Annotated in this window: 50 protein-coding genes (1 of these 50 running past the window's edge); 19 read left to right on the top strand and 31 right to left on the bottom strand. The window is 37.3% G+C overall.

Annotation, left to right across the window (positions count from 1 at the left end):
• Positions 1-503, bottom strand: partial view of a sulfite exporter TauE/SafE family protein gene (locus GGR22_RS00250; protein WP_182492116.1) — the 5' portion only. 283 nt of this gene lie to the left of the window's left edge; the window shows 503 of its 786 coding nt (coding positions 1-503); its start codon is at positions 501-503; the stop codon falls past the left edge of the window.
• Positions 504-692: 189 nt separating this feature from the next.
• On the opposite strand from GGR22_RS00250, the gene GGR22_RS00245 reads away from it, so the two are divergent.
• Positions 693-2660 (top strand): endonuclease, encoded by a 1968-nt coding sequence (locus GGR22_RS00245; protein WP_182492115.1) that lies wholly within the window; start codon positions 693-695, stop codon positions 2658-2660.
• A 27-nt stretch (positions 2661-2687) separates the two neighbouring features.
• On the opposite strand, the gene GGR22_RS00240 is transcribed toward GGR22_RS00245, so the two are convergent.
• The 6 genes from GGR22_RS00240 to GGR22_RS00215 form a co-directional block, all read right to left on the bottom strand.
• Positions 2688-3089 carry a response regulator gene (locus GGR22_RS00240; RefSeq protein ID WP_182492114.1) on the bottom strand — a complete coding sequence of 134 codons (402 nt, stop codon included), beginning with the start codon at positions 3087-3089 and terminating at the stop codon, positions 2688-2690.
• Positions 3086-5923: a PAS domain S-box protein gene (locus GGR22_RS00235; protein WP_182492113.1), complete on the bottom strand. Its 2838-nt coding sequence runs from the start codon at positions 5921-5923 to the stop codon at positions 3086-3088. The genes GGR22_RS00240 and GGR22_RS00235 overlap by 4 nt, the downstream gene beginning before the upstream one ends.
• 156 nt (positions 5924-6079) lie before the next feature.
• On the bottom strand, positions 6080-6466 hold the full coding sequence (locus tag GGR22_RS00230) for a DUF3037 domain-containing protein (protein ID WP_182492112.1): 387 nt from the start codon (positions 6464-6466) through the stop codon (positions 6080-6082).
• Positions 6444-7238, bottom strand: a complete 795-nt coding sequence (locus GGR22_RS00225; RefSeq protein WP_182492111.1) for a HipA family kinase — start codon at positions 7236-7238, stop codon at positions 6444-6446. The genes GGR22_RS00230 and GGR22_RS00225 overlap by 23 nt, the downstream gene beginning before the upstream one ends.
• Before the next feature lie 82 nt (positions 7239-7320).
• On the bottom strand, positions 7321-7695 hold the full coding sequence (locus GGR22_RS00220) for a DoxX family protein (RefSeq protein ID WP_182492110.1): 375 nt from the start codon (positions 7693-7695) through the stop codon (positions 7321-7323).
• A gap of 24 nt (positions 7696-7719) precedes the next feature.
• A complete protein-coding gene (locus GGR22_RS00215) occupies positions 7720-8250 on the bottom strand; it encodes a DinB family protein (RefSeq protein ID WP_182492109.1) in 531 nt (176 codons plus the stop codon).
• Positions 8251-8392: 142 nt separating this feature from the next.
• Between GGR22_RS00215 and GGR22_RS00210 the strand changes: the two genes are divergently transcribed.
• From GGR22_RS00210 to GGR22_RS00200, 3 genes are read left to right on the top strand one after another with little or no spacing between them, the layout of a single operon-like run.
• On the top strand, positions 8393-8545 hold the full coding sequence (locus GGR22_RS00210) for a hypothetical protein (protein ID WP_182492108.1): 153 nt from the start codon (positions 8393-8395) through the stop codon (positions 8543-8545).
• 1 nt (position 8546) lies between these two features.
• A complete protein-coding gene (locus GGR22_RS00205) occupies positions 8547-8765 on the top strand; it encodes a hypothetical protein (RefSeq protein WP_182492107.1) in 219 nt (72 codons plus the stop codon).
• A gap of 2 nt (positions 8766-8767) precedes the next feature.
• Entirely contained in the window at positions 8768-9151 is a 384-nt protein-coding gene (locus tag GGR22_RS00200) for a YchJ family protein (protein WP_182492106.1), read from the top strand.
• Between the two features lie 170 nt (positions 9152-9321).
• On the opposite strand, the gene GGR22_RS00195 is transcribed toward GGR22_RS00200, so the two are convergent.
• On the bottom strand, positions 9322-9750 hold the full coding sequence (locus GGR22_RS00195) for a hypothetical protein (protein WP_121377595.1): 429 nt from the start codon (positions 9748-9750) through the stop codon (positions 9322-9324).
• Between the two features lie 164 nt (positions 9751-9914).
• On the opposite strand from GGR22_RS00195, the gene GGR22_RS00190 reads away from it, so the two are divergent.
• Positions 9915-11912: a sensor histidine kinase gene (locus GGR22_RS00190; RefSeq protein WP_182492105.1), complete on the top strand. Its 1998-nt coding sequence runs from the start codon at positions 9915-9917 to the stop codon at positions 11910-11912.
• Between the two features lie 11 nt (positions 11913-11923).
• Positions 11924-12553 carry a response regulator gene (locus GGR22_RS00185; protein WP_182492104.1) on the top strand — a complete coding sequence of 210 codons (630 nt, stop codon included), beginning with the start codon at positions 11924-11926 and terminating at the stop codon, positions 12551-12553.
• A gap of 5 nt (positions 12554-12558) precedes the next feature.
• Here GGR22_RS00185 and GGR22_RS00180 read toward each other — a convergent pair whose 3' ends face one another.
• Positions 12559-13962: an MFS transporter gene (locus GGR22_RS00180; RefSeq protein ID WP_182492103.1), complete on the bottom strand. Its 1404-nt coding sequence runs from the start codon at positions 13960-13962 to the stop codon at positions 12559-12561.
• An 82-nt stretch (positions 13963-14044) separates the two neighbouring features.
• Between GGR22_RS00180 and GGR22_RS00175 the strand changes: the two genes are divergently transcribed.
• Positions 14045-14419 (top strand): winged helix-turn-helix transcriptional regulator, encoded by a 375-nt coding sequence (locus GGR22_RS00175; RefSeq protein ID WP_121377598.1) that lies wholly within the window; start codon positions 14045-14047, stop codon positions 14417-14419.
• A 54-nt stretch (positions 14420-14473) separates the two neighbouring features.
• Entirely contained in the window at positions 14474-16159 is a 1686-nt protein-coding gene (locus GGR22_RS00170; protein ID WP_182492102.1) for a patatin-like phospholipase family protein, read from the top strand.
• Positions 16160-16161: 2 nt separating this feature from the next.
• On the opposite strand, the gene GGR22_RS00165 is transcribed toward GGR22_RS00170, so the two are convergent.
• The 5 genes from GGR22_RS00165 to GGR22_RS00145 all read right to left on the bottom strand — a co-directional run bounded on the left by GGR22_RS00165 (position 16162) and on the right by GGR22_RS00145 (position 20286).
• Positions 16162-16881 (bottom strand): LytR/AlgR family response regulator transcription factor, encoded by a 720-nt coding sequence (locus tag GGR22_RS00165; protein WP_220477612.1) that lies wholly within the window; start codon positions 16879-16881, stop codon positions 16162-16164.
• Positions 16871-18070 carry a sensor histidine kinase gene (locus tag GGR22_RS00160; protein ID WP_182492101.1) on the bottom strand — a complete coding sequence of 400 codons (1200 nt, stop codon included), beginning with the start codon at positions 18068-18070 and terminating at the stop codon, positions 16871-16873. The genes GGR22_RS00165 and GGR22_RS00160 overlap by 11 nt, the downstream gene beginning before the upstream one ends.
• On the bottom strand, positions 18064-18288 hold the full coding sequence (locus GGR22_RS00155; RefSeq protein ID WP_182492100.1) for a DUF4907 domain-containing protein: 225 nt from the start codon (positions 18286-18288) through the stop codon (positions 18064-18066). The genes GGR22_RS00160 and GGR22_RS00155 overlap by 7 nt, the downstream gene beginning before the upstream one ends.
• 148 nt (positions 18289-18436) lie before the next feature.
• On the bottom strand, positions 18437-19432 hold the full coding sequence (locus GGR22_RS00150) for a Kelch repeat-containing protein (RefSeq protein ID WP_182492099.1): 996 nt from the start codon (positions 19430-19432) through the stop codon (positions 18437-18439).
• A 5-nt stretch (positions 19433-19437) separates the two neighbouring features.
• Positions 19438-20286 carry a DUF6268 family outer membrane beta-barrel protein gene (locus GGR22_RS00145; RefSeq protein WP_182492098.1) on the bottom strand — a complete coding sequence of 283 codons (849 nt, stop codon included), beginning with the start codon at positions 20284-20286 and terminating at the stop codon, positions 19438-19440.
• A 226-nt stretch (positions 20287-20512) separates the two neighbouring features.
• Here GGR22_RS00145 and GGR22_RS00140 point away from each other — a divergent pair, with 226 nt between their 5' ends.
• Together GGR22_RS00140 and GGR22_RS00135 are read left to right on the top strand one after the other, a co-directional pair.
• The gene (locus tag GGR22_RS00140; protein WP_182492097.1) at positions 20513-21832 is read left to right on the top strand and encodes a DUF4270 family protein; all 1320 of its coding nucleotides are present in this window, start codon (positions 20513-20515) and stop codon (positions 21830-21832) included.
• Positions 21813-23063 carry an OmpP1/FadL family transporter gene (locus tag GGR22_RS00135; RefSeq protein ID WP_182492096.1) on the top strand — a complete coding sequence of 417 codons (1251 nt, stop codon included), beginning with the start codon at positions 21813-21815 and terminating at the stop codon, positions 23061-23063. Before GGR22_RS00140 ends, GGR22_RS00135 begins: the two co-directional genes overlap by 20 nt.
• Before the next feature lies 1 nt (position 23064).
• Here GGR22_RS00135 and GGR22_RS00130 read toward each other — a convergent pair whose 3' ends face one another.
• Positions 23065-23910 carry an EamA family transporter gene (locus GGR22_RS00130; RefSeq protein WP_182492095.1) on the bottom strand — a complete coding sequence of 282 codons (846 nt, stop codon included), beginning with the start codon at positions 23908-23910 and terminating at the stop codon, positions 23065-23067.
• 754 nt (positions 23911-24664) lie between these two features.
• On the opposite strand from GGR22_RS00130, the gene GGR22_RS00125 reads away from it, so the two are divergent.
• Entirely contained in the window at positions 24665-25645 is a 981-nt protein-coding gene (locus GGR22_RS00125) for a serine hydrolase domain-containing protein (protein WP_182492094.1), read from the top strand.
• Between the two features lie 45 nt (positions 25646-25690).
• Here GGR22_RS00125 and GGR22_RS00120 read toward each other — a convergent pair whose 3' ends face one another.
• From GGR22_RS00120 to GGR22_RS00090, 7 genes are all read right to left on the bottom strand, one after another.
• On the bottom strand, positions 25691-27667 hold the full coding sequence (locus GGR22_RS00120; RefSeq protein WP_182492093.1) for a DUF3857 domain-containing protein: 1977 nt from the start codon (positions 27665-27667) through the stop codon (positions 25691-25693).
• Entirely contained in the window at positions 27664-29613 is a 1950-nt protein-coding gene (locus GGR22_RS00115; RefSeq protein ID WP_182492092.1) for a DUF3857 domain-containing protein, read from the bottom strand. The genes GGR22_RS00120 and GGR22_RS00115 overlap by 4 nt, the downstream gene beginning before the upstream one ends.
• Complete coding sequence (locus GGR22_RS00110; protein ID WP_182492091.1) at positions 29579-32830, bottom strand: toxin-antitoxin system YwqK family antitoxin; 3252 nt, start codon at positions 32828-32830, stop codon at positions 29579-29581. Before GGR22_RS00110 ends, GGR22_RS00115 begins: the two co-directional genes overlap by 35 nt.
• A gap of 189 nt (positions 32831-33019) precedes the next feature.
• Complete coding sequence (locus GGR22_RS00105) at positions 33020-34459, bottom strand: TolC family protein (protein WP_182492090.1); 1440 nt, start codon at positions 34457-34459, stop codon at positions 33020-33022.
• On the bottom strand, positions 34452-37619 hold the full coding sequence (locus GGR22_RS00100) for an efflux RND transporter permease subunit (protein ID WP_182492089.1): 3168 nt from the start codon (positions 37617-37619) through the stop codon (positions 34452-34454). Before GGR22_RS00100 ends, GGR22_RS00105 begins: the two co-directional genes overlap by 8 nt.
• A gap of 32 nt (positions 37620-37651) precedes the next feature.
• Entirely contained in the window at positions 37652-38734 is a 1083-nt protein-coding gene (locus tag GGR22_RS00095) for an efflux RND transporter periplasmic adaptor subunit (protein WP_182492088.1), read from the bottom strand.
• Positions 38735-38903: 169 nt separating this feature from the next.
• Positions 38904-39269 carry a hypothetical protein gene (locus GGR22_RS00090; protein ID WP_317169781.1) on the bottom strand — a complete coding sequence of 122 codons (366 nt, stop codon included), beginning with the start codon at positions 39267-39269 and terminating at the stop codon, positions 38904-38906.
• Between the two features lie 839 nt (positions 39270-40108).
• Here GGR22_RS00090 and GGR22_RS00085 point away from each other — a divergent pair.
• Positions 40109-41986, top strand: a complete 1878-nt coding sequence (locus GGR22_RS00085; protein WP_182492087.1) for a PAS domain-containing sensor histidine kinase — start codon at positions 40109-40111, stop codon at positions 41984-41986.
• Between the two features lie 119 nt (positions 41987-42105).
• Here the strand turns inward: GGR22_RS00085 and mnmE are convergent, their stop codons facing one another.
• Entirely contained in the window at positions 42106-43521 is a 1416-nt protein-coding gene (mnmE, locus tag GGR22_RS00080) for a tRNA uridine-5-carboxymethylaminomethyl(34) synthesis GTPase MnmE (RefSeq protein WP_121377616.1), read from the bottom strand.
• Positions 43522-43664: 143 nt separating this feature from the next.
• Here mnmE and GGR22_RS00075 point away from each other — a divergent pair, with 143 nt between their 5' ends.
• Together GGR22_RS00075 and GGR22_RS00070 are read left to right on the top strand one after the other, a co-directional pair.
• Positions 43665-44513 carry a universal stress protein gene (locus tag GGR22_RS00075; protein ID WP_182492086.1) on the top strand — a complete coding sequence of 283 codons (849 nt, stop codon included), beginning with the start codon at positions 43665-43667 and terminating at the stop codon, positions 44511-44513.
• 11 nt (positions 44514-44524) lie between these two features.
• Positions 44525-45895 carry an NAD-dependent succinate-semialdehyde dehydrogenase gene (locus GGR22_RS00070; RefSeq protein ID WP_182492085.1) on the top strand — a complete coding sequence of 457 codons (1371 nt, stop codon included), beginning with the start codon at positions 44525-44527 and terminating at the stop codon, positions 45893-45895.
• Positions 45896-45974: 79 nt separating this feature from the next.
• On the opposite strand, the gene GGR22_RS00065 is transcribed toward GGR22_RS00070, so the two are convergent.
• The 6 genes from GGR22_RS00065 to GGR22_RS00040 all read right to left on the bottom strand — a co-directional run bounded on the left by GGR22_RS00065 (position 45975) and on the right by GGR22_RS00040 (position 51421).
• Positions 45975-46514 (bottom strand): hypothetical protein, encoded by a 540-nt coding sequence (locus GGR22_RS00065; RefSeq protein WP_182492084.1) that lies wholly within the window; start codon positions 46512-46514, stop codon positions 45975-45977.
• A 10-nt stretch (positions 46515-46524) separates the two neighbouring features.
• Entirely contained in the window at positions 46525-47643 is a 1119-nt protein-coding gene (gene dnaN / locus GGR22_RS00060) for a DNA polymerase III subunit beta (RefSeq protein ID WP_121377620.1), read from the bottom strand.
• 97 nt (positions 47644-47740) lie between these two features.
• Positions 47741-49405, bottom strand: coding sequence for a gliding motility-associated ABC transporter substrate-binding protein GldG (gene gldG, locus GGR22_RS00055; RefSeq protein WP_182492083.1), 1665 nt, complete (start codon positions 49403-49405; stop codon positions 47741-47743).
• A complete protein-coding gene (gene gldF / locus GGR22_RS00050) occupies positions 49405-50130 on the bottom strand; it encodes a gliding motility-associated ABC transporter permease subunit GldF (RefSeq protein WP_182492082.1) in 726 nt (241 codons plus the stop codon). Before gldF ends, gldG begins: the two co-directional genes overlap by 1 nt.
• A gap of 90 nt (positions 50131-50220) precedes the next feature.
• Positions 50221-50517 carry a putative quinol monooxygenase gene (locus GGR22_RS00045; RefSeq protein WP_121377623.1) on the bottom strand — a complete coding sequence of 99 codons (297 nt, stop codon included), beginning with the start codon at positions 50515-50517 and terminating at the stop codon, positions 50221-50223.
• A 76-nt stretch (positions 50518-50593) separates the two neighbouring features.
• On the bottom strand, positions 50594-51421 hold the full coding sequence (locus tag GGR22_RS00040) for an SAM hydrolase/SAM-dependent halogenase family protein (protein WP_182492081.1): 828 nt from the start codon (positions 51419-51421) through the stop codon (positions 50594-50596).
• A 107-nt stretch (positions 51422-51528) separates the two neighbouring features.
• On the opposite strand from GGR22_RS00040, the gene GGR22_RS00035 reads away from it, so the two are divergent.
• The 4 genes from GGR22_RS00035 (at position 51529) to GGR22_RS00020 (ending at position 55114) form a co-directional block, all read left to right on the top strand.
• The gene (locus GGR22_RS00035) at positions 51529-52479 is read left to right on the top strand and encodes a PhoH family protein (RefSeq protein ID WP_121377625.1); all 951 of its coding nucleotides are present in this window, start codon (positions 51529-51531) and stop codon (positions 52477-52479) included.
• Between the two features lie 113 nt (positions 52480-52592).
• Positions 52593-53387: a T9SS type A sorting domain-containing protein gene (locus tag GGR22_RS00030; RefSeq protein ID WP_182492080.1), complete on the top strand. Its 795-nt coding sequence runs from the start codon at positions 52593-52595 to the stop codon at positions 53385-53387.
• 199 nt (positions 53388-53586) lie between these two features.
• Complete coding sequence (locus tag GGR22_RS00025; protein ID WP_182492079.1) at positions 53587-54537, top strand: phosphoribosylaminoimidazolesuccinocarboxamide synthase; 951 nt, start codon at positions 53587-53589, stop codon at positions 54535-54537.
• Positions 54538-54727: 190 nt separating this feature from the next.
• Positions 54728-55114 (top strand): ankyrin repeat domain-containing protein, encoded by a 387-nt coding sequence (locus tag GGR22_RS00020; protein WP_121377628.1) that lies wholly within the window; start codon positions 54728-54730, stop codon positions 55112-55114.
• Between the two features lie 68 nt (positions 55115-55182).
• Here the strand turns inward: GGR22_RS00020 and GGR22_RS00015 are convergent, their stop codons facing one another.
• Positions 55183-56274 carry a M42 family metallopeptidase gene (locus GGR22_RS00015; protein ID WP_182492078.1) on the bottom strand — a complete coding sequence of 364 codons (1092 nt, stop codon included), beginning with the start codon at positions 56272-56274 and terminating at the stop codon, positions 55183-55185.
• A gap of 83 nt (positions 56275-56357) precedes the next feature.
• Between GGR22_RS00015 and GGR22_RS00010 the strand changes: the two genes are divergently transcribed.
• Positions 56358-57014 carry a DUF4294 domain-containing protein gene (locus GGR22_RS00010; protein WP_182492077.1) on the top strand — a complete coding sequence of 219 codons (657 nt, stop codon included), beginning with the start codon at positions 56358-56360 and terminating at the stop codon, positions 57012-57014.
• A 66-nt stretch (positions 57015-57080) separates the two neighbouring features.
• Here GGR22_RS00010 and GGR22_RS00005 read toward each other — a convergent pair whose 3' ends face one another.
• The gene (locus GGR22_RS00005) at positions 57081-57305 is read right to left on the bottom strand and encodes a hypothetical protein (RefSeq protein ID WP_182492076.1); all 225 of its coding nucleotides are present in this window, start codon (positions 57303-57305) and stop codon (positions 57081-57083) included.
• Positions 57306-57671 lie beyond the last annotated feature (366 nt).

Raw genomic sequence — 57671 nt, 5'->3', positions numbered from 1 at the left:
ATCAAGAAGCCGCCGCCGGCTCCAACCAGTCCGATAATAATACCGACAACAAAAATCTGCAATATCGTTATCATTGCATTAGGCATTGCAGTTGATTTTTCGGCCTTATTATCCGAAATCATCGAAAGTGCCGCCAGTAACATTACGATGGCAAATAAAGCCATGATGAAGAAATTTTTCGTTACCGTAATCTCTCCAACAGTAAAAATTATTTCAGGAATTCTTGGGACGATTAGTTTCCGAGTCAGGTAAATGGCAATCAGTGAGGGAAGTGCAAATTTCAACCCCGTTTTTAATTCTACGAGTCCTTTTCTGTAGTTCTGGATCGTGCCGAAAGCCGATGTTGTTCCGACAATAAATAAAGAATAAGCCGTTGCCGTAACAGGATTGATTCCTAACAAGTAAACAAGCACTGGAACCGTGAGAATAGAACCGCCGCCGCCCGTTAGGCCTAAGACAAGTCCTATAATAAGTGCTCCAAAATAACCGAAAAATTCTTCCATGGAAAAGGTTGAAACTATTCCGTAAATATATTAAAAACTAAAAGGACTATTCCTTTTGGCTGTTATTTTTTAAGCTTTTGAATAGCTAGTAGATTGATTGTATGTCACTAACCTATTTTTCAATTAGTGTTAAATAGACATATTAGTAATATTAAATGTTTAATTTTGAACTGAAAATCAATTTTAAACATGATAAAAAACTATCTTTCTATTTTATTTTTATTTATTTCTGTTTCATTTTCTTATGGCCAGATAGTAATAAATGAGCTTGATTCTGACACGCCAGGTATTGATGACAAAGAGTTCGTGGAGCTTAAATCTGCCGTGCCTAATTTTTCGCTTGACGGCTATGTGCTTGTTTTCTTTAACGGAAATGCTGAATCGGCGAGTACAGGAAATAAAAGTTACTTGACAATTTCATTAAACGGACTGACTACTGATGCTAATGGCTTGGTTTTGATAGGATGCAATGCGGTTTCGCCTGTTCCACAAAAAATCATGGGTGATAACTTGATCCAAAATGGTGCCGATGCTGTTGCTATCTACCAAGGTACAGCCGCTAATTTTCCGGATGGAACTTTGGCAACTACAACAAATTTGATTGATGCTTTAGCCTATGATACGAACGATGCCGATGCCACTGTATTGATGGGATTGCTGGGATTGACCATACAAATTAATGAAGATGAAAATAATCAAGGCGTCAATCAGTCTATCCAAAGAAAACCTGATGGAACCTACGAAGTCAAGGCGCCGACACCGGGAGCTAATAATGATGGGAGTGGTATTATTTTTAACGGAATAGGTATAAGCGTTCCTGCTTTGCAGTATACAGAAGGCAATAGTTTTACAATCACATTTGCGACACAGACTCCTGTGACCAGCGATTTGGCTTTTACCTATACGTTGGCTAATGGAAGCTTCACTGCTGCTGATTTTACTGCGAATACAAATGTCTTGATTCCGACAGGATCGACGACATTTACGGCAAATGTTCAACTCGTAGACGATGCGATTGATGAAGGTGATGAGCTAATGAAAATCAAGCTTGGAAATCTTCCTGCAGGTTATATCAGGCTCAATGATAATATTGAAATCAGAATACTAGATAATGATTTTACAGTTTCTCCATGGGGAACACCTTTAAACCCAACACATGGAATTGTCACTAGTACAGCTCCTGCGGGTTATTATGATTCGCTAGAAGGTAAGTCGGGTGCCGTATTAAAACAAGCTGTACAAGACATCATAGCCAACCAAGCTGTGGTCAGAGCGCATAATTATGGCGACATTACGAATATCTTAAAAGTGACGGACCAGAATCCGTTAAATAGTAATGAAGTTTGGCTGATGTATAAAGAAGTAAGCCGTTCTAAATTTTTATTTCAAGACACGGGCAGCGGAACGGGCAGATGGAATAGGGAACATATCTATCCACAATCAAGAGGAGGATTTGCAGACGGAACTTCTGATACTCCAGACGGAATCAACGTATGGGAACCAACAAGTGCGGCCATGCTCAATCACGGCCATGCTGATGCACACCATCTGAGAGCTGAAGACGGACCTGAAAATAGTTCAAGAAACAATAAAGATTACGGACTGACCGATTATAATGGCTTTTCAGGAAATGCAGGAAGTTGGAAAGGAGACGTAGCCCGTGCGGTATTCTATATGGCAATTCGTTATAATGGGCTGGATGTTGTAAACGGAAATCCGCCAGATACGACTGTCGGCCAGCTAGGAGATTTGGCGACATTGCTTCAATGGAACGTAAACGATCCGTCGGATGATTTCGAGATGAACAGGAATAATTATATTTACACCTGGCAGCAAAACAGAAATCCGTTTATCGACTACCCTTATTTGGCTGATTACATTTGGGGTAGCAGGGCAGGGCAGGCCTTTTCGCTATCGACACCCGATTTTTCGGAACTCAAAGTGGCCATTTATCCTAATCCGGCAAAAAACTATATTACGGTTGCAGGAATAACTAGTTCCGCAACCCTGCAGTTGTTTTCTGTCTCAGGACAAGAACTGCTGACTGCTGATTTTTCAGGAACATCAACGATTCAGCTAAACCTTGCTCCTGGAATGTATCTTGCAAAAATTATCTCTGAAAACAGGACAGCCGTTAGAAAAATAATCATCCAGTAATTAGAAAAAAATAAATTATATGCAAAGCTAATGGCCTCCATTAGCTTTTGCTATTTCTAGCACATCCTGAAAGGCAATTGGCTTGGTAAAATAGCCGAGTATTCCCTTGTATGTTTTTGATTTCTCTTTATCAGAGCTCGCTATAGAAGAACTTACGATATAAATAGCTGTTTCTTTTGGAAACATGGCTTTTATTTTTTCAAATCGCTCCATAAAATGCCACCCGTCCATGATGGGCATTTCGATATCAAGCAATATGATATCAGGAAATTCATCGGGTTTGTGTATCAATCCGATTAGCCCGTCAATGGCTTCTGCACCATTAACAAAAGACATAATCTTGCTGGCTTTTTCTGATTTTTGGATGATCTTTTTTGTTATTATCTGATAGATTGGGTCGTCATCGATAAGACAAATTATTTTGGTCATTTAAAGTAGATTTTGAAGGTGGTTCCTACGTTTGGTTCGCTTTCAACAGTTACGTAGCCCCCCATGGCATCAATCTGGTTTTTGGTAATGAACAGTCCGATTCCTTTAGAATCAGGGTTTTCATGGAATGTCTTATACATTCCAAACAGCTTATCTCCATATTTTTTTAAGTCAATACCGATACCGTTATCCGAAATTTTCAGAACGGTTTTTTCATTTTCGCTATAGCTTTTCAGTGCGATAGTAGGTTGTCGCAAAGGATGGCTATAGCGGATGGCATTTGAAATAAAATTGAGCAGTATGCTCTCGAGATAGGCCGGATTGTATTTCACAAAGATTTCCGGGGCTACATTATTGTCTAGGACTGCCTTTTTAAAAGCAATCTGTTCCGAAAGGATATTGAGAATTTTGTCAATATTGTCCTTTAGGTTTAAGTTTTCGATAATCAAATTGATGTTCGTCTGTATGTTTACGACTTCGTTCAGATTCAGCATCGTTTCGTTTAGCGTGTTTGAAACGTTTTGCAGCATCTTGACCAATTCAAAACGTTCTTCTTCTGTTTCGGCGGTTTCTATCAGAGCAGATATCGATTGTATGTTGCTCGTATGGGAACGCAGATTGTGGGAAACGATATATGAAAAGTTCAACAGCCTTTTGTTCTGCTCGGTTACAAGGTCGAACGAATTGCTGAGGTCTTTTTCAGCTTCTTTACTCTTCGTAATGTCAATCATGATACCTTTTAAAGAAACAGGTTTTCCATTCTCGCGGATTACATTAACGATATCGCGAATCCATATTATAGATCCGTCTTTCGCAATCATGCGGTATTCAAAATCATATTGCTGGCTTTTTTCCGATTCTATCGCACAATAATTTATTGCCCAATCTCGGTCATCCGGATGTATGGTATTTCCCCAAAAATTACCATTGCTAAACCACTCTTCTTCTGTATAGCCTGTAATTTCTTCTGCTTTTTTATTGATGTAGGTAAAAACATAAGTTTCATAATCGCACTCCCAGACAATTCCGTCGATCGTATTGATAAGCGATTCCATTTTTTTCTGAGACTGTATTACGATTTCTTCGGAAATTTTCCGAGCCGTAATATCTTCAGTAGAAATAATCACCCGTTCCAACGTTTCTTCGTAGCCAGGCATGATGCTCCAGCGAAGGCTGATATCACGGTATTCTCCATCAGATTTTTTAATTTTTGAATCTACGGTCAGCCTAGTTTCGCCTTGTGTAATGGCAAGTAATTGTGCCTTAAACGAATCCATGGCATCATTATTTATGATGTTTTCCAACGGCTGCATCAAATCATCTTTTGTTTTTGGATAATGCAGCGTGAGGCATTCGTTGTTTACGTTGATGACTTTTACGAGAGAAATGCATTTTTTTACAATTTCTGGATGCGTATCTAGAAATATGGCTACTTCAGTACGACTTTTTCCAATCAGATTCAATTCTATCAAGTATTTTTTCAGATAAGAAAAATCTTCTTCCCATAAGGCAATCGGCGAATCTTCAAAAAGGCTTTTGAAACGGATTTCACTTTTCTTGATGGCATCTTTCGCTTCTTTTTTAGCCGTAATATCTTCTATGATAGAAATATGAGAACTCGGCTTTTCTCCTTTTTTCCAGAGTGGCGAATAGGTGATATTTACCCAAATAAGGTTGCCATTTTTATGGACATATCTCTTTTCCATATTCAGCTCCCTGATTTCTCCGTTTTTGAGCCTTTCCAGCTGCCTGAGATTATCATCAAGGTCGTCTTTGTAAGTAATATCTCTAAAGCTCATGCTTCTCATTTCTTCAAACGTATAACCAAGCATCCTACAATATTGGTCATTTACTTCTATCAGGTTTCCTGTTACGGAATCGACATACGCAATACCGATAGCGGCTTGGTCAAAAATAGTCTTGAATTTTATTTCGTCATCAAGGATCTTATTTTTTTGGTTATGAACCAAAAGCTGCAATTCGGCAGGTTTTTTTAAAAGATTCATGATGAAAAGAGCAAACATAATGCAGAACAACAAAGCTAATACAAGGGCAGGGAGTATCTCAAAAACAATCCCATATTTGCTTTTATTGATAAGGTATATTTTCCAGTTTCCGTCTGGAATCGATAAGACCTGATAATCTTTATCGCTGAAATCTTCTTTATTAGGAAGGAAGAAATCAATCACGCCTGTTTTGGGATTTTCTTTAGAAAACTGAAAATAGTATCTCGAGTCTTTTATAGAATTTATGCCCGAAGATTTTAATAGCGTTTCCATGCGTATCATGACGGCAGAAAATCCCCAGAATTTGCCTCTTTTGTATATCGGAAGTCTGCCTACAACTCCCATTCCGCCTTGTTTTAATTTTAAAGGACCTGCGAAATGTATTTTGCCTTTTCTGATGGTTTCTAACGCTTCATCCTTAATGCTTTCGGTATGCAGGATATCAAAATTGATTATCGCAGGATTATCAGGATAAATGTATTTGATTACTCCGTTTGGAACCAGCTGTACGGCATCGATACTCGGATTTGAGTCAACAAGTGCTTTTCCCACGGATTCAAAATTCTCTGGTTCCCCTTGATCGTTAATGGTCAGGGCTAAAGAAAGCGTAGTCGTATAGCAGTTTTTTAAGGAATGGTTTAGATTCTGCTGTACCACATGCAGGATATTAGACATTTCCTGCCGTCTGTTTTTCTTGACGATTTCATAGCGCTGCAAGGCAAGCGAGCTGATTACAGCAAGCATTATAAAGAAAATCAAAAAGCCAGTTAACTTTGGCTTGGATATAAACCAGCCAGTTATCTTTGACCACTTGTTTTCTGTTTTCATTCGTTATGGGGGTACTAGGAAATCTGTTAATTTGGTGACTAAAATATAAATTAATATTTAATTTAGAAGCTATTCACAACAATTCCATAGGTCGCTCTGTCAAATTAAAACAGTAACGAAAAAACAATTTTTTATAGGTGGTTGTTTTTGAATTGATTAAGGTAAAACAAGCTCGGAAAAAAGTCGCTCTGTAACTTCCTCCAGATTGGTGCACATGCCTGGATGTGGTCTTGAAGTCTGGATGATAGAACTCCTTACGGCCGTCATCCATCGAAATCTTGATGGGACATCGAATTTGGCTATTGGGCCACCATCTTGCACGCCTCGGCCGATTTTTTCAAAAGCTTGGAGATTCTGCTCAAGCTGTTCAAAATCGAGCTCATCAGAAAAGAGGCGCAGTTTGGCCTCATCAATTTTATACAAAATCTTGATAAACTGCTCTTTTTTGCAGAATACTATAACTCCGGTATTGACAAATTCTTCGCGTTCTACCTTAGGCACAATGCGAATAACTGCATATTCATATAAGTATTTGTCTTGCATCTTGGGCAGCTTTTATAAAGATTTCTGAATTGGCTAAACGGGTAATCAAAAAGCTGGAATAAATATTCCTGATTTGTTCTGGAGTTTCGTCGGAGCCTTCCCACTGCAACCATTCTTCAGGAATGAGGTCTACAATAGAACGGATTTTTTCTTCAGTGAGCAGCAATCGGAATTCTTTATCTATTTCTTCCAAATTAGAAGCTTTTGGCAACAAGACATGATCTTTGATTAGTGCAAAGGGTGTTTTAGCACTACTTTCCCAATTATTCCAAGAATGATGGAAATACAAGCAAGCGCCGTGGTCTATCAGCCATAATTCTTTATGCCAGATCAGCATGTTTGTATTTTTAAACGTACGATCTACGTTTGTAATATAAGCATCAAGCCATACTATTTTTGAAGCTAGGACAGCATCCACTTCTGTAACCACTGGATCGAAAGTGATGGCGCCCGAAAGAAAATGAAGCGCCAAATTGAGTCCTTGACTTCCTTGCAATAGATCTTGGATTTCTTCATCTGCTTCTGTCCTCCCGAAAGCTTCATCAAGGTTTGCAAAAACTAATTCAGGTACAGGAAGTCCTAATACTCTAGCGATTTCCCCGCCAATCAGTTCTGCAATTAACGCTTTTACGCCATGGCCCGCGCCTTTAAATTTCAATACATATTTAAAACCGTCATCGGCATCTGCGAGGGCAGGAAGGGAGCCACCTTCCCTCAAGGGCGCAATGTAGCGGGTAACGTTGACTGTTCTCAATGAAAAAGGATTGTTCATAGGCTTGTTCTTTAGCACAAAAATAGCGCATAGAAATATATGCGCCACTTTTTGGATTATAAATTTACGAAAACTGCTTGGGTTATTCCAAAGCTCCCGAGTTTAATTTATGATAACTTACGTAAGAAAGCATAAGGACTCCAAGTACAACAAGAGGAAAAACAGCTGCAAAGCCAAATCCTTCTACGGCTATATAGCTTGCAGAAGCGCCGAGAAAATCGAAAGTAAAGCCTGCATAGGCCCATTCTTTCAGACGTTTTGGTGCCGCCGGAATAATCAATACCAGTGCGCCAAGTACTTTGAAAACAGTAAGAATTATGCCGAAGTATTCCGGATATCCGAGATGACGCATGCCTTCTTTTGCTAATTCGGTCTGTGAAGTAAGGGCCGGCATTACGCCTTCAAATAAAAATATTAGGATTGTCGTGATCCAGAAAATAATTTTGTGTTTTTTCATGATTTAATTGGGTTAGCGAATGGGTTAGTTTTTTACGCTTAAAAGAATATTTCTGATTTGTTCTGTATGCCTTTGTGTATGAAACAATGCAAAGTTGACCCACTCTAAGCGCGTTAGGTATCCAAAAGTGGGCAATTCAAAATTCATGCAGGTTTTGGAGAGATCTAAATTGTTTATAAGCAAGACAATTTCATTTTTCAAGGCCGTAAGTTCATTGAGCTGCTTCTGTTTGTCGTGTTTGGTTTCAACGGGACAGATAAAATCGGGCGATTGCATCTTGAGACTGAAATCTAGAAAAACGGATTTCAGAAAGGCTACTTTTTCGTCTATAGGCCTGTCTGTTTCAACTACATTTTCGGTTACAAAGTTTCCAAAGCCTGTATTGGCTTTCAAGATGTGTTCCATAACCTGACCGACCGACCAGCTTTTTTCAGAAGGACTCTTGTCCCAAATATTTTCGTCAATTGTTGACAATAGCTGGCCTAGAGTGTCAAAAGTTTCTTTGGCTTCATTCGCTAGGGCAGCCGTGCTAAAATTTTCTGTCTTGTTTTCCATTGTTTAATTGTTTTAACCAAAATTAGGGCTATGATTCTGATTTTGCAGTGTGTAAAGAAGACAATAGAGAGGGGAGCTTGCGACAACATACTGTCTGACTGAATTTGCTATCTTTGTGCAAGCATACCAAAATCCTCAGCACATGGGAAGACGCAACGAAACAAACCGATTGAATCATAAGAAAAAGGTAGATCAGAAGAAAACCAGAGAACAAGAAGCAGAACGGCTAAGAAAAAACAAGCTGAAAGAAATTGTCAAGAAATTTAATGCTTCAGATGAGGCCAAAAATGAATAACATGAATAGTCACGTATACGAAGAGCTAAAGAAAGAAGTGCAAGAAATCATTGATCTGATAGCTGGCAAGCAAAATCGAGAAGCCAATAACAAGCTGAGAGAAGTTAGCGAAACGCTAGATGAGTTATTAGATCATGCCGAAGAAGACGAGGAACTTTTGGAAATAAGCCGCTATCAAGTGTTGCTGAATCAGCTACATCAAAAAATCAATGCCGAATAAACATGAGGTCTGATTGTTATTGCGGCTCAGGAATAGTATTTGCAAACTGCTGTGAACCATTTATAAAAGGATTCCAAAATGCTCCAACGGCTGAGAAATTGATGCGTTCCCGCTATAGCGCATACGCAGTACAAGCTGCGGATTATCTTATGGCCACTACACACGCTTCTACAAGAAGGAACCATTCCAAGTCCGCTATTCTAGAATGGTCGAAGTCAAACCAATGGCTTCGGCTCGAAATCTTGGATGTTTCAGAAAATGTTGTTGAATTCAAAGCTTACTTTTTAGACAATCGTCTCGAAGGACATGTGCATCACGAAAAATCTTTTTTTAGAAAGGAAAAAGAAGTTTGGTTTTATGTAGATGGTGAGTTTTATGATGTGTAGAAATTGTTCGTACTAAAAAATAAAAATGCCCTTCCGTTTGGAAGGGCATTTTACTAACTCTCAAAATAACCCCCTCTTATTTTAAGGTATTGCTTTTGAAAATTTGGCTCGTGTACAATTCATAAACACAAGAGCCAGTGTACCAATATAAACCAATAAAAAAGTATGAATTATTGTTTTGTTCCCGAAAATGTAAAAGTGATATCTGTAGCAGCTTGTTGTTTTGTAAGTGCCAGCAATGCTTTGCTACTTGCTCTGTAAGCAAAAGTTCCAGCTGGAGCATCGCCATCTACAAGTATATCGCCACCAAGATTATATACTTTTATTGTTTTTGGAGTTAAATTAGAATAAGCTTCCCCGCTTTTAGGAGTCATTCTCAATTCAGTATTACTAACTTTAGTAATAATTAAAGTGGCGTCAAAGTAGTCTTGTCCTGCGTTCGGGCCATCTAAAACTTCAAATGTACCTTTAAAAGTACCTACAGCTGCGTCAATACTTCCGCCGCCATTACCGCCATCACTATCATCACTGCTGCATGATACCATGCTAACTACTGCGAATACAACAATACCAACTGTTTTTAAAATCGATTTTTTCATTTTTAATTTTTTATTAGGATTTGAAATACAAATTTATTCTGATGCTTAACGGCTTCCTATACCTGAAAACGGGTGTAATTTCATACCTGATATCAGGTATTTTTCGGCAATAAAGTTGAATATTTAACAGAAGGTCTAGTGAAAGTTAATATTTTTGTATTGCTATGAAAAACAAATTATTCCTCCTGTTTATACTATTCGTTTCGCAGGCATATCCTCAAAGAGTGTATACGCTTGATGATGACAAATCCTATACCGATAGCCTGACGCAACTTATTAAGTCAACCCGTGTTGATAGTATCAAGTGCATTAGTAGTTTTAGGCTCGCTGATTTGTACAGAAGAGGCAAAAAAAACGAACTGGCTGATGAATATCTTGCCCTTGCCAATACGATTGCTCCCAAATATCCTTTTCTAAAAGATGTAGCGGTTTATTATAACTCGATACCTTACTTGGGCAAAGGAGATATTGATAATTTCGGAAAACAATTGAGCCTTGCCAACACGAAGCTCAAAAAATACAAGACCAAAGATTCGTATTCATTACGGGCATATATACTGAGAAACCTATCGATAGTCAAGCAAGTCCAAAATAACGAAAAAGAGGCGATGCGAATTTTGATAGAGGAAGCTATGCCGCTGGCCGAAAAAGGAGGCAATTACGAAGTACTAAGCGGACTGTATAAATCAGTAGCCATTATTTTTATGAATAATGAGGAAAGGACGAAAGCAGAAACTTACCTGAAATCAGCAAAAGAATATATTGAAAAAGCATCTAAGTCATCTTACACCTACAAAGAGACTAAGGTAGAAATCTATGTCATAGACTCCGAAAATATGACGCACCTTGAAAAGCTGGTAGATGCTAAAAAATCATTGGACAAAGCCTATGAAATATTAAAAAAATACCCAAAGTCCAATATGAATGGAGGCTATTACTTTTCTGAAGGTTATTATTTCTATAAGATAAAGCAATTTGAAAACTCGTTAAAAAGCTACGACAAAGGAATAGCCAATAGCATGCTTTATCAAGATGTATTTTCGGCCAATCGCCTAAAATTTGCCAAACATCTTCCTTTTAAGGCAATGAATAGACATGAGGATGTCAAAAACGTTTTGCTCGATCTGATAGAAAACAGTAATCCTTTTATTGTAGACGAAAAAAACTATAGCTTAGAACTGGCACAGACGTTCGAAAAGTTAGGAGATATTAAAAATGCCTATAAATATAGCTCGAGATATATCGCACTCAATGACAGTCTCAATGAAATACAATCCAAAGAAAAGATAACTGCGCTCGAAGCAAAATTCAACAAGGCTGAAAATGAGAAAAAAATCAGCCAGCTAGAAGCACAGCGCGAACGAGACAAACTTATTGCTGAAAACAACAAGTTATATTATGGATTGCTGGTTGCTATTTCAGTCCTGTTACTTTTATTGGTAATCTTCCTATGGATAAATTCAAAAAATCAAAAAAAGATAGCGATTGAACATGCCAAAAACTATACACAAAATCTGACGGCTCTCAAAAACCAAAAGGAAATAGAGGTAATGCAGGCCATGATAAAAGGCGAAGAAAGCGAACGCAAAAGAATTGCAAGAGATCTTCACGATGGTATCGGAAGCATGCTATCTTCGTTGAAGATGCGATTCATGAAAGTGAATAGTTCCTCTGAGGTCGATCTCAACGAAATTGACAATATGAATACCTTGCTTACTAATTCGATTACCGAATTGCGTCAGGTTTCCTATAATCTGATTCCCGAGTCGCTGCTCAAATTAGGACTTGAACATGCGCTTAACGACCTCTGTCATATGTTGAAAACAGAGAATGTCAGGATTGATTTCCATGCCAATGCGATCAAAGATGACATTCCAGAAAGCATGCAAATTACGATTTATCGGATAGTCCAAGAATTATTAAGTAATGCTTTAAAACATTCAAAAAGCAGTGAGATTTTAGTGGATTGCAGTCAAAATCAATCACGGTTTTTTATTACGGTCGAAGACAATGGAATAGGATTCGATACGAGCAAGATGGACGTTTTTGAAGGTCAAGGCTTGAAAAATCTGAAAAACAGAGTAGAGCTGCTCAATGGTAAAATAGAAATCGATTCATCAAAAGAAAGAGGCACGGTTTTCAATATCGAACTGTCCCTATAATTTACATGACAATGATAAAGCCCTATAAGACATTAATTGTTGACGACCATCCTATAGTTAGTGAAGGACTGCAGGTTGTTTTTTCGCAATCAAAAGAGGTAGAAATCGTCAGAATCTTCAAGACAGGATCAATGCTTTTGGACTATGGTGGATTGGGCAAGATTGATATTATTCTTCTAGATGTTTTCTTGCCCGACATAAACGGAATAGACTTATGCCTGAAAATCAAAAAGAGCCATCCAAAAATTATCATACTCGCAATGAGCAGCCAGGCAGAACGCAGCATTGTCATGCAGATGATAAAAAATGGAGCGAATGGTTATCTGCTCAAAAGCGCTTCTTTAGATGAATTCAAGAACTGCATAAATAAGGTAGTCGAGGGCGAATTGGCTTTTAGTAATGAAGTGAAAGGAGTTATTCAGAAGACGAGCATTCATGACCTAAAAACAGTTCCCAGATTGACCCGAAGGGAAAAAGAAATCTTATTGTTATTGGCAGATGGCAAATCTACCCAAGAAATATCAGATACCTTATTCTTAAGTTACCTTACCGTACAGACTCACAGAAGAAACTTACTGAATAAATGTCAAGCCAGAAACCTCGCTGAACTGTTGAAATTTGCAAAGGAAAATGCTTTATAGTTTCCCTATTTGGTTTTTTTATGCGAAATAAACAGTAAAAACACAGCCACAATTAACAGCAATACAATATTCGTAATTGTAGCCACTTTGTAAGCTTCTAGGTACGTTTCAAGTTTTCTATGTGGATCTTTCAAAATATAAAAAAATATGCCACCAACGATACCGATTCCCAAAGCAATCGCTGTCTGCTGAAAGGTCGAATACATCCCCGAAGCCATGCCTGCAAAGGAAGAAGGAAGGTTGCGTAAAGAAACAGTCAATAAAGAGGGAAGCACGGTCCCGCATCCGATTCCATAAACAAAAAAGACTAAGGGCAAAAATGGGCGAGTAGCCGCTGATCCGTCCAGAAGCCATAGGTGAAAAATTAGCGAAAAGACCATCAACATAACACCAAAAATAAGGACGAATTTTCCATACAGCGTAATCAACCGTATCGATAGTAAAGAAGCAATCACATATCCAACTCCTTGGAATACAAAATACAACCCGGTATCAAAGGAGTTGATGCCAAATCCGTTCTGAAGAAGTACAACGTTAATCAAGAAATAGGAATCTTGAACCATAAAATAAAAAACAGAAGCGAAAAGTCCGATCGTAAAATCTCGATGCTTAAATACCCTGACGTCAATAAGACTGAGTTTTCCTTTGTTCTGCCTGCGACGCTGTTGCCAAAAGAAAAACAACGCAATTAAAATAGAGAGCCCAAAAAGGATAAATATCCAAATTGGCCAGCCCAATTCCCTTCCTTGCACTATGGGATAAATAAAACAAGCTAAAGTCAAGACCAGCAGTGCGGCACCCAAACTGTCAAATTTTTGGGTCCGGACTACAACTGTATTTTCGATATATTTTATAGACAAGCCGATTGCTATGATGCCAATCGGAACATTGATTAAAAACAATAGCCTCCAGCCTTCAACAAAGCTATGGATTTCAGGAAGCACGCCTCCTAAGAATTGGCCAATAACCGAAGCGGCTCCAGCGATGCTGCCATAAATACCCAAAGCTTTTGTCCGTGATTTTTGATCTTGGAAAAGCACTTGAATATAAGAGATACCTTGCGGTACCATAAAAGCAGCGCTTATTCCTTGAAAAGTCCGACCAATATTCAGCTGGATTGTATTCTGAGACAGTCCGCACAAAAAAGAAGAAAGTGTAAAAGCAGCCATGCCTATTACGAACACAGGCTTTTTTCCGAAATAATCGCCAGCTCTTCCACCGGCAATTAAAAAAGAAGCATAACCCAGTACATATAAGACGATGACCCATTGCATGTCCGTATCTGTCCCTCTAGTTCCTACTTTGATTGAAGGTATTGCCACATTAACCACGAAAATATCAATTACTGATAAAAACACAGCCGTCGATACCAATACAAGAAGCGACCACCTCGAAATACTCCTGCCCATAACACAATTTTTACTACATTTATGGGATAAAATTAGGGCGGATTACTAGCGCCCACAAGTAGTTTCTAAAACGATACCAAGTATGGAAAATGATACTAATGCTGATTATCAATCGGTTGAAAACAAAGAAAATTTTGATTTTTCTGAAAATAATTGTCCCATCAAAAATGTATTCAAAGTTATTGGCGGAAAGTGGAAAGTTCCGCTTATAAATGCCATCAGCCAAGAATGCCCGAAACGCTTCGGAGAACTAAAGCGAAAAATGGAAGACGTAACCCAAACGACATTAACGCTTCAATTAAGAGAACTAGAACGTGACGGAATCATTTGCAGAAAAGTCTATGCCGAATCGCCGCCACGAGTCGAATACAAATTATCCGAACATGGTATCAAGCTAGTTCCGATTCTTAAAGTTTTGGATGAATGGTGGGAAGGCTACTGCGAGCATAAAAATTAATCGACAAATAAATAAAAATAAAATATGTCCCAAAAATTTAAAATATGTATTGCAATGGCTGGAGCCGTATCTGCAGGAGCTTTTACGGGCGGCGTAATGGATTATCTCTTAGAAACATTAGACCTGTGGGAAAAGGCAAAAAAGAAGAACAGAGATTTAGGTATCGATCATCCTGAGTATGATTTTTCTGTGCCGATGCATGATGTCGAGATAGATGTAATCAGTGGTGCGTCTGCTGGAGGTATATCGGGTTCTTTGACCATGCTGAATGTTGTCGATGAAAATCACCAATATGTCAATAAAGACAATCCTTTTGGGAAAAACAACCGCTATTACCAAAGTTGGGTAGAAATGGCCGATGATTCTAAAGCAACGACCTTCGAAAAAATGCTAGAAACAGGCGACCTAAAGAAAAATCAAAAACCAGACTCACTGCTAAATTCTCAATCGATCGACGCTATTGCAGAGAATGCGCTACACATTGAGAAAGTAAGAGAGTTTCCTCCCTATATTTCAGATAGTTTAGATTTGATACTCACGACTACAAATTTGCGCGGCATCAATTTCAAGATTGATTTTGGCGGAAACGACAAAAGTGGTTCGGTCATTACGAGTCATGCGGGTTTTTTCAGATACAAGCTGGCCAATGGTAAATACCCTACCGGAATTCCTGAAGGCGAAAATTTATATTATGTGCTCGATCTAAAGAATCCCAAAGATATGGGCTATCTTAAAGATGCGACATTGAGTACGGCCGCTTTTCCAATTGGACTAAAGTCAAGAGAAGTAGCCATTTCGCAAAAATATGTCGAGAGATATCCCAAATATCTTTTTGGAAAAAGAACGGGCATCTATCCGCTGATAAAAGAAGACACCGTATACAAATTCAATTCGATAGATGGCGGTCTTATCAATAACGAGCCGTTTGCTATTGCGTTGAAAGTCCTTAAAGAAAAAAGTGCCGAAGAAGTAATACAAGACAAGTATGCCGTCATTATGATCGATCCGTTTCCGAATAAAGATAACGAGATTGAAAAAACAAACCCCGAGAGAGACATCATTTCTATTGCCAAAGGAATGTTTAAAGCCTTGCGGAATCAGGTAATGTTTAATCAAGACGGGATATTGGATGCCTTGGAATTAAGCGATCGCACAAAATTTTTGATAGAACCTGTTCGAAAGATTCAAGTTCAAGGAACTTTGACCAGAGCTAAAAACGACCTTGCGTCAGCGCCTTTTAGCGGTTTTGCTGGATTTATTGATAAATCATTCAGGCACCACGATTATTATTTGGGAAGGCTGAACTGCCAGACTTTTTTACGCTATTATTTCGGAATGCTAGAAAAAGATATGGACGAAAGGCTCAATGTTGTGCCTCATGCCGACGCATTTGATAGGTTTTATTTTAACGAAGTCCAAGGCGATCCTGCCAGTTCAAAACTATTTCCGATCATACCTGATATGCGGGTTCTTCAAGCAAGGTCTAACGAATCGGATAAAGAAAAGTACGGCATCGATGCTAAATTAGATTATCCTGTATATCCGACAATCCGACTTGATAATTTTGAGAAGAAATACAAAAAACTGATGTTGCGGAGAATTGAATCGGTTGCCAATGGTTTGTTAGATAATTTTTGGTTCAGCATTGCGAATCGACTTTTTCTACGCAAGAAAATCAATAATGCCGTTAACGAAATGATCGTGAAAGAACTAGAAAATGCTGAACTGATTGAACGTTAGTATTATAATTTTATGCGCTCAAAGAAAAGCTTCTTGTACGTTTCGCTAATCGGGATTCTTTTTTGGTCTATGATAATTCGGTTTCGCTGAATCGAATTGATATATTGCAGATTGACGATATACGAATTGTGAACTCTCATGAAATTCTGCTCAGGCAGTTTTTCCAATAGGTTCTTGAAATTAGAAAGGGTCAGTACAGATTTGCCGCTGTTGAGGTTGATTTTTAAGTAGTCTTTAAGTCCTTCGATGTATTTTATATCGTCGATAAAAATTTTCAGGCTTTCATAATCGGATTTTACGAACAAAAATTTATCTGAAAGCTCCTGTTTTTGAACAATTAAAGGCTGTTTCTTATTTTCATTTTTTGACGCCTGATAGGTAAACTTATTCACCGATTTCAAAAATCGAGTATACGCTATGGGCTTGACGAGATAATCTAATGCTTCTAGCTCAAAACCATCGATAGCAAATTGCGGATAGGCAGTCGTAAATATAAATTGCGGCCTGATTTTGAGCGTATCAATAAACTCAATTCCAGTAAGGAGCGGCATTTCAATATCTAGGAATATAAGATCGACAGTTTTTGAAGTCACGAACTTCATCGCTTCTACCGGATTGGTAAAACATCCCAATAACTCAATATCAGGCATCGTATCGCAATAATTTTTTATGACATCAATAGCCAGAGGCTCGTCGTCTAAAATAACTGTCCTAATCTTCATTCAGCTTTAATTTTAGCTTTACATAAAATTTTCCAGAATCGGCATAGGTTTCCAATTCGTTTCGCTCAGGAAAATAAAGGTTTATTCTCTTGACCGTATTTTCAATTCCTAAACCGAAGGAATCGCCATTGCTTTTAATCCTATTGATATCATTAATTACAGAAAAGTCTATTTCGTTTTTTTGGACCTTGAACTTTACGATAATTTCGTTTTCTTTTGACGGATCGATACCATGCTTGAACGCATTTTCTATAAAGGAAATAAACAATAGCGGCGGGATAAAGATAGAAGTTTCATCACAATCAACTTCAAAGATAATGTTAACGTTTTCAGTCAGTCGCAGTTTTTGGAGCTCGATATAATTTTTGATATATAAGATTTCTTCTTCAAGAGGAACGGTATCTTTATTAGTCTCATAAAGCATATAACGCATCAATTCCGACAGGTTCAAGATAGCCACAGGAGTCTGCTCAGATTTTTTTATAGACAAAGAAAAAATTGTATTGAGCGAGTTAAAGAAAAAGTGAGGGTTGAGCTGTGCTTTCAAAAAATTCAATTCAGAATTCTTTTTCTCCATTTCGGCTTCTTTTTGTCGCTTGTAGCTGGCATTCCATTCAATAAAAATCTTAAACATAGAACTGACCGTAACATACAAAGTAAAAAGAATAATGTTCGGCAGCATCATGTGGATCATGAACATATAATCATTGTCAAAAGGAAGAGCAGGTGCCGCCCTTACGCCCCTGACTGCTCTTGGAATACTTAATCTTGCAGGTTGCGAAGAGATTGATAGCGTGTCGGCTTCTTCTTTATGAATAGAAATCATCGCGGCTCTTGGCGTTATTTGTGATGGTGGTACAGTTTGAAATGTCTGCGTTACTGGCATAACTCTACTAAAATACATTACCTCAACCTTAAAGATGGTTATAGAACAGCCAATTATCAATATAAGAGTGGTAGCAATATAAATTACCAAGCGGTTTTTGAGCAGAAGCCTTGGTACCAAGAAGAAATAATTGATATAAAAAAGAGAAATAGGGAGCAGTATCCTTGGAATAAAACTCTTAACGTCCGTATAGCCAGCAAAAAAATCACTGAAAGGGAAGGCCAAAAACAAAAGCCAGATAAAAATATGGAGCAGAAAGAGCCTAAAATTAAATGAAAAAATACTATATCGTTTAATCAGCATTTGGTTTTGATTTTTAGAATTGATAAATCTTTTAACGTCAATGTAGGCATTTCATTTCTTTTTATTTTTTGGATTACAAGATTACAGGCCGCCGCCGCTTCTATACTATCGCAAAAAGGAACGTTTTCTTGTATTGCCGGAATAAAATCTTGATTGATTAGCAGTCGACCACGAACGATGACTCTATATCCAAAACCATTTTCGGTCTTATATACCATCCCTTCAATTTCGCTATCCTTTTTATTTTGGCAAGAAGCAAATAGCGAAATTAGGAAAATAAAGCTAAGAGATTTTTTTAGCAATTTTAGATTCGGGGCCGCATGATGGGACAGCCCCTTATCTAGCTGAAAAAAACCAAACAAAAAATTAATCATCGCTATTCGGAGCATCATTAGGCTTGAATTCATACATATCATCAAAATAAAAAGTACCGTTTTTTCCAAGCAGTACAAAACCTCTCTCTCCATTCGAAATTGAGATAGCGTCCTGGCGGGCAACAGCTTCAAAGTTTGTTTTTGTACTCCAGGTATCATTCGCCGGATTATATTCCCATATATCTTTTGTTGTTCCTCCCGAAGTTATATAGCCGTAGGCACCAATTGAAAATCCGACAGCATTCGTACGAGCGATGCTGTATTTTTCATTTGCATCCAGATCCGAAAGTTTTTTCCATGTTTCGGTGGCTGTATCAAATACCCAAAAATCTTTGATGTTGATTCCGTTAGAAGAACCAGTTCCAAAATATACCTTTGTACCAATCGTAAACGTAGTACCCTCACGGCGTTTCGCACCTCCAAAACCAAATTGTTCCATCCATGTGTCTGTAACAGGATCGTATTTCCAAAAATCCTTTTTGTCATTTTCGCCGTCAAAACCAGAACCGACATAGCCTGCTGTAGCCGAATTAAAACCTACGGCACCTCTTCGTAGCAAACCATTTCCGAAATTTGATATCGGTGTCCACGTATTATTTTGCGTATCATATTTGTAAAAGTCGGTCAACTGCGTAGTTCCATTATATCCAGTGCCCAGATAGCCATTGTTTCCTATTGCAAAAGATACAGAAGAACTTCTTTTCTCACCAGGAAAATCTGCTTTTTGCACCCAGAAATTACCTTCGATATCATACTGCCAAAAATCATTAAGATAATTGCTGCCGTCATATCCGGTGCCTACATAGGCGCTATTTTCAATCGTAAAAGAAGTTGCGCTGCTTCTCGGCCTGCCATTAAATACGGTGCTTTCCAGCCAATTGCCGACACTGCTTTCTCCATCGTCCTTACTGCATCCGACAGAAAAAAACAATGTCCCTAGAAGACCTGTGCAAAGTAGTTTTTTGGAGCTTAAAAAATTCATTCTCATAAGTATTATAAATTTAGATTGTATTTGAAACCCATTGTGATGTATATCGTATTCTTAAAATCAATGCCGGTTTTTGGTATATTTTCCTGAAAAAGATCAAGCTGGTTGGAAAAGGCATAACCTGATCGTATCGTGGCGATCCAATTGTTATCCGATACATAATTGTACTCCAATCCGGCATTATAACTCGTCATTTCTATGGCGCTTATATTTGGAATATTGTCTTGCTTGTCGCTACTGATTTTTGAATAGAAAGAATCAACAAAAAGAGATGATTTTATACTGTTCTTTGGAGATAACGCATATTGAAAGTTCGTTTCCGGAAGGCCAATTGTAAAACTAGCATTCTTGCTGATGAATTTTTGATAGCTGACTACAGGCAGCCATCGCGGCTTTCCAAATAACGAAGAAAAGGATACTCCCAAAATAGCGTAGGAGGGATAGTCTCCTTCTGTTTTTCTTTTAACGGCAAGAGAAAATGTAGGATAGATATCGCCAAATGTTATCGTATTCTTGAAGCTTGAATTCAACTCAGGCTCAAATGTCGCTAGCAAGTCCCAATTCTTATTAAACTCATGAGTATAGCCAATCGCAAATTTGACTGACTGGATGGATTGTAATTCATCGAAATAAGCCCCATCATTATCTTTCCCATAATTGATTTCAAATTTTTTAAATGAAGCGCCGTACGTAAACTGGCCTTTCTCTAAGTCAAATGCAGCAAAATGTTTGTTTAGCGACGCAGAACCCGTATTATAAATCATACTGTACTCATATTGTATTGAACTTGAACTTTCTTGCGAATAAGTAATCCCGTGACATGCCAACAAAAGGGCAGCAATGTGTCTGTGCATGATTGATAATTTGCCTCAAACCTATTTTTTATTTGCTTTCCTGAAAACTGAAATATACCATCAGGCCATTTTATACTATGGTTTTTAAGTAATAGCCTACAGATTTTGAAAAAGCGAATCCGTATTTAGAAATACGCTATATGACTGCAATTTTGCGCATTCCATATATAATTTAAAATTGCTGAATTGGATCACTGCTACATTCGTATCCTAAAAATTTATACGAATGAAAAATAGCATTTTCGCAATGTTGCTGATAGGAGTATCGACGCTTTTGATTTCATGCAGCGCAGACAGCCTAGACAAAACATTTATTGCTGATAAAGATTTTGCCGAAAGCGATGTGAGGTTTATCAGCATTGACACCTTTACTGTTGAAATGTCTACCGTAAAACTAGACAGCGTCATTACTTCGGGAGGGAATAAGTTACTAATCGGGCAATATACTGATCCTGTTTTCGGAAAAGTAACATCTTCAGCATTTATGACCTTTATTCCAAAAACATACACAATCTCTGAAGAAGCAGTTTTTGACAGCATTGTACTGAGCCTTAAATACGATGGTTATTTTTATGGAGATACCTTAAGGCCCAAGACTGTTTTGGTTCAGAAATTATCCAAAGAATTAAAATTAGGGCCACAACAGACTGCATTTTATAATACTTCCGAAGTTCCTGCCTTTAATCCGATTTTAGCAAGTAAAACATTCAATCCTAGAATCAGCAAAGATTCGCTTACCCTAAAACTCGACCAGATTTTCGGGAAAGAGCTTTTTGATAAGTTCAGGGGCGGCAATATAAGAACCAATGAAGATTTGAAAGAATTTTTTAAAGGGCTAAAAATCTTTCCCCATGCAGATGAAAATGCTTCTTTAATAGCTTTCAAAGGAGCCAATAGTTTTATTCGGATTTATTACTCAAAGCCAGACCAGCCCAATGATAAAAAAACTTTTTTGCAGTTGGAATTTGATAGCAAGGATACAGGCGCTAAATCTTTCAATCAAATTATAGGCGACAGAAGCGGTACCCCTTTATCAGGCTTATTGCCCCAAAATAAATCGCTATCCTCCACAGCTTTAGACAACCTAAGCTTTCTGCAAGGCGGAGCAGGTATTGCTACTAAAGTCAGGTTTCCTCATATTCGCACAATCTCGCAGATAAATGGTGGCAAAGGGCATGTGTTTAACGCAAAAATGAAAATCAAGCTAAGTCAGGCCTACTATACTAACAAGCTCTACTTATCGGATTCCTTGCAAGTTTTTGTGGTGGATGGCAATAACAATATTATCAATGAGTATATCGATTCAAAAGGGAAAAAAATCAAGGCATCAGTAGCAAAACAAGACAAAGAATTTAATGAGGTCTTCTTGATTTTGCCAGTAGATGTTTTTTTGCAGAAGATAATCAATGAAGGCAATTATCTAGAATATGGACTGCTCGTCCTGCCCTACAGCTCTCAATTTGGCAATAGGATGGTCTTGAATGGCGAAAACAACCCAGAATATTCTTCTAATCTAAAAGTAATTTATGCGACCTATGACAAATAAGCCTGCTTTTTTGCTGCTCTCAGCGTTTATTTCTGCCTGTTCCTTATCCGCGCAAACCAACAACCAGACCAGTTCGCCTTATTCCCTTTTTGGATTGGGGCGTTTTAATGACGCCAATACCGGAAAGACAAATGCTCTAGGCAAAAGCGGTACGGCACTCAGCTCTGAAAAAGAAATAAATAACCTAAATCCGGCTTCGTTCGCCACAATCAAGAAAAACTCGTTTCTTTTTGATGTTGGAGCAAAAGCAGAAATGAACACGTTTACAAATGAAATTAACGATACAAAAGTAACCACGGTAAGTTTCTCCAGCCTGGCTTTTGCCTTTCAGCTCGATAGGCGATCGGGAATCGGTCTTTCGCTTTCGCCTTATTCCGATGTAGGCTATAATTTGCTGGGAATTGAAAATACGGTTGAAGGTTCTACAGAATCGTATTTTAGCAACATAAAAGGAAGCGGCGGACTCAATGAAATCAAGCTTAATTATGGAAGAAGCTTTTCAGAAAAACTGCGGATTGGGGCGAGTCTCAGCTATCATTTCGGGAAAATTTCTGAAGTAGAGATCGCCAAACTTAATGAGGACTATTTAATGATGGACGATAAAAATTATTATAGCGGACTAAAAGCGGCTATTGGAATGCAATATGACATCAACAAAAAGATGACTATTTCGAGTGTCATTGGCCTTCCAACAGCCTTAAATGGCACTAAAGATTACAGGATACTAAAATTAGTAGAAGGCTCTGAATCGGTTGTAAAAGAAGATTCTGAAAGCATAGCCGATTTTAAGCTGCCGCTTACGCTAAATATAGGCATCAAAGCACAGATAGGAAAGACGCTGACGCTAAATGCCGATTATACTCGATCGCAATGGTCGGCTACAGAGATGGAAGATAATATTGGGCAATTTACCGACCAAGATTTTATTGCTGCGGGGTTGGAATATACTAGCGAAAGAAAAAACAATCTTCTGCAGAAAATAACTTATAGGCTAGGAGGCAATTATGATACAGGCTATCTTTCTATTGACGGAAATAAAGTGTCTGGTTTTGCACTAACATCTGGATTGGGCATCCCTTTAGATTACAGGACAAATACCTTTATAAATGTTTCGTATACCTATGGCCAGCGGGGACAAATGTCGAATTCGCTAATCCACGAAAATTACCATCTGCTTACTTTGAATTTAAGCCTTGAAGACATTTGGTTTGTAAAAAGAAAATACGAATAGACTAACGCCTAGACGTAATCGTTGAGCCAGCCGATGCCGTAACTACAAAAGCCACAGCCAAGATTTCATTGAAAGACAAATATTCCTGCAAAAATATAAAAGCACAGATAGAAGCCGCGGCAGGTTCCAAACTCATGAGGATGCTGAATGTACGTGCAGGAAGCTGGCCCAGAGCCTTCATTTCTAACGTAAATGGAATAGCGCTAGATAATAACGCAAGAGCGATACCCATGCCCAAAAGCTGAGGAGTAAGATTGTTTAGCCCTTCTCCAAAAATTCCGAAAGGAACAACTAGCAGGGCCGCGAAAAGCATTCCGGTTGCCACGGCATCGCCGCCTTTCATTATAGCCGAAATTTTACCGCCCAATACGATATAGGCTGCCCAAAAGGCTCCTGCCAATAAGGCAAGCGAGGCCCCTAAAATATCAACTCCATTAGTAGTCCAAGGCGCGATTAAAATGATGCCAGCTGCTGCAAGCAATACCCACAAGAAATCAACAATACGTTTTGAGCCTAAGACAGCGACCATTAACGGACCGATAAATTCTAATGTTACCGCCAATCCGATCGGAATTCTTTCTATAGCAAAATAAAAAACTAGATTCATGGCTCCAAGACACAGACCATAAGGAAGTACGAATTTCCATTGATCGAGCGTAATTTTGCGCAAGTTCGGTCGATACACAGCCAACAAGATAATTGCCGAGATGCCAATCCTTAACGATGCCGTTCCCGGAGCTCCAATAGTAGGAAAAAGACTTTTTGCGATCGCTGCTCCAGACTGGACGCTTATTATTGCCATAAGTACGGCAGGAATAGGAGGTATGTTGATGGATTTGAGTCTCATGAAAGCTTTCGGATTGAAAGAGCAAAACTACGAAATTAGCTTTCTCAAGTAAGTAAAAAGGTAAAATATAATAACTATCTGGAAGTGTATACCAAAATAAAAGAAGAGATGGTATATAGAAACTACTTTTCCCCTGATAGGGTTTCCGAATCGCTAACAGAAACGGACAGATGCTATACAGAAATTACTCTTTTCTAATAGGATTTATTAATTGCTATATATAAACTGAGAGATACTACACAGAAACTACTTTTTTATGATAGGATTTATTAATTGCTGTATAGAAACTGATAGATGCTACACGGAAACTACTTTTTTATGATAGGATTTATGAATTGATGATAGAAAATGACAGATGCTATACAGAAACTACTTTTTCATGATAAGATTTATGAATTTCTATATAGAAACTGACAGATGCTAAACAGAAATTACTTTTTCCTGATAGGATTTATAAATTGCTATACAGAAACTGATAGATGCTATATAGAAAACACTGTTTTCTAATAGAATTTCTAGAATGTTATGTAGCATTTGACAAATGTAATATAGTACTCGTGCAAAAAGGAGTACGTTATTCAAATTTTCTCTTTACAGACTTAGCTACTTTGTGTGATGGTTTAAAAGTTATATTTGTAATGATTTTTTACCGACCTCCTCACTTCTAATTTTGCTTTATGAAAAGTTTTCTGTCTTTTTTCTTCTTCTTACGTTTCATTTGATAATCGGGCAAACAAAAAAGGTGGCTACAGTAATGGATTCCTATATTCAAAAAGGTTTCAATGGAGCTGTTCTAATAGCAAAAGATGGAAAAATCGACTATTTAAAATATACCGGAATTGCGAATAGGCATTATGATATTAAATTTTCGGAAGCTTCAAGATTTCATATCTTTTCGGTTACAAAAACGTTTACGGCTGCTTTGATTATGAAACTGTATGAGGAAAAGAAAATAAATCTTGACGCGACAATTTCAACTTATTATCCTGAATATAAAGGAGAAGGAAGGGATAAAATTACAATCAAAAATTTGCTGACATACAGTAGCGGAAGAGATCTTCAGGAAATGAGGGATTTTCTAGATGTTTATAGCAATAATATTTGGGGCTTGGATACTTTTATAGACAAATATTGTTCAGGAAAATTAATCAACCAACCAGGAACTAAATTTGATTATAGTAATGGAGATTACATACTGCTAGGGAAAATTATCGAAAAAGTAAGCGGTAAATCGTATGAAGAAATGTTGCGAGAAAAAATACTAGTACCGTTAAAAATGCACCATACCGATTATCTGCATCATACCGATATCATAAAAGGCATGGCCGAAGGGTATTCTTATGACGATTCTTTAGCGCAAAAAATTTATAGTCCGACGAATTATTATATCGACAACCTGTATTCGGCAGGCGCTATGTATTCGACACCAGAAGATATGTTGCTTTTTGACCAAGCAATTTTCAATCATACTTTATTGAAAAAAGAAACAGTTGACTTAATGCTTACGCCTTATAGCAACTTAGACGAGACGGCATTAGGCTTTTGGGTCTATCCTAAAAAGTTTGGAAAAATAGAAACTCTTTTGGCTGAAAGGCAAGGAGGAGGCTATGGCTTCCATTCTAATTGGATTCATCTTATCGACAAAGGATTGACGTTTATCTTTTTGTCAAATACCGATGCCGTTGATCTGAATGTAATGCGATTTGATATTATTGATGCTTATTTGAATAAATAAACAATAGACATAAAAAATCCGGACATTCGTCCAGATTTTTTATGTCTATTGTTTATTTAGAATTATCACAATTTTATTGAAGTCGGCGGCGGCATTGATTACGGTTCGATACGCTTCAAAGTTTTCAAGAGGATAATGAAGAATGTTGTAATATTCTGTATTCTCTACAACAATTTCATTTCCTTTTTTCTCGTATTTGCTTACAAAAGCTGCTTCTGTTTTGCCGTTTACATCAGCAGTATAATTCATATTGAATTTGTCTAAGTTTTTTACGGTGACTCCCTCAGGAAGCAGGATTCTGATCTTGCGAGTATAAGCATGTGGATAATCTATTTCTACAGGGAGCATACGTTTGTTTTCTTGATAAAGTTCCATCTGTTTTCCAATGGTTTGTCCGACTGAGAATAAGTAGTTATCTCCAGCTTTTCGAATCAAGTCTTTTCCTTCAAATGTTACTTTCAATACGAATGGTTTTTTGCCAATATTGTCTACTCCGTCATTTTCAGTCGTTAGTGTTTTGTATTCTGTTTCAACAGTATAATTTTCTGCAATACTTTTCAGAACGGTTTTATATTGTTCTGGAGAGGCAAAATCTTTGATGGGCTGAAAATTGAAGGCAGAATAGCCGCCAAATTGAATATTATCCGTTACGATCGGATTTTCGATATCTTTTGTGAAGTCTACCGTAATTTCCATTATGTCATGGGTAATTTCTATACTCGGAATGTCGATCGTGCTAATTTCACCAATTCCCATTTTTGTCCCAGCAAAGGCTTTTTCTTTTATGAAAAGTCCATTTGTACCAGCCAATACACTTGGTATTAGCGGGATTCTGTACTCAATTTCAGTAGGTGTCATGAATTTTTTGATTGCTGGAAAGTAAAACAAAATCTCATCCAGATTTTCATAGCTTTCAAAATCTTTATCAAAAGGAACCTTAAAACGGTTTGACGTAAATACAAGATTGGTTTCTACGCCCATTTTGTCAAATACGGCAATGTAGAGCCTCAAAATATCGCTTTGATTGGCTTGTTTTGATTTAATGATATCCTGCAACGTTTCTTGGCTATCAATATAACGGCTGTAGTTTATGGTTTTCTTGATTTTGTTCTCGATATTCCAAACTTGCTCTTGCATGTCTTTGGATTTGGTGATGTTTTTACAAAATTCATCTATAGCTTTTTGTTCTTTTTTATCATATTGCGGATGAAATCTTTCGTATAAGTTTGTAGAAAACTCTTTGAAATTGTAAAGATTCTTTGCACCATTTGCTAGATTTTCATCTAGCTTGTAGCGGAATCGCTTAATGTTGCTATTCCAGTTCGAATAATTTTCATTGTCATCCAATGCAGGAGTATTGATTTCATTAATGGTTAAAGTGGTAAAGTTTTCTCTTGGCAGTTTTTTTTCAATGACAGGTTCGGAAAGACCATTATAACCTTTAGTACGAAACACCAAATGATCAGGATAGATCAGTTGAAAGGTGTTTTTTGCGATCGGATATTCATCCTGCATTTTTACAGTATTTCCTTTAATTTCTGGAAGTTCTTCCAAAATAAATATCTTTTCGATGACAGCCCCTTTTTCAAGACCATTGACAGCAAAATATTTAAAGTTGACCCCTCTTTCTTCATCGGTTTCTTCTTTTACATCTTTACTGTTCAGTTCTATTACCTTACCATTTTTTAGAATAACGCGTGCTTTCGTCGTAAGTACGCTTTCGTTGGATCCAAAAGGGATATAGATTTTATTGTTTCGTTCTACAGCATCATCGCTATTGATGTATCTTTTCTCGTGCAAAAGATAGTATTGGATTGCTTTACCTTTTTCAGAAATAAATTCTACTTTGGTATTTCGTTCGAGTATGGCTTCTTTTTCATCCTTATATTTGGTAGGAATCTCTTCTTTAGTTTCTTTTTCATCCCAAGTATAGTTCTTAAAGGAAAAGTCTTGTGCATATCCATAGGAACCACAGAAAATAAAGAATAATAGGAGGGGTTTTATTCTAAGTTTTAAAATCATTTTTCGGTAAGTATTAAAGTTTGTGTATAGGTGTTTTTTAGTTTTTTGATGGTCTCGTTCCATAAGGCAAAATCGGACTGCTCAAGCAATATTTTTTTCAATTTTATCTTTACTTCTAAAGAAACAAGTCCTGCTTTATTGGCATACTGGCAGTCGAATTTCATGAGAGCATTATCAAAACTGGAATTTTCTGGAAGGTATTTGACCGTATAGTTTTTTGGTAATTCTAAATCATAACGACCGTTATAAGCAGCCAGATATTCAAGATCAAATGCAGTTGTACGATCTGGCTCTAATGTAAGTTTCTCATACATGCGGTCTAGAAAAAGATTGATATAGAGTTCTTTGTCTACTTGTATTACATAATCGGCCAAGTCAAAATTGAAATTAATCTGGTAAGGCTTATCCCGGTCTGAAACATTGGCTTCTGTATATTCTTTGAGATGAAATTTGTTATTTCCCTTTAGCACTAAGCTTTTAATCATTTCAAAACGAGTCTTGTTTGAAGCGTCTCCTATTTGCGCCAATATGCTGCTTCTTGAAAATCCGTTATAGCCTACTGTTCCTGTGCCTATAATTTTTTCTTTGTCTAAACTGAGTTTGAGAGTCTCAAAAGTCTCATTGTTTTCTGCAGGAACTACAGGAACTGTTATTATTTTATAGGTATCACCATTGCTCAACAGCGCTTCTTTTCCTTGGATAAATGATGTCGGTAGTCCGTAGCGTGTTTCACGATCGGTAGCATCCAAAAATACATAGTTACCATTATCGTTGTATACCGCAATCATATGGTTGTCGACAGCAGGAGTTGAAAGTTGTTCGTACGAATAAGGTATTTCTCGTGTTCCGATCCATGAAACGGTGACATCTTTTATTCCGGCATAACTAGCCATCGAAGAAATAATGCTTGCCATGTCTTTGCAATCGCCAAATTTGCGTTTATAGATTAGGCTGGCTTCACGCGGTATAAAACCTTCGTAACCATTTTCGAAAGCAATGTATTTGATATTGTCTTTTACCCAATAGAATATTTTTTTGATTTTTTCAGTATCTGATGTCAGCCCTGTAGTCAGTTCCGTTGAAAGAGTTTTGAGATCGTCGTCTTCGGTCTTATTTAAGTTTTTTATAAACGATTTATAATAATCATAGAGCTTTTCGGTATTATCGAGCACATTGATTTTATTTTTATCGATGGTATAATCTTTTACGTATACATTGATATGCGGTATGAAATAGCGAAAGCCAGGATTATTAGGTTCCATTTTTACAGCTTTTACATCTTTTAATGTCCAACTGTAAATGTATTTGCCTTTCTTTTCAGATTTAGAAAATTCGATGCTATTTGTAGGATCGTTGAAAATGCGATAGCCTATGTTGATGTCTTTGTCAGTACGCACTTCAAAGGTTGAATTTAGTATCGGAAAATTGTCTCCAAACACAAAACTCTGCAATAGAAAAGGATCGACAAACTCAGTCTGTACGCTATATACTTTTTTGGCACCGGCTTCAAGATTGGGGAAAATAAGCTGTCTTTCTTTTACGTCATTGTAAAAGACAGAATTTTGCCTTGCTTGCTTTTCATTTGTCTGCGTTACTTTAATCTTACGGTCTTTACCCCTGTCGTTGATAATAGAGTAGGCTTCATACTGATTCAGTTTTACGAGTTCAGAATAAGAAAAGTTTTCTTGATTATTTAGGATGCCGTTTTCAGAAAGAATCATCGACTCATAATAATTGTCTTGCAAGACGCGCAACTTTTTATTTTCAACAAAAATATCATACGAACTTTTATTGCTTATGATGAGCTCATTAATGTCTCCGTACTTTTTTTTGTATTCTAAAAACAGCGGGGCTTTTTCTTGTGCCTTGGCCTGCAGGGCAAAAAGACATAAGAATAGAACAAGAGGTTTATTACTTAGTAATTTCAATAAGTTCGTCTGAATCATAACGTTGGGTTTGAGAAACAACTCCATTAGTATAAATTTTGCATAGTCCATGCAATTCATCGTTTTTATATTCTGCCGTCAGTAAAGGCTTGCCGTCTTCTTTAAAAAACTCTTGTACTCCTTCGAAATAAGAATTTTTGAAATTTTCTTTTTTATAGATTTTTCCATTAGAATAGTATTCTATTCTCGGTCCTGATAAAAGATCCATGTCATAATTGGCTTCAAACTCAGGTTTGCCTTCTTGATTATTAACTACGAGTTTGCCATCAATATTGCCTTTCACAAAATTAATTTCAATGGCAGTTTTTCCGTTTGTATATGACGAAATTATTTTGGCTGTCTGAGCAGCGATAGGCGTTTTTTCAGTCAGCTTTCCGTCTTTGTCAAGTTTTATATAATAGACCAATGCATTATTTTGATAGCCTAGGATAAGAATGTTATCGCCTTTTTGATTGTAGTATTTGGCTTCGCCTTCAATGTCCCCATCAAGCTGGTTGTATTCTAAGAATTTTCCTTTATTATGGAAATAGCGCGTTAATAGTCCCGTATTATTGCCTAAAATATAATTGTCTGACATTCTCAAATTTCCAGCAATATCATAATATTTGGAGATTCCGTCTGGCTTTCCAGCGTAATAATTCCTTTCAACTTGAAGTCCTCCTGTTGGACCATAAACAGCTGATTTGCCATTTCTGATACCATTGGTAAAACTGCTTTCTGACCTTGTCTTGCCGTTTTTGTCTTTTACAAGATATTTTCCTTCAAATAAGCCATTTGTTAATGTATATTCATGTATTTCTATACCATTATTGTAAAGGGTGGTCATTTTACCGTTTTTATTGGTATAATCAACTTCATTTAGTTTTTTACCTTCGGTGCTGTACGATTCCATTTTGACTGGGGTATTATTTATATACCTTGTCATAAGGTTAATATTGCCATTTTGCCAATAATTAAAGCTTTTATATAACGTACCATCGCTATAGAAATTTTCTGATAAAATACTTCCATCAGGATAAAAGGATTTATGAAGGCCATTTAATTCACCATTTTTATAGTGATAAACATTCGCGAGCCTGCCATTTTCAAAACTTTCATATACGCCCGAAATAGTATCATTAACATAATTGAAGACAGACGAAGGGCGCGTATCAGGATTAAAAGTGCGTGCAAGGCCGGTTCGGGTTCCGTTTTCATAACTTTCTTGCGTGTTCAAAGCACCGGTAGTATAAAAGTAATTCCACTCGCCTTTTTTTATTCCTTTTTCATAATTGCCTTTCGTTAATACAGAACCTTCTAGGCTTTTCATAACATAAGTTCCTTTGCTTACAGGTACTTCTGTTGGCTTTGGTTTTCCAGGTTCAAATTGTAAGGCAGATTTTATTTCTCCTCGTTTTAAGGTTTCTTGGAAATAAGGAGCATCATTGCCATTATAATAATTATTGGTGGCTACATATCCTTCTTTGTCATAAAGCGTTTCATAGGATTTTTTCCCATTAGCAAGATTAATTATAGCTTTGGCAGGATTGTTATTTACATAAGTGGTTTCTTCCTTAAGTGTTCCGTTTGCAAAATAACTTTTATAAGGCGATGAAATTGTACCTGCTTTATATTCAATTTCAGACTTTAAAGCCTTTCCATTATAGTATTCATAGACCTTACCGTCAATTTTTTCCATAGTATAAGGGTAAGTACTCGATATATTTCCAGCATTATCATACTGTATATAGTTGCCATGTAACTTGCCTTTTGAGTAATTAATTTCACTTTTCTTTGTCCCGTTTTCGTACAGACAAATAAGAGCTCCATCACGCTCATTATTGACAAAATTTACTTCACAGTTTTTTCCACCATTAATATAATAGGAGGTGCTGATTCCTTCTAGCATATCATTTTTATAATTTTCTACAAATTCAATATTGCCATTTTCGTAATATTTGGTTCTTTTACCCTCTGCTTTGCCTTTAGAATAGTTCTTTTCTTCGATCAAGCGACCTTTATTATCATAGTATTTTTGTAAGCCGTCTAATTGGTCATTAACTAGATTAAGCTCACTGACCATGTTTCCGCTACTATTGAGAACTTTATATTTGCCAACTTTTTTTCCGTTTTCTTCTTTGCCTAAAAGATAGGGCTTGCCATTCTCTAGATAGACCACCACTTGTTCTTGTTTGCCAAATAAATCAACATTGCGTTTTGCAAATACCTGCCAAAAATCTTTAGAAATATAATTTTCATAAAAAGCTGTGATCTTTTTATTCTGTGAACTAAGTTTTTTGCCTAGCTGGTCTTTCATGCCTAATAATATATGATAGGAAAAACCTTCGAACTGTTTTTTCTTTATAATATCGGCAAGAAATGGAATGTAAGTTGTTTCAAAAAAACCGTTCTCCATTTTATGGTCAACGGCATATTCTGCAATTGCCTGTACTTGGCGAGTGATGACATCATCAATTGTAGAATTGATTTTGTACGCACTTTTTAGAGGCAGTGAATTACGCAAGATGACATCGATTTCTTCAAAATTATCACCTGATTTGGAGAAAACGAGTTTGCTTTTTTCGAGATAGTTTTCAGCGAATTTAGCATTTAGCTTTAAGATTGCATTTTCACAGCCTTTGCCTTCGCTAACAAGTGTAAGATAGGCGAGTAGGGCTAATGAACCTTCGGTTACGCGACCATCTTCAAGAGCAATCAAACCTAAAAGGTAATGAGAACCGACATGATTTGGATTTATTGTAATTGCTTTTTCAAGATAATCTACGCTTTTTTGTCGCTCTTCTTTGCGAACATACAGTAATGCTAAATTATAAAATAATGTACTCGAATTGGGGAATGTCTTTAGAGATTCTAAAAACATTTTTTCTGATTTTTCATAGTCTTTTTGGTCGCTCAAAAAGCTTCCATAGGCCATGTAAAATTCAGGTTCTTCTTTCATGTAGCCTTTGTTGTAGGCTTCTTCATAAAATGCTTTTGCAGCTTCTTTGTCTTCGCTAGCAGAAAGAGCCAAAGCTTTTTCATATTGAGCACTATAAAATTTAGGGTCATTTTTTACAATCTTATCAAACGCTTTAATAGCATCTTGATATTTTCCTTCTTCATAGAGGTGGATACCTTCTTTTAAAAAGGCCTCGCTGTCATATACAAAAGAATAGTCTGTTTGAGAATAAGTAACGCTACTAAGTCCTAAAATAAAGGCGATGAATATGTTTTTCATATTGGAAATTAATTTTTCCAAATATAATTTTTTTGTGAAAATTTCCAAGCCATTCAGAAAACTTTAATGCCATTTTTCTGACATGCCTTAAAAATGCTATTTTTATAATGTTTAATTCCTCGCCACTTAAAATATTTATTTTTTAATTGACGAGGAATTTTTTAGAAAAACTATGTTTTAGGTATTAGCCTATTTCCAGCCGCCGCCTAAATCTCTATACACATGAACTGCTGCATTCAGCTGTTCTTTTTTGGTTTCTATCAATTCTAGCTTAGCTTCTAGGGCATCTCTTTGTGTCATCAAAACCTCGAAATAATCGACTCTGGCAGATTTAAACAAATCATTGGAAACATCAATAGATTTATTTAGGGCATCTACTTGCTGTGATCTTAAATCGTAGCCTTTTTGGAGGTTATCGATCTTAGAAAGCTGTGTTGAAACCTCTAGATAGGCATTCAAAACCGTACGATCGTAATTGTATAAGGCTTGAAGTTGTCTTGCATTGGCACTTGAAAATTCAGCTTTGATAGCATTTCTGTTGATCAAAGGTGCGGCAATATCGCCTGCCAACGAATACAAAATTGATTCAGGGAATGTAAACAAATAAGCTGGCTTGAATGCCTGTACGCCGAAAGCGGCAGAAATATCAAGTGAAGGATAGAATTCGGCACGAGCCACTTTTACATCTAGTTTTGCAGCTACTAGCTCTAATTCAGCTTGTTTTACATCGGGACGATTCGTCAGTAATTGAGATGGAATTCCAGAATTTACGGCTGCTGGCAATAAATCAGTAAAATTGGTTTTATCTCTTTTGATTTCTTGCGGATAGCGTCCTAACAAAAAGTTGATTTTATTTTCTGTTTCTTTAATTCTTTGAAGGATATTAAATTCTAAGCTTTTTGAAGTCAAGACTTCTGCTTGAAATTTCTGAACGCCCAATTCTGTTGCTCTTGCGGCCTGTTTTTGAACTTTTACGATTTCAAAAGCGTTGGTCTGCAAAGCAATAGTTTGTCTTACAATATCCAACTGGCTATCTAAGGCCAATAGCTCGTAATAAGAATCGGCAACTTCAGCAATAAGATTGGTAATGACGAAGTTTTTGCCTTCAACCGTAGCTAAATATCGGTTTACTGCAGCTTTTTTAGAATTGCGCAGTTTTTTCCAGATATCAACTTCCCAATTCGCATAGGCAGCGATTGTGTAATCGGGTAGTGGATCTGGTGTTTCAACTCCTGGTTTTATTTCTGTTGAAGCATCACCAGCACCTTGGCTTGTATATCGGCCTACTTTTTCTAGTCCAGCTCCAGCACGAACACCAACTGTCGGTAATAAAGCGCCTTTGCGGACACGGATATCATTCCTTGCAATTTCTATCTCCTGCAACGTCATGTTCAGTTCCTGATTATTCTTCAGGGCAACATCAATCAACTCGACAAGATTTTGGTCTTTGAAGAAAACGTTCCATTTTAGAGTAGAAATAGTAGTGGTATCCTCTGGCTTTACATTTCCAAATGCTTCGGGAAGAGGTTTGCTTGGCGTTTCGGCTATAGTCTGCGGTGCCTTGCAGCCTATTACGGCAAGACAAAGTGCTAAAGCTATACTGTATTGATATAATTTGATTTTATACATGATTGTTATCAATTTCTTCTGTTAATGGATTTTCTTCTTCATGTTTTACCAGTTTGTATTTTTCTGATATTCTACCGAAAATGTAGTACAATCCAGGAATTACAAACACACCGCAAATAGTTCCTATAAGCATACCTCCAGCAGCAGCAGTACCAATGGTTCTGTTACCAATTTTACCAGGACCTGTCGCAAATGCAAGAGGCAATAATCCGGCGATAAAGGCAAATGAAGTCATCAAGATAGGACGGAACCTTGCTTTGGCTCCTTCCATGGCAGCTTCTAAAACGGACTTGCCGGCTGCGTGCCTTTGTATGGCAAATTCTACAATCAATACGGCATTTTTACCCAATAAACCAATAAGCATTACCATGGCAACCTGAGCATAAATGTTATTTTCTAATCCGGTTAATTTTAGCAAAAGGAAAGCACCAAAAATACCTGCTGGCAAGGAAAGAATTACGGATAGCGGCAGAATAAAGCTTTCATATTGAGCTGCCAAAACTAAATACACAAATCCCAAACAAATCAAGAATACCCAGATAGCCTGATTACCTTGTGCTACTTCATCGGCAGAAATACCCGCCCAGTCAATATCATATCCTCTAGGTAATTTTTTTTCTGCCACTTCTTGGATAACCTTAATCGCCGTACCCGAACTATATCCAGGAGCAGGTCCACCACTAATTTCAGTCGAAGTATACATATTGTGTCTTGTAATTTCTGAAAGACCATATACTTTTTCTAATTTCATAAAGGCTGAATAAGGCACCATCTCATCTTTATTATTCTTCACATAGAGTTTTAAGATATCATCAGGTTGTGCACGATATTCTGGAGCCGCTTGAACGATTACTTTGTAATTAATTCCGTATTTGATAAAACTAATTTCGTAATTACTTCCAACTAGAGTCGACAAAGTGTTCATGGCGTTTTCGATAGAAACTCCTTTTTGTTGTGCCAAATCATTATCAACTTTCATCATGTATTGAGGGAAACTGGCGCTAAAGAAGCTAAATACGTTAGACAATTCAGGGCGTTTGCTCAATTCTTCTACAAACTCTTTATTTACCTCTTCTAGTTTTTTGAAATCACTAGAACCTGTTTTGTCCAACAGACGAAGTTCAAATCCTCCGGCTGCTCCATAGCCTGGAACTGCTGGCGGTTGGAAAAATTCAATATTTGCACCTGGAATATCTTTCGACTTTTCTTCCAATTCTGTCATAATTTCTTGTACAGATTGTTTTCTGTCTTCCCAGTCTTTTAAGTTAATCAAACATGTTCCTGCATTGGCTCCAGTACCTTCGGTCAAAATTTCATAACCTGCCAGTGAAGAAACCGATTTTACTCCTTCTATGCCTTCCGCTATTTTTTGCAGTTTTTCTGCGATATTATTTGTTCTTTCTAATGATGAACCTGGAGGTGTTTGAATAATCGCATAAAACATTCCTTGGTCTTCATTCGGAATAAACCCAGAAGGAACGGTACTGCTGATCAGCCATGTTCCCGCGCAAAAACCGAGCAACGCGATAACAGTAACGGCTCTTCTATTTACGATTTTGCCTAGTACATTTTGGTATTTGCCTTGTGCTAGATTGAACTTGTTGTTAAAACCGTCGATAAATCTGTTTGCGGGTGTTTTCTTTTTAGGCTTGCCATGATTGTTTTTTAGCATCATTGCACAAAGAGCCGGTGTCAGAGTCAAAGCCACTACACCTGAAAGGATAATAGCCGTTGCCATCGTAATCGAAAACTGTCTGTAAAAAACTCCCACAGGACCCGACATAAAGGCAACTGGAATAAATACCGCAGCCATTAAGAATGTAATGGCGATAATAGCTCCAGCAATCTCATGCATCGCTTTTTTTGTCGCTTTAAATGGCGAGAGATGTTCTTCTTCCATCTTGGCGTGGACGGCTTCAATAACCACAATCGCATCATCGACGACGACTCCAATAGCTAACACCAAGGCGAATAACGTAATTAAGTTCAAGGAAATATCGAAGAATTGCATGAACACAAACGTTCCGACCAGCGAGACGGGTACTGCAATTGCCGGAATAACCGTAGAGCGCCAATCGCCTAAGAAAAGAAAGACCACTAATCCTACCAAAATAAAGGCTTCGATCAGAGTGTGGATTACTTTTTCGATCGAGGCATCTAAGAATTTAGAGACATCGTATGAAATTTCATAATTCATTCCTTTTGGGAATTTTTGCTTGATTTTTTCGAGCTTGGCTTTTACGTCTTTAATAACTTGGTTTGCGTTACTTCCAAAAGATTGCTTTAGTACGATAGCCGCAGATGGCTTGCTGTTTAAGTTCGAATAAATATCATACATCGAACTGCCAAATTCAACGCTAGCAATATCTTTCAGACGTAAAAGCTCTCCATTAGGATTCGATCGTACAACAATATTTTCATACTGTTCCTTGGTCGTAAAACGTCCAGAGTATTTTAATACATATTCAAACGCTTGAGAACGTTTACCCGAACTTTCACCCGTTTTACCAGGTGAGGCTTCTAAACTCTGACTTGATAATGCTTCCATTACTTCGTCGGCCGATATTTTATAAGCCAACATGCGGTCAGGCTTTAACCAGATACGCATGGCATATTCACGTGTTCCTAAAATATCTCCAGAACCAACACCATTAACCCTTTTTAATTCTGAAAGCACATTGATATCGGCATAGTTGTATAGAAACTTCATGTCGGTATTTTTATCCGTACTATACAGATTCACATACATCAACATACTCGGAACTTCACGGGTAATTTTTATACCTTCTCTTACGACCAGCGGAGGCAGCTTATTGGTAACCGAAGCGACACGATTTTGAACGTTAACGGCGGCTTGATTAGGATCGGTTCCTAAATTAAATACTACTTGTATGCTTGCCTCACCGTCATTTCCAGCATCAGAAGTCATGTATTTCATTCCCGGAACTCCATTTAAAGCTCTTTCTAAAGGAATAATAACCGATTTGATCATTAGCTCACCATTAGATCCCGGATAATCTGCGGTAATATTAACCATCGGAGGGGAGATGGTAGGGAACTGGGTAATAGGTAAATTCATTACCGACAATACCCCTAAAAAGACAATTATTAGCGATATTACTATCGACAGTACAGGTCTTTGAATAAATTTATTAAACATTTTTGTAATTTTTAATGATTAAAACAATAGACCTATTCTGCTTTTAAGCGCAAATTATTCATCACCGTTTTAGGAGCAACATATCCGTAAGAAATCTTTTCGTCATCTTTTACTTTCTGGATACCGTCCAACAAGATTTTATCATTTGCGGTAAGGCCGCTGCTTATCACATACAAATCTGGAATTTCGCCGGTAATAGTAATTTCTTTTGAGCTCAACACATTATTTTTGCCTACCACAAAAACATACTTCTTATCTTGAATTTCATAAGTCGCTTTTTGCGGAATTACAATAGCATTTTTCAACGGAACCATCATTTGCACTTTTCCGGTTTCGCCATTTCTAAGCAATTTTTCTGAATTGGGGAATCGAGCTCTAAAGGCAATATTTCCCGTTTCGTTATTGAATTCGCTTTCGATAACTTCTACATTTCCTTTGTATTTAAAAGATTCGCCATTGGCTAAAAGCAAGTTTACTTTGCTTTCTGCACGATCTTTTACCTCAGTTTGATATTGAAGGTATTCTGGTTCTGATACATTGAAGTAGGCAAACATCTGGCTGTTATCAGAAAGGCTGGTCAATAATTCGCCTTCCTCGATAAGGCTTCCTAGCTTGAGCGGGATACGGTCGATAGTTCCGTCAAATGGCGCCCTGATTTCTGTGAATGATAAATGAAGTTTTGCTAATGCAACTTCAGCTTTTGCGGCTTGAAGTTTGGCTTGAGCAACGGCCTGTTCGTTTTTAGAAACGACGTTTTTATCGGCTAATATTTTAGTGTTTTGCAATTCTATTTCAGCTGCTTTTTGCTCTGCTTGGGCTTTAAGCAATTCTGCCTCGTATAGTTTTGGCATGATTCGGAACAACAGCTGTCCGGCCTTTACAAACTGGCCTTCATCAACATAAATGTTTTGTAGAAATCCTTTTTCTTGGGCACGGATTTCGATGTTTCGGACAGATCTTATCTGCGAAACATATTCCTTGGTAAATGTAGTATCGATTTTTACAGGATTCGTCACTGTAAATTTGTCGGCTTCTTCTTTTTTTTCTTCTTTAGTTGCACAACTTGTTAGGCACAACAAGGCAATAATGCCTGTTAATACGACTATTCTTTTCATAGTATTTAAGAATGGAAATTAAGCGATTGAATGATCGGAATGCAATGATTGTTCAGATGTAAAAACACCAGTAACCACAGTGATACATGACTACGCTTGAGAAGTAAGTTTACTTTACAGCCGCAAGATATGTTGGGTCATGCTTTAGGTAACCGATGTGTCTCGCTTTTCAGATTCTTAATACTCTGTGAGTAATATAAATAGGATTGGATTGGCCACAAAATGGCGCGAAGGTTTTAAAATTATTATGATAATGGTTTAAAAGTGACCGACCGCTGAGCGTCAGGTACCATTTATCTAATAAGCTGTAATTGGTAATGAAAAATTTACTTGAAATTCCATCGTCTATATCTCCTCCGCCCAAGTGTTCTTCATCAAGATCTAAAGCGTCTTCAATTAGCGAATTGCTGGTATCTTGATTCGTAAATTTTACTCGATGTCTTTTTTCTAAGCTATGAGAAGAGTGCGTAGAAGTAGAAAATTGCTGGATACTAGCATAAACGTATTGGCTCCCGCTTAACAGAAGCAAACACACATAAACAAATAGTACAGCTAGCTTTTTCATTTGCCGCCAAAAGTAAACAAAGTATTGAAAGAAAAAAAGAATTTTTGCTACGTTTTAACAAGTAATTTTAACTAAAACGTTTTCATGAATGTTGTGGATATTATTTCCTGATATAAAAATTCAAAAGCTTTTATATCGCTTGATTTCAGTGTAGTGAGGGTAGATAGGGTTACAACATTTTATCTAATATTGATAAATATCACAAACAAACCAATAGTTGTATATCAGAGATGTATAGGAACTTTGAGGCTGATTATAACACAAATATAATATTCATTAAAAAATAAAGTCAATTTGCGACTTTCTGGTGACTTTAAGAAGTATGGTATTCGATGGCTGTTTTTAAGGGTTAAATTGATACCATCACAGAAAGCAGTAAGGCTTGCAATTCTTTTGAATACGATAAGAATTTCTTTGGGCGCCACGCTTGCACTTCCAGCGCATCATCAACTGAAAAGTTATAAAGCACAATTCCGCTTTAATATAGAAATACAGATATAAGTTTCGCCACGAAAACATTTTCCCTTTAGAATATACCGTATATTTACCATTAGGTAATATAGATCTTTAGCCCACTAGTTGAGCCGGTTAAAATTGCATCAAAACGTGCATGAAACCAAAGTAATATGAAACCTGTTATATGCGGGTTTCGAAAAGGAGTACATCTCTATCTTTCTACTTTTATAATAAACTAAATAGTTTTTAAACAACCATAGAGCCTTTAAAACCAAAGCTTTGCAGTTTTTTTTATTTTGCAGTGTAGCTTTCAAAATCTGCATATTACTATAATATTTAAAAGTACGGCACCTATGGACATTTTTATACTAATCATCTATATATTACTTATTTCTGCAGGGGTCAGCTTGTATTTAATAAAATATAGAAAAACGAAAAAGGAACTGGATCTTACCCTAAACCGAATCAAGGACGCAGTTATTTCTGTTGATAATGAATGGAGATATACCTTTTTAAATGATGCAGCACTTAAAACCCACCCGTTTGGCAGGAAAGATACCTTGGGTAAAGTACTTTGGAACGTACATCCTAAATTAGTAGGCACTATTTTTTGGCATACATATCATAAGGCAATGGCATCGGGTGATATAATGGAATTTGAAAATTACTATAATGAAATGAGCACGTGGTTTTCAGTCAAAGTTTATCCATCTGATACAGGTCTCACCATTTTCTACCAGGATATAACTGAGAGTAAACACATAAGGATTCAACTTGCGAAAAGTGAAAAAAAGTACCGTACTCTATTTTACAAAAGCCCGCTTCCTATTTGGTTATATGATTTTGAAAGCTTGCGGTTTATTGATGTAAATGAAGCTGCGGTAAGTCACTATGGATATACGAGGGATGAATTTTTATCCATGACCATAAAAGATATAAGGCCAAAAGAAGATATAGCAGTGTTGCTGGAAGATATTGTCCAAGTACGGCAAAATTCTTATCGCTCGAGGCACGGCAGCTGGCGGCACCTGAAAAAAAATGGAGATATACTGACTGTGGAAGCAACGGCGCATTCCTTTACTCATGAAGGGAGAAAGGCAAGAATTGTAATTATTAATGACATTACACAAAAAACGATTATGGAACAAAAGCTTCTGGATAACCAGATGAAGTTGAATGAAGCACAGGCAATAGGACGTTTGGGCAACTGGGATATTGATCTTCAAAAAAATATTCATACGTGGTCCGATCAATTATATACAATATTTGGCCTTGACAAAATAGCAACAGTGCCTAGCGTTGATCTTTTTTTATCTTTCATCCATCCTGAAGATAAAGGGATGGCAGAAAATTTAATAAAAGAAGCTGTATATGATTTCAAAGTGGCAAAACTGGATTTCCGGTTTATAACAAGCACCGGTCAACAAAGATTCGGATACATCGAATGGCGTTTTGAATACAGTACCAATAACATTCCGATACGGCTCTTCGGAATTTTGCAGGATATAACAGAACGCAGGGAAGCTGAGGAAAGCTCAAAACAACTTGAAGCTAAAATTAAAGAACAGAAAATACAAGCCCTGAAAAAAATTTCCAAGGCAATTATAAAGGCTCAGGAAAAGCAAAAAAACTATATTGCACAAGAACTCCACGATAATATAAATCAGATCTTGTTTAGTGCCAAACTTCATCTTGGAATTGCCGGGCGCAAGAATCCAGCTGTCAAAGAGCTGATTGAACAACCAATCGACCAAATCAGTAAAGCCATGGATGAAATTCATTTGCTAAGCCAAAATCTGGTAACACCTTTGACAGAAGCTGGGCTTGAGGAAATTATCACTAACCTTATACATAAAATTAATCACGATACCGATAATTCGATAAGCATTTTCTTTTCTTATTCGATTCCATTCGAATTTTCTGATGAGCTAAAATTAAATATATACAGAATTATCCAAGAGCAATTACAAAACATCCTTAAGCATGCCGAAGCCAAAAATGTAACAATAGCTTTAACTGCTAACGGTACCAGTATTTATATCACTGTGGAGGATGATGGGAAGGGATATGATGTACAACAAAAAAGAAAAGGACTGGGGATTTCAAATATCATACACAGGGCGGAGGCATTTAACGGCAAAGTGGAGATACTGAGCAAAGTAGGCGAAGGCTCTAGAATAAATGTAACGATACCTTACGGCTTAAATTCTGGAGATGGTAACGCAATTTAGAAGTTCAGAACCAGCAAAATTGATACAGGAATCACAAAACATCGATAAAATGAAAAACCAGCTAAACCACTATTTAACTGGTTTTTGTTTGTGACATTTTGTGTTTTTTATATCTTACCTTACTTCCCAATGCAGAAGTTAGCAAAAATATTTCCTAAGAGCTCATCATTAGTTACTTGCCCGGTTATTTCTCCAAAATAATACAAAGCCTGGCGGATATCGATTGCCATCAAGTCGCTTGAAATTCCAGTTTGCAGCCCGAATTTGACTTTTTGGATTTCTTCCAGCGCTTTTAACAAGGAATCATAATGCCTTGTATTGGTCACGATAGTCTCGTTATTTCGCAGGGCACCTGTATTCACAAAGGAAAGCAGCTGATTTTTTAAGTCTTCGATATTTGTATTTTCTTTAGCAGAAATTAAAAGAATTTCAGGGATTTCAGATTTTAAATTTTCGATTTGAGATTCAGTCAGCATATCAGCTTTATTTCCAATAATGACTAAAGGTTTTAGCGGAAACTGATTTCTTATCTTTTCAACTTCAATTTTTATAGTATGCAGCCTGCTATTTTCTGAAGTCTGAAGTCTGAAATCAGAAATCTGAGAACTGTCCAAAAGATAAACGACAACTTGTGCCTGTTCAATCTTTTCAAAAGTTTTTTTGATTCCGATACTTTCCACAATATCTGCAGTTTCTCGGATTCCAGCCGTATCGATAAATCGAAAGCCGATACCGTTAATTACAAGCTCGTCTTCAATCGTATCGCGTGTTGTTCCAGCAATTTCAGAGACAATAGCCCGTTCTTCGTTCAACAAAGCATTCAATAGGGTTGATTTCCCAACGTTTGGTTCACCGACAATCGCAACAGGAATACCATTTTTGATAACATTACCGACTGCAAACGAGTCGATAAGTCGTTTTAAAACGAATTCGATGCGCTCCAAGAGCTCATGAAATTGCGTACGATCGGCAAATTCTACATCTTCTTCCGCAAAATCCAATTCCAGTTCGATTAAGGAAGCAAAATTCAGGAGTTCTTCACGGAGCTTGGCAATTTCATTAGAAAAGCCGCCTCGCATCTGTTGCATGGCAATCTGGTGCGAAGCTTCATTCTCTGAAGAAATAAGATCGGCTACAGCTTCTGCTTGTGATAAATCCAGTTTTCCATTAATAAAAGCGCGGAGCGTAAATTCTCCTGGCTCGGCCATCTTGCATCCTTTGCGGAGCAACAATTGGATAATCTGCTGTTGAATGTAAGTCGAGCCGTGGCATGAAATTTCAATCACATTTTCTCCCGTATAAGAATTCGGGCCTTTAAAAATAGAAAGCAATACCTGGTCATATACTTTCGCGCCGTCAACGATATGCCCCAGATGGATGGTATGCGTCTTCTGTTTTAGGATGTCTTTTCCAGAAACCGACTCAAATAAGGAAGCCGCAATTGTAAGTGCATCTTTTCCCGAAATCCGAATGATGGCAATCGCTCCAGCACCTGATGGAGTAGCCAAGGCAACGATAGTATCTTGTGAAAGCATATTTTTTATTTTATGCAAAGATAGCAGGAAAGTTGCTATGTGGCAAAACCACCGACAGTGTTAAATAAAAGCAAACTTCAAGCGTATGATTTTCTTTAGGCTTTACTTTTTTGTAACTTTATATGTACAAAACGACTTGTATTATGAAACGCATTCTTTTTCCAACAGATTTTTCAGAAATAGCTGATAATGCTTTTCTCTACGCGCTGAAAATGGCAGATTCGCTTGAAGCAGAGATAATGTTGCTTCATACTTTTGATATGCCAATTATCGATGGGGCTGAAATTCCGATTAATTTTAAGGAAATGTATGATTCGCTTGAGCTTCAGCAGATGGCCCATTTTCAAGATTATATTCCGAAACTCCAGAGAATAGCCGATGCTCATGGAATGGGACATATTAAAATAACACACTTGCTCAAATCGGGTGATCTAACTTTTGCAATGCAAGATGCGGTGGGAGAACACAACATAAGTTTAGTAGTTATGGGAACAAGCGGCGTTTCGAATTGGTTTGACTCGCTTTTTGGTTCTCAGACAGGCGAAGCTATAACCTCACTTACGGTTCCGGTACTGAGTATTCCGATAGAAGCGAGATACAAGAAAATAAAAACAATTGCTTTCACGAATCTTTATAGAGAAAAAGATTTTGAGGCTTTGGAACGCTTAGTCGAAATTGCACTAAAATTTAATGCCTCTATTAAAAGTTTATATGTCAAGAAATCATCTTCTACTATTTCAGATGAAGAGATTAAAATATGGGAAGGTCGCTGCAGTGCTTGGCCAGTCCAGTTTTTTGTCGTTCCTCATGACGACGTAAAAGAAACCATCCAGGATTTTATAAATAATCAGCATATCGATATGCTGACCATGCTGACGGAAAGAAGAGGTTTTTGGGAAGACTTCTTTAGTTCAAGTCTGACAAAAAAAATGTCCTATAAGATCGATATTCCAATGTTGGCACTACACGAAAGAAGTAGTACTAATGCATAAATAATTAAAAAATGGCAATCCAGACAATCAATCCCTATAATAACAAAGAAGTCAAATCTTTTGAAGAATTTTCGGCAGAAACTGTTGAGCAAAAAATAGCGCAAGCTGATCAAACGTATCAAGTTTGGAAATCAGTTCCAGTAAAAGAACGCTCCAAGCTTTTGATGAATGTAGCGTCGATACTACGCGAAAGAAAAGAAGAACTGGCTAAACTGATAACGCTCGAAATGGGAAAACTAATTGCCCAAAGCGAAGCAGAAATCGACATGTGCGCTTCGGTATATGAATATTATGCCCAAAATGCCGCTACTTTTTTAGAAGACAAACTTATTGAGGTAAAAGATGGAAAGGCATTCGTTCGATACACTCCGATAGGAATCATTCTTGCGGTCGAGCCATGGAACTATCCTTTTAATCAAGTAGCAAGAGTCGCCGCGCCGAATATTATGGCTGGAAACGTAATCATGGTGAAACATGCTTCCAATGTTCCGCAATGTGCTCAAGCCATAGAAGAAATATTTAGACAAGCGGGTGCTAAGGAAGGAATCTATACTAATTTATTTCTTTCAAGCCAGAAAATCGCCAAAATTGCAGAAGATTCGAGAATTGTCGGTATGTCTTTGACGGGAAGCGAAAAAGCGGGTTCTAGTTTGGCTGAAGCCGCTGGAAAGAACTTAAAGAAATCGGTTTTGGAATTAGGAGGCAGTGATCCCTTCATTGTTTTAGAAGATGCTGATTTGGACAAGGCCGTACAAAATGCCGTCAAGGGAAGATTCGGCAATATGGGGCAAGCCTGTACCTCGTCTAAAAGAATTATTGTGGTAGAAGAAGTAGCTGATAAATTTCTGGAAAAGTTTAAAGAAAAGCTCACAGGGTTGAAAATAGGCGATCCTATGGAAAGAGATACTCAAGTTGGACCTTTGAGCAGTGAGGAAGCTGCCAAGAAGATTGAAGAGCAGGTAAATGAAACCGTAAAAGCAGGAGCGAAGGTCGTATTGGGAGGAAAGCGAATTGCCAGAGAAGGAGCTTTTTTTGAACCTACAATTTTAACCGATATCAAGCCAGGAATGGTAGCATATCATGAAGAGATTTTTGGACCTGTAGCTTCATTCTATAAAGTAAAGGACGAAAAGGAAGCAATTGCGTTGGCTAATGATTCTACTTTTGGATTAGGCGGTTCTGTCTTTAGCCAAAATATTGACAGGGCAATCGAAGTTGCCAGCCAGATTGAAACGGGAATGATTTTTATCAACGAACATGCAGCATCTCGTCCGGATTTGCCTTTTGGCGGAACCAAACGTTCGGGGTATGGCAGGGAATTGTCAGAATTAGGAATTGAAGAGTTCGTTAATAAAAAGCTTATCCGCATCAGCGACAAATAATTTTTAGCTTACCTATAAATAAAAAACCGTAGCTCAAAGAGACTACGGTAATTTTTTGGTATAAAGGGTTGGTTGTAGCTTATTCGGTACTGCTCAAGTCAGTAAATAATCCGTTGTATTTTCCTGTAAAAGTCTGGCCATCAGCTCTTGTAAACGAGAATGTCAGGTCAACTTTAGTTTCTGTAACAGAATTGATGGTAACCGTTTTCTCAGTTGCTGTCAGCCCAGGGTCTGAACTTTTTAGCAAGAAAGTACCGTTTGTATACGTGAAATCTTCATCTTCTGCATTTTGTACAAAAGCGCCGCCTGTTTCAATAGAATAGTTAGGAATATCAGTTAGAGTTCCTGGTTCCAAATTGACACCATTAAAATCAAAATAGACTTTAGAAATATTCGATACGGCAGTAGAATCGCTTAGGTTTACATTTGAAAGCACTATAGAAATGGTGCTCGGATTTTCATCCACAATATTATCATCCGTAACAAAAGCATTGTTCAAAACATGAAAAGCTCCGTTAAAAGTAAATCCGTTTTCACCTAAAGTTCTTCCGTCGTCATCTGAACAAGACAGAAAAAGAAAAACCGCTAAAAAAGGAAGTACTTTGATGATATTGCGCATAAAAAAGATTTTAGTTGTTCAGCATTACCGGCATTACAAGCATCGTTACTGTTTCGCCTTCTTCTAGTCCGTCAACAGGAGTAAGGATACCTGCTCTGTTAGGAAGCGACATTTCCAGCATGATTTCGTCTGATTGCAAGTTTGTCAGCATTTCGGTCAAGAAACGTGAATTGAAACCAATTTGCATATCGTCGCCTTGATAATCACAAGTCAAACGCTCTTCCGCTTTGTTTGAGTAATCGATATCTTCGGCAGAAATATTCAATTCTGCTCCAGCAATTTTTAAACGAATCTGGTGCGTGGTTTTATTTGAGAAAATCGCAACACGACGAACCGAGCTCAAGAATTGAGAACGGTCAATCATCAATTTGTTTGGATTTTCTTTTGGGATAACTGCTTCATAATTTGGATATTTTCCGTCAATCAATCGGCAAGTCAATACATAGTTGTCAAAAGAGAAAGTTGCATTCGAATCGTTGTATTCGATTTTTACTTCTGCTTCAGAAGTTCCAAGGATACTTTTTAAGATATTCAATGGTTTCTTCGGCATGATAAAATCAGCCACTTGTGATGCTTTTACGTCAGTTCGCGCATATTTTACCAATTTGTGTGCATCGGTTGCCACAAAAGTCAGTCCTTCTGGAGAGAACTGGAAAAATACGCCAGACATTACTGGACGTAAGTCATCGTTTCCAGCAGCAAAAATGGTCTTGCTTACAGCAGTTGCCAAAACGCCAGCAGGCACGATAGTAGAAGACGGATCATCAAGGTTTACAGATTTCGGGAATTCTTCGCCTGGAGCATATGCCAAGGCATATTTACCAGAATTAGAACTGATTTCAATCGTGCTGTTTTCTTCCACCGTAAAAGTAAGCGGCTGCTCTGGAAAAGTTTTCAAGATTTCCAAAAGCAATTTTGCTGGAACAGCAACGCTTCCGGTACTCGTAGAATCGATTTCTAGCGTAGCAGACATTGTTGTTTCCAAATCGGATGCAGAAACAGTCAATTGATTGTTATCCAATTCAAAAAGGAAATTATCTAAAATAGGCAAAGTATTGCTGCTATTGATAACGCTTCCTAAAACTTGCAATTGTTTTAATAAGTATGAACTCGATACTATAAACTTCATTTTCGTCTTTTATTTAATAAGGATTGTAAAACTACAAAATTTTACATTGCACAAATATATCTTAAACTAATTCTAAAACAAAACCAATTTATTAACATTATTTGCTATACGCACGCTTTCTGAGGTAGGTAAATAATAATCCAAAAATTGCGAGGATAAGAATTGGTAATCCAATAGTTATGAATTGTGTAAAAGTATAATTTTCTGTTACTTTCTTTTCATCAAGAAGCGGCAGTTCTACATTTTTGCCTCTAATGTTGATAAGTCCGTTGTCATCTAGCAGATAATTTATAGAATTCATCAGAAAATCTTTATTGCCATAAATCTGCTGTGTCCATTGGTCTAGACCATTTAAAAGTGGTTTTTTGTTGACATACGTATAGTTGATAATATCGCCATCGGCAATCACAATCATCTTGTTGTTTTTTCCTTCGTCAAGCGATTTGTCTGCTTTGAAAGGCTTCACCCGGTTTTTAAAAGCCGAAGTGAATTTTCCTTCTAATAAGACACCTAATGTTTGGTTTCCTTTTGAAAACTCGGCTTCATTTAGCTCTTCCATAAACTGATGCAGGTTCATTTCAATTGGAGATCCGACAAGTTTTGATTCAGGAGAACTTTTCAGCAATACCGTTTTCTTGATGTTATTTTTTAGCGTATCGATCTGGTTGGCAAACTCTAGTTTTACCAAGTTCACATTTTTATTTATCGGATGGTTTTCTCCCGATTTTATGATAGGCGAATACAGCCAGTCGATAGGGAAGTCTCCATTTTCAGAACGCGCTGTAATTGGCGTGGATAATAAATCTTGAACCAAATTGTAATTGATACGGATGCCGTATTTGAAAAACATATCGTCAAGATTTAGCTCTAGTGGATACGCCAAAGCGGACTGAGACTCATTCTGAAGATTGTCAATATCAGCCACGACTTTGTCGATAAGCCAGAGCGTCTTGCCGCCATTCATGATGTATTGATCTAGAATGTATTTTTCAGAATCTGTAAATGCTTCGGTTGGTTTGGCAATGATAGCTGCATCAAAATGAGCCAAATTCTGCATCGTCTTGTTTTGGTCATTGGCTAGCGAATCGAGATTGAATTCTCCAATCAGATAGTATTCTTTTAAGTTTAGGATAAAATCTGCCAGATATTTATCGTTCATCTCGCCGTTGCCTTTCAGTACAGCAATTTTTTTCTTTTCGGTCGTAGCCAGCTTCGTAAGCGCATCGGCAAAAGCAAACTCTAACAATTGTACTGATTTGCTGATGTTTTCGTCTGCATTATTTCCGAAGTTATTGATCAATAAAGGAACGCGGACAGATTTAGTACCGTAGTTCGCAATAGCCCACGGAAAAACCTGAATCATTGATTTTTTTCCGTTTTTGTTGCTTTGGATGTTGGTAGGAGAGAAGCCCAATCCCGACAATTCGGCAACAAATTGATCTGCTTTGGATTCGTCGGCCAAAGGATCCGTAAAATTAAAGATAATGTTAGAGTTATATGCTCTGAATTCTTCTAGCATCTGTCTTGTTTCTCCTTGCAGACGTTTAAATTCTGGTGGAAACTGTCCGTCAAGAAATACGTCGATATACAACGGCTGATCGACTTTTTTGATCATGTCGAGCGTACTTTTCGACAGCGTATAGCGTTTGTCTTTGGTAAGGTCGAATCGCTTAAAAAAGAAGTTTCCGGCAATGTTTACCGCAATTACGGCTATGATGATAAGGCCGAGCTGCTGCAGGCTTTTTTTCTTAGAGGCTTTCATTACGATTTCAAAGATTTAAGTTTAAAAGCAGTAAAGGATAAGAACAATATCGTAATGCTTACAAAATAAAGAATATCTCGCGTATCCAATACGCCGCGGCTCATGCTTTTGAAATGATAATCCATTCCAATTGATGAAACAACAAGGTCGAATCCTCCAGCATAGGTTGAAATTCCGTCAAATCCGAAATAGAACATAAAGCACAAAAGCACCGAAATTATAAATGCGACAATTTGGTTCTCAGAAAGCGTAGAGGTAAAAATTCCGATAGAAGTATAAGAAGCAATCAAGAATAATAATCCGAAATACGAACCTAAGGTACTTCCGAAATCTAAATTTCCTTCTGGATTTCCAAGATTGTAAACCATAATCACATAAATGAGAGTCGGAATAATAGCGATTACGATCAATAAGAACGCGCCAAAGAATTTTCCGTTTACGATTTCCCAAATGCTTAAAGGTTTTGTGAAAAGCAACTCGATAGTTCCTTGTTTTTTCTCATCCGAAAAACTTCGCATGGTTACGGCTGGAATAAGAAAAATCAAGATCCAAGGAGCTAATGTAAAAAACGGGCTCAAGTCTGCAAATCCAGAGTTAGGAATATTAAAATCGCCTTCAAAAACCCAAAGGAAAAGTCCGTTGAGCAAGAGGAAAATAGCAATAACCAAATAACCGATCGGCGAACCGAAAAAGGATTTGATCTCTCGTAGTAAAATTGACTTCATTTATAACTTATAGTTTATAGTTTATAGTTGATAGTTGAATGTTTGAAGTGGGACAAGTTACGTCAAAAATCTAAAATCTAAAATCAAAAATTATTCAAGCGTTACCAGCTTATCCACACTCCACGCTTCAGGCTTGTCGTTAAATAATTTCTTTGTAAATGTCCAGACGCTATCAAAAAGAGCCGATTTCCTATAGTTTTCCAGATCTTCTTCCGTCTCCCAATAGCTGTACGTAAAAAAAATGCTCTTGTTGTTTTTATCTTGGTATAATTCTAGAAAACGGTTTCCTGGGGCATTTCGTATTTTTTCCTTCATCAATTCGAAATTTTCCAAGAAAGCAGGAATGTTTTCTTCATGGAAGGATAGTTTTACAATTCGTACGAACATAATGTTTGATATATGATTTATGAATTTTGATTTATGACTTTTTGTATGCTTAAAGCGTATTGCCTACAGCTTAAAGCTAAATAAAATTAATGCTTACGAAATCCCGATATTTCAATCCCAACAAACTTGAAGCGCCTCCAACAGAATTGGGATTGCTGCGGTACATTGCGATTTCTAAAAAACCTGCTTCATTAAAAATAGCGAGTTCCTTTCCTTCGTAAAATTTCATGGAATTCTGCTCAAAATTAATAATCGAAGAATAATTCGGCAAGATGGTCTTTAATTTATAATTTTTAAAACTCACTTCGTATTTTCTTCCTTTTCCGATTTCGGTAAAAAGCTGCCTTGAAATATTCGTTACCACGTTGCCAAAATGGTCGATATAGATTGCATAGCCTTTAATAGAACTGCTGTCTTGACTGACAACAGCCTGTAATTCGGTTACTTCTTTTATCTTGGTAATTTCTTTTCCGATGACATTCAACAAGCCACCGCGTGCAACATGGCAAGCGACTGTTACAAAAACATCCATTGCTGTAGCATTAATGGCTAGCCTGTCGTGAATATTAATAGACACGATTTTCTGTGGAATGATCTTTTGCGTCAGCATACTTAGGATACCGTTATCGGCACAGATAAAATACTGGTCGTTCCATTGCATGGCAATATGCTGCGTTTCTTGGTGTAATTCAGAATCGACTCCTATTATATGTACAGTTCCTTTTGGAAAGCTAGAATACGAAGCTCCAATAATATAACTTGTCTCAGAAACATTGAACAAATCGATCTCGTGCGAAATGTCTACAATTTTAACATCAGGATATTCAGAATAAATCTTGCCCTTTAAAGCACCGACAAAGTGGTCTTTGCATCCAAAATCGGTCGTAAGGGTAATTATTGACATAAAATTGTTTATAACATTAACGCCTAAGCGCCTAAATTTTTATTAAATTTGAGATATGCAAAGCTAACAAAATAGCCAGATAATTTTTTAATTTAATACTATAGCTTTTGAACGAAAGAACCATCGAACTCGTAGACATCGCGCCAAAAGATTTTTGGGGCGCTCAAGACTCTCATCTTGAAACCATTAGAAAATATTATCCTAAATTAAAGATTGTTGCCAGAGGAACTACGATTAAGGCTTTTGGAGAAAAAGAAGTTTTAGACGAGTTTGAAAACCGTTTCCAGCGATTGATGCTCCACTTCACACGCTACAATAATATTGACGATAACGTCATTGAAAGAGTGATTGAAGGAGGAAGCCAGCAAATCGAAAGGATGGGCGACCATGACAAAATCTTGGTTCATGGAGTAGGAGGAAAAATCATTAAGGCGATGACTCCAAACCAGCAGTTGCTCGTCGATACGATGAACAAGAACGATATGGTTTTTGCCGTTGGTCCCGCCGGGACAGGAAAAACCTATACAGGTGTTGCGATGGCAGTAAAAGCGCTGAAAGAAAAGCAGGTCAAAAGAATTATCTTGACGCGTCCGGCTGTTGAAGCTGGTGAAAACCTTGGATTTCTTCCTGGTGACATGAAAGAAAAGCTAGATCCGTATATGCAGCCTTTATATGATGCGCTACGAGACATGCTGCCGAATGAAAAACTCGAAGATTATATCCTAAAAGGAATTATTCAGATTGCACCTTTGGCTTTCATGCGCGGACGTACGCTCGACAATGCCTTCGTTATTCTCGATGAAGCACAGAATACAACACACTCCCAGATGAAAATGTTCTTGACGCGTATGGGCAAGAACGCCAAATTCATGATTACTGGAGATCCCGGTCAGGTCGATTTGCCGAGAAGAACGATTTCTGGTTTGAAAGAAGCCCTTCTGGTGTTGAAAGATATTGACGGAATCGGCATCATCTATCTTGATGATAAAGATATCGTTCGTCATAGATTAGTTAAGAAAGTAATCGACGCCTATAAGCAGATTGAAAATCACGATTAAAAGTAGATTTCTATAAATTATAAAAAAGACAGTTTCTAAAAAGCTGTCTTTTTTTGTTGTGATAAAAAGTAATTAGCTAAATTTGAGATTATTATACTTAAAATCAATAAACTATGAGCAAAATTACTTTATTACTTTTTACGTTTTTTATAGGAGGAATAGCTTCTTATGGACAATATTCATGTGCCAATGCCATTCCTATAACAAGTGGCTTTACGCAACCTAATATTGTCACGCCAGGAGCAGGAAGTCCCGGATCTTGGGTAACATCCGCACCAAACTGCCAAGGAACAGGAGGTTTTAGCAGCACGCTAAGTTTTAACACAACTTGTTTTGATGACGTATTTATTTCTCAAGGTGATGATTATATGTTTAAATATACATCAGGACCGGTTGCAGGAGAAACAGCGTATTTTGAAATTCTTATCAAGACAGATTATATGGGCTTGATGGCTTTTTCTGATTGCAATGGAACGGTAATTTCTGGTTGCTTATCAGGAGCGTATTCGGGATCGTTTAACACTGCAACAGGAACTTTATCGGTTACGGTAACGGATTTGGCGGCAAATCAAACGATATATTTTGGTGTCGGAATTTGGGCCGATCCAAAAGTTTTAGATTTTGATGTGACCAATTTCACGGTAACGCCCCCAGCTTTAAGCACCGAGGATATAAGTCAAGATAAAGTGAAATTATTTCCTAATCCAGTTACAAACGTATTGAATATTTCTGGGCTAAAAGAAGTTTCTAATATTGCCATCTATAACTTGTTGGGACAAGAAGTCATGAGAAAAATGGATATTGATGGAGATAAACAAGTAGATGTTTCAAGCCTTTCGCGAGGAACCTATTTAGTAAAGATAAATACGAATTCAAAAACTGAAACTTACAAAATCATAAAAGAATAGCTGTAAGCGTTCTGTTTCATAAGCTTAGTCCAAGATATTCCGTAGGGTTTATCTTGGGCTTTTTGATTATGACTGATCGGAATTAATAAATAACCTAACCTTTCTGATAAACTTAGTGAAACTTTGTTGCTTCTTTTGTGTATCTCTGCGAAACAAATTACTTTTGTATCTTTCAAACAACAACACAACAACCAAAAAAATGAGTAATACCATAACCGCTACCAATTTCAATTTTCCAGGCCAAAAATCAGTATACAGAGGAAAAGTCCGAGAAGTATACAATATCAACGACGAGCTTCTTGTAATGGTTGCTACGGACAGGCTTTCTGCTTTCGACGTAGTCTTGCCAAAAGGAATTCCATACAAAGGACAAATTCTAAATCAGATTGCAACCCGATTCATGGAAATGACTTCACATCTTGTACCCAATTGGCTAATCGCCACACCAGACCCGAATGTTGCTATAGGTCATTTATGCGAGCCGTTTAAAGTCGAAATGGTAATACGCGGCTATCTTTCAGGTCATGCGGCAAGAGAATATGCGGCAGGAAAAAGAATGATATGTGGCGTAGAAATGCCAGAAGGATTAAAAGAAAATGATAAGTTTCCAGAACCGATCATCACGCCTACGACAAAAGCTGACAATGGAGAACATGATGAAGATATCTCTAAAGAAGCAATTCTTGAAAAAGGAATCGTTTCTGAACTAGATTACGAAGTATTGGAGAATTATACCCGAGTATTGTATAATAAAGGTACGCAGATAGCGGCAGATAGAGGATTAATTTTAGTAGATACCAAATACGAATTCGGTAAGACCAAAGAGGGTAAAATTGTTTTGATAGATGAAATACATACGCCAGATTCTTCTCGCTACTTTTACAAAGACGGATATGAAGAAAGACAGGAGCGAGGCGAGGCCCAAAAGCAATTGTCGAAAGAATTTGTAAGACAGTGGCTGATCGCTAATGGTTTTCAAGGTAAGGAAGGGCAGCAAATTCCAGAAATGACAGAAGACTATATTGAATCGGTTTCAGAAAGATATATCGAGCTATACGAAAACATTCTAGGAGAAAAATTTTTCAAGGCAGACGTTTCCAATATAGATGAACGTATCGAAAAAAATGTATTGGACTTTCTGAACAAATAATCTAACACAATCATAATTCTATAATAACCACGCTTTGCGTGGTTTTTTTGTTCTTTGTAACAGCAAAAGAAGCAATTAGTTAGCTGAAATGTTAAAGTTATGTTATAAAAAAATAATGCTGTAACAAAAGATAAAGTTCGTCGTCTATTCTATACAATCAAATCAAAAAATAATTTAAAACACAATCATCATGAAAAAATCAATCGTTTATTTAGGAATTGCATTACTTGCATTTGGAAATGTTGCTATTGCAGCGAACACTGAAACCGGCCTAACAGAAAAAATTGCTGTTGTAAGCAAAAGCGTAAACCCTTTATGTCAAGCTATCGCTAAAGGCGATGTTGACACCGTAAAAAAAATGATCCAGTTTGGAACAGATGTTAATGCAACATCAAACGGAATGACTCCATTAATGTTTGCTGCACGTTATAACAAAGTAGAAATCGTACAACTGCTTTTGCAAAACGGAGCCAGAGTAAACACAAAAGACGAAAAAGGATTTACAGCATTAAAACATGCAGAATTATCAAATGCTACTGAAGCAGCTGAACTTATAAAAGCCCACAAAAAAGCTTAACAAATCATCAATCAGAATAAAGTCCCGCTATCTCATCAATAACGGGACTTTTGTTTTAGTAAGTTTTCTTATTTTCCGAAATAAGTAAAAGTTTCATCACTTTCGATTTTAAGCAAAGACTCGTAGATAAGCTGAATCACATTTTCGACATCCTCGCGGTGAACCATCTCAACAGTCGTGTGCATATAACGCAACGGAAGAGAAATCAAAGCAGAAGCAACACCGCCATTACTGTAAGCAAAAGCATCGGTATCGGTACCTGTAACTCTAGAAGAAGCCAGCCTTTGAAAAGGAATTTTCTTCTCTTCAGCCGTATTTATAATTAGCTCTCTCAGGTTGTTTTGAACAGCAGGAGCATAAGTTACCACAGGTCCTTTCCCGATTTGAGTATCACCTTCAATTTTTTTGTCGATCATCGGAGTAGTAGAATCATGGCAGACATCAGTAACGATAGCAACATTAGGCCTGATTGTTTTAGTAATCATTTCTGCACCGCGCAATCCTACTTCTTCTTGAACGGAGTTAGTAATGTATAATCCAAAAGGCAATTTCTTTTTGTTTTCATGAAGCAGTCGGGCTACTTCAGCAATCATAAAGCCACCCATTCTGTTGTCAATCGCTCGGCAAACAAATTTATTTTCGTTTAAGACCATGAATTCGTCAGGATACGTAATTACGCAACCAACATGAACGCCTAATTTTTCAACCTCTTCTTTGGTTTCGCATCCACAATCAATAAAAATATTATCGATTCGCGCCGCTTCCTCTTTCCCGCGATTTCTAGTGTGAATAGCAGGCCATCCAAAAACACCTTTCACGATTCCATTTTTGGTATGAATATTGACGCGCTTTGAAGGAGCAATCATATGATCAGAACCGCCATTTCGGATAACATAAATAAGGCCATTATCAGTAATATAATTAACATACCAGGAAATTTCATCCGCATGCCCTTCAATGACAACTTTGTACTTGGCATCAGGATTGATAATTCCGACGGCGGTACCATAAGTATCGGTAAGAAAAGTATCAACGTATGGCTTTAGGTAATCCATCCAGATTTTTTGTCCGTTCGATTCGTATCCGGTCGGTGAAGCATTGTTTAGGTAGTTTTCCAAAAAGGTCAAAGACGACTTTTTTAATATAGATTTTGATGCCATAATTTATTTTTTCGCTAAAATATAAATTTGAAATAACAGTTATCCATATATTATATAATTTTACACAACAAACAGTCAATTTAATGAAAGCTATACACTATTTCTCTATCCTGTTCTTTTTATCCAATGCGCTGCAGGCACAAGTTGATAAAAACGATGAGTATTTAAACGAGCCGGATACGATCAAGGTTGTGCAGCTCGATGAAGTACTTATATTAAAAGGCGAAGTTGACGAAGAAAGCAAGAAGAACTTTCTGGTTTTACAACGAAGAGTCCAGCGAGTCTATCCGTATGCGAAAACTGCAGCAGACAGATTGGTCGCCTTAGATAAAGGAATGGCCAAGTTGAAAACTGAGAAAGAGAAAAAGAAATATTTCAAGATTGTAGAGAAGTATCTCGAAAACGAATTTGAAGGCCAACTGAAAAAGCTGTCCCGAAGAGACGGACAGATATTGGTGAAGTTGATTCATAGGCAAACGGGTTCTACTACCTTCGATCTGATTAAAGAGCAAAAAAGTGGCTGGAAAGCTTTCTGGGCAAACAAGACGGCGCGAGTTTTCAGTATAAATCTAAAGACGCAGTACAATCCTTATAATATAGCCGAAGATTTTCTTATTGAAACCATATTAGTAAGAGCTTTTGAAGAAGGCAGGCTTCCCAAACAAAAACCAGGCATCAATATAAACTATCAAGAACTTTCTAAATCATGGAATGAGAAAGTAGCAAAATCTAAAACATAATACATACTATAATATATATGTATAAGGGCAATCTAAAGATAGGTTGCCTTTTTTAGTTGCTAGTTTTTATTGTTCAATAATCAGAACCGAACCTAAATATGTCAAAATAGTAGGTTGGTGTTTGGCTTTTCGACGTTTTTCATCCTCCTTTGGATGCTTCCTGCCTAATATTTCCGCCTTTTCCGGCACAGAAGCCGCTGGCCGTTCCGGCTTCTCCGGCCCTTTTTCAGGGAGCGCCCGCGCGGCTTCGCCGTTTCCTTCCTGCGGAGCCGAAAAAACTTCCGCTTCCATAAAACTGTGTTCCAGCGCATTGCGAAAAACTTTGAAAAAAAGTATGCTGAAAGTTTGGAAAAGCGGAAAAAGGGGCTACTTTTGCACCCGCAATCAAGCAACGTTCCTACCGAGTACTGAAACAGAAGGCCTGAAAAAAAAATCGGAAAAAGATTTGCAGGAAACGGAAAAGGGTCATATCTTTGCCGTCCGCAAAACACCGATCGGAAGGGGCCGGAAGGGCTGGAGAAAAAAAGATTCAAAATTTTTTTCAAAAGTCTTGCAGGTTCGGAAAATAATCGTACTTTTGCACCCGCTTCGAGAGAGGCGAAAGAATAGAAGAACACGTTCATAGACATATTGGATTGACAGCAGTTTCGGCAGCGA

The sequence above is a fragment of the Flavobacterium gossypii genome, assembly GCF_014138495.1.
Lineage (GTDB): Bacteria > Bacteroidota > Bacteroidia > Flavobacteriales > Flavobacteriaceae > Flavobacterium > Flavobacterium endophyticum.
Note: the sequence above shows the minus strand (reverse complement) of the source record. Positions and strands in the feature narration are given on the sequence as shown.

Coding starts and splice junctions, on each gene's coding strand:
- GGR22_RS00195 (WP_121377595.1), bottom strand. CDS start 9,750: ATGAAAAAATCGATTTTAAAAACAGTTGGTATTGTTGTATTCGCAGTA.
- GGR22_RS00005 (WP_182492076.1), bottom strand. CDS start 57,305: ATGGAAGCGGAAGTTTTTTCGGCTCCGCAGGAAGGAAACGGCGAAGCC.
- GGR22_RS00040 (WP_182492081.1), bottom strand. CDS start 51,421: ATGTCAATAATTACCCTTACGACCGATTTTGGATGCAAAGACCACTTT.
- GGR22_RS00020 (WP_121377628.1), top strand. CDS start 54,728: ATGAAAAAATCAATCGTTTATTTAGGAATTGCATTACTTGCATTTGGA.
- GGR22_RS00110 (WP_182492091.1), bottom strand. CDS start 32,830: ATGAAAAACATATTCATCGCCTTTATTTTAGGACTTAGTAGCGTTACT.
- GGR22_RS00180 (WP_182492103.1), bottom strand. CDS start 13,962: ATGGGCAGGAGTATTTCGAGGTGGTCGCTTCTTGTATTGGTATCGACG.
- gldG (WP_182492083.1), bottom strand. CDS start 49,405: ATGAAAGCCTCTAAGAAAAAAAGCCTGCAGCAGCTCGGCCTTATCATC.
- mnmE (WP_121377616.1), bottom strand. CDS start 43,521: ATGCTTTCACAAGATACTATCGTTGCCTTGGCTACTCCATCAGGTGCT.
- GGR22_RS00165 (WP_220477612.1), bottom strand. CDS start 16,881: ATGAAGATTAGGACAGTTATTTTAGACGACGAGCCTCTGGCTATTGAT.
- GGR22_RS00235 (WP_182492113.1), bottom strand. CDS start 5,923: ATGAAAACAGAAAACAAGTGGTCAAAGATAACTGGCTGGTTTATATCC.
- GGR22_RS00025 (WP_182492079.1), top strand. CDS start 53,587: ATGAGTAATACCATAACCGCTACCAATTTCAATTTTCCAGGCCAAAAA.
- GGR22_RS00070 (WP_182492085.1), top strand. CDS start 44,525: ATGGCAATCCAGACAATCAATCCCTATAATAACAAAGAAGTCAAATCT.
- GGR22_RS00185 (WP_182492104.1), top strand. CDS start 11,924: ATGATAAAGCCCTATAAGACATTAATTGTTGACGACCATCCTATAGTT.
- GGR22_RS00230 (WP_182492112.1), bottom strand. CDS start 6,466: ATGCAAGACAAATACTTATATGAATATGCAGTTATTCGCATTGTGCCT.
- GGR22_RS00120 (WP_182492093.1), bottom strand. CDS start 27,667: ATGATTTTAAAACTTAGAATAAAACCCCTCCTATTATTCTTTATTTTC.
- GGR22_RS00105 (WP_182492090.1), bottom strand. CDS start 34,459: ATGTATAAAATCAAATTATATCAATACAGTATAGCTTTAGCACTTTGT.
- GGR22_RS00115 (WP_182492092.1), bottom strand. CDS start 29,613: ATGATTCAGACGAACTTATTGAAATTACTAAGTAATAAACCTCTTGTT.
- GGR22_RS00045 (WP_121377623.1), bottom strand. CDS start 50,517: ATGTTCGTACGAATTGTAAAACTATCCTTCCATGAAGAAAACATTCCT.
- GGR22_RS00100 (WP_182492089.1), bottom strand. CDS start 37,619: ATGTTTAATAAATTTATTCAAAGACCTGTACTGTCGATAGTAATATCG.
- GGR22_RS00200 (WP_182492106.1), top strand. CDS start 8,768: ATGAGGTCTGATTGTTATTGCGGCTCAGGAATAGTATTTGCAAACTGC.
- GGR22_RS00140 (WP_182492097.1), top strand. CDS start 20,513: ATGAAAAATAGCATTTTCGCAATGTTGCTGATAGGAGTATCGACGCTT.
- GGR22_RS00160 (WP_182492101.1), bottom strand. CDS start 18,070: ATGCTGATTAAACGATATAGTATTTTTTCATTTAATTTTAGGCTCTTT.
- GGR22_RS00125 (WP_182492094.1), top strand. CDS start 24,665: ATGGATTCCTATATTCAAAAAGGTTTCAATGGAGCTGTTCTAATAGCA.
- GGR22_RS00245 (WP_182492115.1), top strand. CDS start 693: ATGATAAAAAACTATCTTTCTATTTTATTTTTATTTATTTCTGTTTCA.
- GGR22_RS00220 (WP_182492110.1), bottom strand. CDS start 7,695: ATGAAAAAACACAAAATTATTTTCTGGATCACGACAATCCTAATATTT.
- GGR22_RS00075 (WP_182492086.1), top strand. CDS start 43,665: ATGAAACGCATTCTTTTTCCAACAGATTTTTCAGAAATAGCTGATAAT.
- GGR22_RS00155 (WP_182492100.1), bottom strand. CDS start 18,288: ATGGTATATAAGACCGAAAATGGTTTTGGATATAGAGTCATCGTTCGT.
- GGR22_RS00015 (WP_182492078.1), bottom strand. CDS start 56,274: ATGGCATCAAAATCTATATTAAAAAAGTCGTCTTTGACCTTTTTGGAA.
- GGR22_RS00175 (WP_121377598.1), top strand. CDS start 14,045: ATGGAAAATGATACTAATGCTGATTATCAATCGGTTGAAAACAAAGAA.
- GGR22_RS00215 (WP_182492109.1), bottom strand. CDS start 8,250: ATGGAAAACAAGACAGAAAATTTTAGCACGGCTGCCCTAGCGAATGAA.
- GGR22_RS00170 (WP_182492102.1), top strand. CDS start 14,474: ATGGCTGGAGCCGTATCTGCAGGAGCTTTTACGGGCGGCGTAATGGAT.
- GGR22_RS00135 (WP_182492096.1), top strand. CDS start 21,813: ATGCGACCTATGACAAATAAGCCTGCTTTTTTGCTGCTCTCAGCGTTT.
- GGR22_RS00225 (WP_182492111.1), bottom strand. CDS start 7,238: ATGAACAATCCTTTTTCATTGAGAACAGTCAACGTTACCCGCTACATT.
- GGR22_RS00210 (WP_182492108.1), top strand. CDS start 8,393: ATGGGAAGACGCAACGAAACAAACCGATTGAATCATAAGAAAAAGGTA.
- GGR22_RS00190 (WP_182492105.1), top strand. CDS start 9,915: ATGAAAAACAAATTATTCCTCCTGTTTATACTATTCGTTTCGCAGGCA.
- GGR22_RS00095 (WP_182492088.1), bottom strand. CDS start 38,734: ATGAAAAGAATAGTCGTATTAACAGGCATTATTGCCTTGTTGTGCCTA.
- GGR22_RS00150 (WP_182492099.1), bottom strand. CDS start 19,432: ATGAGAATGAATTTTTTAAGCTCCAAAAAACTACTTTGCACAGGTCTT.
- GGR22_RS00205 (WP_182492107.1), top strand. CDS start 8,547: ATGAATAGTCACGTATACGAAGAGCTAAAGAAAGAAGTGCAAGAAATC.
- GGR22_RS00130 (WP_182492095.1), bottom strand. CDS start 23,910: ATGAGACTCAAATCCATCAACATACCTCCTATTCCTGCCGTACTTATG.
- GGR22_RS00065 (WP_182492084.1), bottom strand. CDS start 46,514: ATGCGCAATATCATCAAAGTACTTCCTTTTTTAGCGGTTTTTCTTTTT.
- GGR22_RS00010 (WP_182492077.1), top strand. CDS start 56,358: ATGAAAGCTATACACTATTTCTCTATCCTGTTCTTTTTATCCAATGCG.
- GGR22_RS00145 (WP_182492098.1), bottom strand. CDS start 20,286: ATGCACAGACACATTGCTGCCCTTTTGTTGGCATGTCACGGGATTACT.
- GGR22_RS00085 (WP_182492087.1), top strand. CDS start 40,109: ATGGACATTTTTATACTAATCATCTATATATTACTTATTTCTGCAGGG.
- gldF (WP_182492082.1), bottom strand. CDS start 50,130: ATGAAGTCAATTTTACTACGAGAGATCAAATCCTTTTTCGGTTCGCCG.
- GGR22_RS00240 (WP_182492114.1), bottom strand. CDS start 3,089: ATGACCAAAATAATTTGTCTTATCGATGACGACCCAATCTATCAGATA.
- GGR22_RS00030 (WP_182492080.1), top strand. CDS start 52,593: ATGAGCAAAATTACTTTATTACTTTTTACGTTTTTTATAGGAGGAATA.
- dnaN (WP_121377620.1), bottom strand. CDS start 47,643: ATGAAGTTTATAGTATCGAGTTCATACTTATTAAAACAATTGCAAGTT.